Source organism: Pseudoalteromonas sp. OFAV1 (assembly GCF_021532595.1).
Taxonomy (GTDB): domain Bacteria; phylum Pseudomonadota; class Gammaproteobacteria; order Enterobacterales; family Alteromonadaceae; genus Pseudoalteromonas; species Pseudoalteromonas lipolytica_C.
Genome location: NZ_JAKGBG010000029.1, coordinates 1 through 57,671, shown reverse-complemented (window position 1 = coordinate 57,671; position 57,671 = coordinate 1). Strand labels below are relative to the sequence as shown.

Here is a 57,671-nt window from a genome sequence, read left to right as displayed (position 1 = left end):
ACAGATATGTTCTCTCGCCTCGAAAGTGGTGATTTAGACATTATTGCCTCTGGACTTACTTATAATACCATTCGGGCTGAACATTATCGTTTTGGGCCAACTTACCGCACCATTAGCCAAAAGCTAGTATACAAGCAAGGCCGCACTCGCCCTCGAGAATTTGCCGATTTAACGGGGAACCTAACGGTTCTTGCGAAAAGTAGTCACTCACTTGCATTACAGCAACTTAAACAGCTTCATCCAGACTTAACATGGCATGAAACAGAAGATATGGATGAAGAAGAACTTCTGCAAGCAGTTATAGACGGTGAAATTGATTACACTCTCGCTGACTCTCACACCTTGTCATTATTTCGCCGCTACCACCCTAATTTAAGTATCGGCTTTTCAGTGACTCGTAACGACCCTATCGCTTGGTTACTAAGAAAGGATGGTGACGATTCTTTATATGCCTTGATGGTGCCCTTTTTTGGTGATGTAAAACAAAATAACCAACTTTATGTATTAGAAGAAAAGTATTTTGGCCACGTTCGTCAGTTTAATTATGTTAATACCTTAGCCTATATCGAAGCTATCAAAGAAACACTCCCCAAATATCAGCCTTGGTTTGAGCAGTATTCAGGGAATATTGATTGGCGCTTACTGGCCGCCTTGAGCTATCAAGAGTCAATGTGGAACCCTAAAGCCAAGTCACCGACAGGTGTTCGCGGGATCATGATGCTTACGCAAACTACAGCAAAACAAGTTGGCGTTACTAACCGTTTAGAGCCTGAGCAAAATATCAAAGGCGGTGCCGAATATTTAGCGAAGGTTATTTCGTGGATCCCTGAACGTATTCCACAACCCGATAGAACTTGGTTTGCCTTAGCCTCTTATAATGTTGGCTGGGGCCACGTAAATGACGCGCGAATTATTACCGAGAGAGAAGGGGCAAGCCCCGATAAGTGGGCGGATGTAAAAAAACGCTTACCGCTTTTAATTAAAAAGCGTTATTATCGTAAAACCAAATATGGTTATGCACGTGGCGATGTTGCCGTGCAGTATGTTGACAATATTCGTCGTTATTACGATGCGTTGGTTTGGCTTGATGAAAATGATGCAATTGCTGACCCAAGTGAAGAAGAGCAAGCCATTGAAGAGGTTAACACTTCCACAGAAACGAGCGAAAAGCCAAACGACACAACACAACCAGACTCCCAAGAGCAGCAGACGTTAGAAAACAACTAACCTAAAGCACCAGAAATCTGTTTACTTGTCATCAAATGATCATTATCTTTTAGTAGAAATGGAATGGACCATGCCATGCTTTTCTCTCACTTAAGGAGCACACATGTTAAAAAGAAGACGCAAGACACATAAGTTCAAGCGTAATGTTATTTACTCAACAGCGACACGCCGTCGTATCATGCTGCGTAATACACACAAAAAAGTTATTTGGCGTCGCCGCTTATTTGCGATGCAGTTAATGGAAGCTCAAGTTCCTGCAACGCCGGTTGTATAACTAGGCGTTGCGAGCTGCAAGCTTAGCCGCCTTTTTCTCTTCTCTACGACGCTTAAAAAACTTAGATATCACCGCCCCACACTGCTCACTCATAACTTCACCGGTTACTTCAACTTGATGATTAAGCCTTGGTTCTTGTAATAGATTCATAATAGAACCCGCAGAGCCCGTCTTGGCATCTTTAGCACCGTATACGAGTCGCTTGATACGGCTATGAACCAATAGTCCTGCACACATCGAACACGGCTCGAGGGTTACATACAAGGTGCAATCTATTAGGCGATAATTATTAAGTACTTTGCCTGCTTCGCGGATTGCCATCATTTCTGCGTGAGCGGATGGGTCGTTATCGGTAATTGAGCGGTTATAGCCAAAAGCTATTAGTTGATTGTCTTTTACGAGCACTGCACCAACCGGAATTTCATTAATCGCTGCCGCTTCATTGGCAAAGCTCAATGCTTTTTCCATCCAATACTGGTCGCTAAATTGTTCGCTCATATATCACACAAATCTTGTAAAACTGTGAGTAATTATACCTAGTTAGTGAAAAATGTCGGCAATAAATACTGCTACACTTAAAAATTAACGCAAAATTTAGTGGCTTTTTCATGGCTCAACAGCCTCATATTGCGCTATAATCTCGCGCTTTTTTTATTTAGCTTACAACACGGGTAGCAAATGAAATTTCCTGGACGCCGCAGGCATAAACATTATTTTCCGGTGGAAGCCAAAGATCCACTGACGAATCAACTTAACTCAACCGAACGACTACAACGTAGTTATATTACGGGTATCGACCAAATTGTGGTGGATATTGAAGCGAAAGTTGATCAAGCTTTCCTAGATGAATTTCAATTGCGCCGTGGCATGTCGCAAGTAATCGATAGCGATATTACCAATGCGTTATACGACAGACTGAAACTCGACAACATGATCGACTATGAGTTTGCCGGCGGTACAGTAGGTAACACCATGCACAACTACTCAACACTAGCTGACGACCGTTCAGTGTTATTAGGAGTCATGAGTGAAAACATTAAAATTGGTAGCTATGCATACCGCTTTTTATGTAATACCTCTAGCCGTGTTGATCTTGATTATCTTCAGCCTGTAGACGGCCCAATTGGTCGCTGCTTTACCTTGATTGACGAAACAGGTGAACGTACCTTTGCGATCAGCGCTGGACTTATGAATCATCTTCGCCCTGAATCTATCGATCAAGAACTTATTGAGAACTCTTCAGCACTGGTGATCAGCGCATACCTAATGCGTACGCAAGGTGATGAAACCATGACAGAAGCCACCATGCAGGCAGTAAAATATGCCAATGATGCAGGCGTACCTGTGGTTTTAACCCTTGGAACTAAGTTCTTAATTGAACAAGACCCTACCTGGTGGGCTGATTTCGTTAAAGAACATGTTGATATTCTTGCGATGAACGAAGAAGAAGGGCTTGCTATTACTGGCTTTGAAGACCCACTTCTAGCTGCCGACAAAGCACTAGACTGGACAGACTTAGTTATTTGCACTGCCGGCGAAAAAGGCTTATTTATGGCAGGTTATGTAGACGATTCATTCAAGCGTGAAACAGAATATCCACTATTACCGGGTGCGATTGCTGACTTTAACCGCTATGAATTTTCGCGCGCTATGCGTAAAGACGATTGCCAAAACCCTATTCGTGCTTATAGCCACACAGCACCATTTATGGGTGGCCCAGACAGCATTAAAAACACCAATGGTGCTGGCGATTGTGCTCTTGCTGCGGTATTACATGACTTATCAGCAAACGTTTACCACAAACTTAATGTGGCAAACTCAGCGAAGCATCAGCAACCTGCAATGACTTACTCATCACTTGCACAAATTAGTAAATACGCTAACCGTGCAAGTTATGAAGTACTTGTTCAGCACTCTCCACGTTTATCGCGTGGTTTACCTGAACGTGAAGATTGTTTAGAGCAAGTTTACTGGGATCAGTAACCGCTTTTAGAAAATCGAAATATCCAGTTTCTGGGATAAACGCTCAAGAGCGGCTATCCCAGCTACTGAGTTACCATACGAATTAAGCCTTGGCGCCCAAACAGCCACAGTAAATTGATTCGGTAACACAGCTAATATGGTACCCGATACCCCTGATTTACCCGGCATACCAACACGGTAGCCAAAATCTCCCGCAGCATCGTACAAACCACTGGTAAACAGTAACGAGTTTAACTGCTTATTTTGTCTGGCGCTGAGCACTTTATTGCCGCTGGCATCTTTACCTTGATTCGCTAAGTAATTGTAAGCTTTTGCTAATTCTATGCAGTTAAGTTCAATGGCACAGAAGTTAAAGTAGGCCCATAACACATCATCAACCTCATTATTAAAGTTGCCAAATGATTTCATTAAATGCGCCATGGCGGCATTACGGTGACGAAATTCATATTCAGAATTTGCGACTTTCTTATCTATAACAACCTGAGGATTCCCTGATAACTGACGAAATGACTCAAGCATTGAATGCATCGGTGCTGATAAACGACTATATAAAGCATCACAGGTGACAATAGCACCGGCGTTAATAAATGGGTTGCGTGGTATACCCTGTTCAAATTCAAGCTGTGTTAGTGAGTTAAAGGCTGTACCTGAAGGCTCTTTTCCGACTCGTTGCCACAGCTCATCACCATAACGCTGAAGTGCTAAGGTTAAGGTCATTACTTTAGAAACAGATTGAATAGTAAAACGTGCACCACAATCACCCGCACAGTAGGTTTTCCCATCCACGGTATGAATCGCAATAGCGAACTGGTTGGGCTCAACCTCTGCAAGTGCAGGGATATAATCAGCAACCTTACCTTGACTCAGTAATGGCTGAACTTCTTTTGTGATTTCATCTAATACATGTTGATAATCAATCTGTGACATACCGCGTCCTTAAAACAAAAAGCCCCGCATTTGCGAGGCTTTGTAGTCTACTAAAGATGGTTTGCTATAGCGATTGCTATTAGCTCATTGCTGATTGCAGTTTTTTCATCGCTGTTTTTTCTAGCTGCCGAACACGCTCTGCTGAAACGTTATATTTCTCAGCAAGTTCTTGCAGTGTTGCTTTGTCATCAGCTAACCAACGTGCACTTACAATGTCTTGTGAACGTTCATCAAGGGTTTTTAACGCACTGAATAAACGAGCATGAGATTGCTCTTGCCATTGCTGCTCTTCGATATCGTCAGCAAGGTCAGCACTGCCATCTGTTAAATATTGTACTGGCGAGTATGTGCTTGTCGGTGCATCGTCATTGTCGTCGCCCGTTAAGTCAAAGCCCATATCTTGGCCACTCATACGTGATTCCATCTCACGTACTTCTTTTTCGCTTACACCTAGCTCATTAGCAACAGTGCTAACCTCAGCTTGGTTAAACCAACCTAGACGCTTTTTGTTTTTGCGTAGGTTGAAGAATAATTTACGTTGCGCTTTTGTTGTTGCAACTTTCACGATACGCCAGTTTTTCAGTACGTACTCATGAATTTCAGCTTTAATCCAATGTACTGCGAATGAGACTAAGCGAACACCTACACTTGGGTCGAAACGTTTTACCGCTTTCATCAGACCGATGTTACCTTCCTGAATTAAATCAGCTTGCGGTAAGCCATAACCTGAATAGCTTTTCGCAATATGAGCAACAAAGCGTAGATGCGACATAATGAGTTGCTTCGCAGCTTCAAGATCACCTTCTTCCTGAAGACGTGTCGCCAACTGCTTTTCTTTCTCTGCATCAAGCATAGGAATAGTGCTAACCGCTTGAAGGTAGCCGTCCATACTTGCGCTCTGTTGACCTGCAGTAAGTGCCATTGCGTATAAATCTTTACTCATTTTTCACCTCAGTGATAAACATTTGAAACCATCTTAGCACTCTTTAAGCGAGAGTGCTAACTTGAATTAAAAACTTTTTTAAAGTTCAAATCAAGTGGTTTTTTTAAGATAATTTTATTTTACTTTAAGGCGCTGAATAAGCGATGAATTCTAGCTTTTTAGGCGTTTTGAAAGGTAAATAGAGTATCCCTTCAAAACCTAAATAAACAGCATAACGGCTAAATATGACAAATTAACGACAGTAAAAAGCGCTAAAATTATAGCGCTCAATACGACTAGCTAAACTTTATCAGGTTCTATTTCTTTTATATAACGGTTTACAGATAAGTAAGAACCAACAAATCCTAATCCAGTTGCAAGAGCAACTAAAATAGCAAACTCAGCCAAAGTTAATCCGATTAAATCAAAGCTTGTTTCATATACGCCAGCCACTTCACTCACCGCAGCTCCTAGCCACCACATCATTAAAGCAACACAAATAAAAGAGAACAAACCACCAATAATGCCGTACCAAATCCCTGTCCATAAAAATGGCGCATGAATAAAGGTGTTCGTTGCGCCAACTAATTTCATCACTTGAATTTCATCTTTCTTATCCATAATTGATAAACGGATAGTGTTACCGATGATCAAAGTGACGGAAGTTAATAATAGTAGAGCAATGGTAATAACGCTTTCTTTTAATAAACTTAATAGTGCATTTAAGCGTTCAAGCCAAGCAATATCGAGCTTACCAAAATCAACTTCTCTTTCGGCTTCCAGCTTTTGCAGTAATTGCTTGGCTGTATTCGGCTGACGGTATCGTGCTGTAGGCGTAACAATCACAACATCTGGCAACGGATTAGCGTCTAAATACTCAAGTGCTTGACCAAATCCTGATACTTGTTTGAATTCAGTGAGGGCATCACCTTTTGAGATGAACTCCACTTTATCAACTTCTGGGTAGAGTGCTAAACGCTTAACTAAAGTTTGCGTTTGTTGCTCTGTCATAGTTTCTTTAACAAACAATGAGATCTCTGCTGCATCTTCAAAGCCACTGCTTACTTGTGAGACATTTTTGACTACTAAATAAAGTGTCGCAGGGAGCGTTAAACTTAACCCCAATACCGCAATGGTCATTAACGAGGCAAGAGGCGTTCGCCACATTTCACCCAAACTGTGAATACCTTGACGAATAAGGTTAAGAATAAAGAAGTACGGCGCTGCTAAAAGTGATTTTTTTTGGCGCTCATTTTGGCTAGGCCGGCTTTTAAATAATAAACTCATAGTGCCCCCTCAGCTAACGGGTCTTCGATCATACGACCATCTTTGAGCGTTAAACTGCGATAGCGCATGCGTGCAATAAGACCTATATCGTGAGTCGCAATAAGCACTGTAGTACCGTGGTTATTAAAATCTTCAAACAAACGCAGAATGTCCATAGAAAGCTCAGGATCTAAGTTACCCGTTGGCTCATCGGCAAGTAGAATCGGGGGGGAGTTGACGATTGCTCTGGCTATACCAACACGTTGTTGCTCACCACCCGATAGTGTCGCAGGATTACATTTGGCTTTATCAAGTAAGCCCACTTTATCAAGCGCACCATTTACTCGTTTTGCAATTTGTTTATGATGCGTCCCTTCGATTATTAAAGGCAAAGCAACATTATCAAACACAGAGTAACGTTCTAATAAGCGGTGATTCTGAAAGATGATCCCTATATCGCGGCGCACATAAGGTATTTGCCGCGATTTAACAGCGTTTAAGTCTACACCATTAATAAGTACCTGCCCTGCCGATGGTCGCTCCATCAAACTTATGAGCTTTAGCAAGGTACTTTTACCTGCGCCACTGTGACCCGTTAAAAAGGCTAACTCGCCAGGCTTTATATGAAAACTAACTTTCTCAAGGGCACGGTGGCCACCTGGGTATGTTTTACTGACTTGCTGAAAATTTATCATTTTAATTATCAATCATCTTGCAGCGAAAAAGGGAGCACGCTCCCTTTTAATTAATTATGCATCGTCCTCATCTTGGCTGAATAGTGCATCAATGAAGTCATTACTATTAAATGTACGTAAATCATCAATACTCTCACCAACACCAATGTAACGAATTGGAATATTAAATTTATCTGCAACAGCGAAGATCACACCACCTTTAGCTGTACCATCAAGCTTAGATAAGGTGATCCCAGTTAAACCAACACATTCATTAAATAGTTTAACTTGGCTAATTGCATTTTGCCCTGTGCCAGCATCAATAGTTAACATGACTTCATGTGGCGCATCTGGGTCGATTTTTTTCATTACACGAGCAATTTTTTCAAGCTCTTGCATTAAGTTGTCTTTATTTTGCAAGCGCCCTGCTGTATCGGCGATTAACACATCAATGTTACGTGCTTTTGCAGCTTGAAATGCATCAAATACCACTGACGCACTGTCTGCACCTGTGTGCTGGGCAATAACCGGAATGCTATTACGCTCGCCCCACACTTGTAGCTGCTCAACCGCTGCAGCTCGGAAAGTATCACCAGCTGCAAGCATCACTGACTTACCTTCGTTTTGGAACTGCTTCGCTAATTTACCAATAGTGGTGGTTTTACCAACACCATTTACACCTACCATTAAGATAACAAATGGTTTTTTGTCACTAGGAATAACCAGCGGCTGCTCAGCCGTTTTGAGCATGCTTGCCATTTCTTGCTTCATCAGCTCGTAAAGCGCATCACCGTCTTTTAATTGCTTACGGTCTGCTGCATCAGTTAGGTTATCAATCAACTTCATTGTTGTATCAACACCTAAATCAGCAGTCAGTAATTGTGTTTCTAGTTCTTCAAATAACTCATCATCTATTTTCTTACCACTAAAAATAGACGCAAAGCCTGAACCTATATTAACGCGAGTTTTTAATAGGCCTTTTTTAAGGCGTGCGAAGAAACCTTCTTTCTTTGGTTTTTCAGCCGCAGCTTGAGCAGCTTTTTCTTGCTCTAAACGTTCCGCCTCTGCTTGTTCTTCAGCGATTCGTTGTTGTTCTAAACGTTCCGCCTCTGCTTGTTCTGCAGCAATTCGTTCTTGTTCTAAACGTTCCGCCTCTGCCTTTTCGGCAGCGATGCGCTGTTGTTCTAAACGTTCCGCTTCTGCCTTTTCGGCAGCGATACGTTCTTGCTCTAAACGTTCAGCTTCCGCCTTTTCTGCCGCAATACGTTCTTGCTCTAAACGCTCTGCTTGTGCTTTTTCGGCAGCAACACGCTGTTGTTCTAGGCGCTCCGCCTCTGCCTTTTCAGCAGCGATGCGCTCTTGTTCTAAGCGTTCTGCCTCAGCCTTTTCGGCAGCAATACGCTCTTGCTCTAAAAGTTCAGCCTCTGCCTTTTCGGCAGCAATACGCTCTTGCTCTAAACGTTCAGCTTGTGCTTTTTCAGCAGCAATGCGCTCTTGCTCTAAACGTTCAGCATCGCGTCTTTCGGCAGCAATGCGCTCTTGCTCTAAACGTTCAGCATCGCGTTTTTCTGCTGCAAGTTGCTCAGCTTCACGCTGCGCCTGTTCTGCTGCAGCACGTTCTTGCTCTAATTTCATTGCTGCTTCTTGCTCAGCAAGACGAGCTTGTTGTTCTTGGCGTTGTTGTTCTGCCGCTTGCTGCTCTTGAGCTAAACGTTCCGCCTCTGCTTTTTCAGCAGCGATGCGCTCTTGCTCTAAACGTTCAGCCTCAGCCTTTTCAGCAGCGATGCGCTCTTGTTCTAAGCGTTCTGCCTCGGCCTTTTCTGCAGCGATGCGCTCTTGCTCTAAACGTTCAGCCTCAGCCTTTTCAGCAGCGATGCGCTCTTGCTCTAAACGTTCAGCATCGCGTCTTTCTGCAGCAATACGTTCTTGTTCTAAACGTTCAGCTTCTGCTTTTTCAGCAGCGATGCGCTGTTGCTCTTCTAATTGCTTCTGGTTATCAGCCTCAGTCGCTGTTTGCTCTGCTTTTTGTTTTTCTGATTTGCCAAAACCAAACCAAGACAAGAATTTACTTTTTTTTGCCATACTTGCTAATAACCACTTATAAAAATCTGATAAACTTACATGAATAATAGTTTGGTGGTAGTCCAGCTAATTTAGCCAAACTAAAACGGATACCATCTATCGCTAGGGTCGCAATACTAACACTTTTAGCGCTTTAGAAAAATGACACGCTAGCCATTGCTTACAATATTATCTGAGCAAGTGGTCAGTTACCAATGATTAGTGAGTTAAATGATAAAAAAATCAACAGCTAAACGCCCAGTTAAAGCCGCTAACAATAAAACAGCCAATGGCTTTATTCGTATCATTAGTGGTCAATTCCGTGGCAGAAAACTGCCCGTAAAAGATGTGCAGGGCTTACGTCCGACCACAGATCGTATTAAAGAGACTGTATTTAACTGGCTAATGCAAGATACACGTGACGCAGCCGTACTCGATTGCTTTGCCGGCTCGGGAGGGCTTGGTTTTGAGGCACTTTCTCGTTTTGCAGCCAGTGCGGTATTTTTCGAACTCGACAAAAGCGCAACGGCGCAGTTGAATAGCAATATCGCTACTTTGCAACTTAAAAATGCCACAGTAAAGCATGGGGACAGCCTAACACTCTTAAATAATAATGCTGAGAACGATAAATTTGATTTGGTTTTTGTTGACCCACCATTCCGTCAGAATTTAGCCGAAAAAAGTTGTTTTTTGCTCGAATCAAATCACTGGTTAACTGAGCAAGCTCTTATCTATGTAGAGGTTGAAAGTGAGCTTAGTAATTTAGACACTCCTGATAACTGGCTGCTTTTAAAAGAAAAAACTGCAGGCCAAGTCATTTGTAGATTGTATCAACGCGAAACAAATTAGCACTGTTTTGCCGACTCAGATTCTGTTAATATTATCCTTTACATGTGGTGTTGCTTCGGATTACAATACCGCACCATTTTTGAACCACTTGATCGTTATTCGATCAACTTGAGCAACGCTCATTATTTAGGTAGGTGAATTTTTAATGCCAGTAATTAAAGTAAGAGAGAACGAACCGTTTGACGTAGCACTTCGTCGCTTCAAGCGTTCATGTGAAAAAGCAGGTATCCTTTCAGAAGTTCGTCGTCGCGAGCACTATGAAAAACCAACAGCTGAGCGTAAGCGTAAAAAAGCTGCTGCAGTAAAGCGTCACATGAAGAAGCTTTCTCGCGATAACGCACGTCGCGTTAAATTATACTAATCAGTATTTGGTCTTGTATAAATGAGCCTTTTATTAACGCTAAAAGATGCGCAAAAAGATGCGATGAAGGCAAAAGACAAAGAACGTCTTAAGCCAATCCGCATGGTACTTGCAGCAATCAAGCAACGTGAAATTGACGAGCAAATTACACTTGATGACGACGGTATCACCGCTGTCTTAGTAAAGCTTGTAAAACAACGTCGCGATTCTTACACCCAGTACATTGATGCGGGTCGTGAAGATTTAGCTGAAATTGAAGCCAATGAGATTAAAGCACTTGAAGAATTCTTGCCTCAACAATTGAGTGAAGAAGAAATCATTGCTCTTATTGACTCGGCTATTGCTGATACAAATGCAGCGGGTATGCAAGACATGGGTAAGGTAATGGGAGTTATCAAAAGCAAAGCTGAAGGTCGTGCCGATTTAGGTAAGATTTCTGGCTTAATCAAGCAACGATTAACTGCCTAACCCCCACATACAGATGTATGATTCAAGCAAACCGAGCCTAGTGCTCGGTTTCTTGCTTTTAGTCTTTCATAAACACCGTATTTGTGTTCAAATCTTATTTTAAAACGCATAGATAGCGCAGGAAAAACAACAGCTATGGCCGGAAAAATCCCTAGACAATTTATTGATGATTTACTCGCTCGTACAGATATTGTGGAGCTAATTGATTCAAAAGTTGGCTTAAAAAAAGCGGGAAAAGACTACCAAGCATGTTGTCCTTTTCATAACGAGAAGACCCCTTCTTTTACTGTCTCCCAGGATAAACAGTTTTATCACTGCTTTGGTTGTGGCGCTAATGGCAATGCTATTTCGTTTGTTATGGAATACGACAAACTAGAATTTGTTGATGCCATTGAAGAGCTAGCGAGTATGCTCAACTTAGACGTGCCTCGTGAACAAGGTGGCAGCTCAGGTCCTAAACGCACTGCAGAACAAAAGCGCTCTGATTACGATTTAATGTTACACGCCGCTCGCTTTTATCAACATCAATTGAAGCATCATGCTAATTCTAAAATGGTCATCGACTATATCAAAGGGCGTGGTTTAAGCGGTGAAACAGCGAAAAAATTCATGATTGGTTATGCGCCTAGTGAATGGGAGGCGTTATGCCAGCAACTTGGCCGTAACAAAGAACAAAAAGAGCAGTTAGTAGAGCTGAAGCTTGCTTCTGAAAAGTCGCCTGGTCGCCAATTTGACTTTTTCCGTGATCGACTCATGTTTCCTATTCGCGATAAACGCGGTCGGGTTATCGCCTTTGGTGGCCGAGTCATGCAGGCCGATCAAGGGCCTAAATACCTCAACTCACCAGAAACACGTATCTTCCATAAAGGCTTTGAACTTTATGGTTTATACGAAGCAAAGCAAGCACATAAAAAACTTGACCATATTTTGATTGTTGAAGGTTATATGGATGTGGTTGCTTTGGCTGAGCAAGGTATCGAATATGCCGTTGCAGCACTTGGTACAGCAACAACCGCAGAACATATGCACACTTTATTTAGAACCACAGATAAAGTGATTTGTTGTTACGATGGTGACCGTGCTGGTCGTGATGCAGCATGGCGTGCACTTGAGAATGCACTACCTTATCTTGGCGATGGTAAATCATTAAAATTTGTATTTTTACCTGACGGTGAAGACCCAGATTCACTGGTACAAAAAGAAGGTAAAGATGCCTTTGAAGCAAGATTGAGCGATGCCGACGACTTTAGTAAAGTATTATTTAATAAGCTCAGCCAAGAAGTTGACCTAACTCAAGATGCAGGTAAAGCAAAGCTACTCAGTGATGCTTTACCATTAATTGAAAAAATCCCAAGTGATTTTTATCAAGAAAATATTTTGGAACATTTAGGCCGTTTAATTGGTCGAACAAGAGAACAATTAAACAACCGTGTTAAGACTCCAAAGCAACAGCATGCTATTGAGCGTAAATTTAAAATAACACCAATGCGCCAAGCTATCGGAATTTTATTACAGCATCCAAATCTCGCGACAAGCATTGCTTATATGCCAGAACTTGCTGAAATGAAAATTGCCGGTATTGAGTTATTTTTACGCATTCAGCACTTAGCGCTTGAGCGACAAGGTATCACCACGGCACAAATTTTAGAATCGTTCCGAGGTAGCCAAGAGTACGATGCGTTGATTAAATTAGCGACTTGGCAGCACCAAATAAATGACGATCGTTTAGAGACAGTTTTTAAAAATACTTTTAAATTTATTGAAGACCAGTGTTTAAATTATCGACTAGAGACCCTATTAATAAAAGACAAGACCCAAGGCTTAAGCAGCGAAGAAAGGCTAGAATGTCTGTTACTAACACAAGCGTTAAAAGGTAGCAACAGCTAGTCAGAACTGAATAATTCTGTTATACTGTGCTATTCACTGCGTCTAGTTAGTTTTCGTGTCGCTTATTTAGTAAGCGAGCTGGCGCCTGTTGTATCAACTTTCAGAGTGGAAGAATAAATCTCTATGGATCCAACTCCTCAGTCACAATTAAAGCTTCTGATTCAAAAAGGTAAAGAGCAAGGTTATTTAACTTTTGCAGAAGTTAATGATCACCTTCCACAAGACATTATCGACTCAGATCAGGTAGAAGATATCATTAGCATGATTAATGACATGGGTATCAAGGTTAGCGAAAATGCGCCTGATGCTGATGAATTAATGATGCAAGAAACAACGACAGACGAAGACGCAGCAGAAGCCGCGGCCGCTGCACTTGCGACTGTAGAAAAAGAGATCGGTCGAACAACCGACCCTGTGCGCATGTATATGCGTGAAATGGGTACTGTTGAACTCCTTACACGTGAAGGCGAAATTGTTATCGCTAAGCGTATTGAAGAAGGTATCAACCAAGTTCAGATTTCTGTTGCTGAATACCCAGAAGCAATTACTTATCTACTAGAGCAATGGGATAAGTTTGAAGCCGAAGAAATGCGCTTAAGCGACATTATCTCTGGTTTCTTTGATCCTAATAATGAAGACGAATCACAAATTTCTGCTACACACATCGGTTCAGAGCTAAACGAAGAGCAGCTTGACGACGAAGACGACGAAGCTGACGATGAAGACGACGATGACGATAGCGATGATGATAGCGATGGTGATACAGGTCCAGATCCTGAAGAAGCACGTATTCACTTCGAAAACTTACGTGAGCTTTACAACAAAGCACGTGATACGTTTGAAGCAAAAGGCCGTGCTCACCCAGATTCACAAGCAGCTATTGCAGAAATTGGCGAACTATTTAAAACCTTTAAGTTAGTTCCTAAACAGTTTGACCGCATGGTAAATAACATGCGTGAAATGATGGACCGCGTTCGCGTACAAGAACGTATCATCATGAAACAAGCTGTACAAATTGCGAAGTTACCGAAAAAGAATTTCATCAAGCATTTTGCTAACAACGAAACAGATACTAGCTGGATTGATCTTGAAATTGCTGCAAACGAGAAATACTCGGTTGCACTTGAAGAAGTTAAACCAGAAATCATCCGTTGCATTAGCAAGTTACGTGCAATTGAAGAAAGCACGGGTTTAAGTATCGAGCGAATTAAAGACATCAACCGTCGTATGAGTATTGGTGAAGCGAAAGCTCGCCGTGCGAAAAAAGAAATGGTTGAAGCGAACTTACGTCTTGTAATCTCGATTGCGAAAAAATACACCAACCGTGGTTTACAATTCTTAGACCTTATCCAAGAGGGTAACATTGGTCTAATGAAAGCGGTTGATAAGTTCGAATACCGCCGTGGTTATAAGTTCTCAACTTATGCAACATGGTGGATCCGTCAAGCAATTACACGTTCGATTGCTGACCAAGCACGTACCATCCGTATCCCTGTGCATATGATTGAGACGATCAACAAACTAAATCGTATCTCTCGTCAAATGCTACAAGAGATGGGTCGTGAGCCGAGCCCAGAAGAATTAGCTGAGCGTATGTTAATGCCTGAAGATAAGATCCGTAAGGTACTTAAAATCGCGAAAGAGCCAATTTCGATGGAAACACCAATCGGTGATGATGAAGATTCGCACTTAGGTGACTTCATTGAAGATACCACAATCGATTCGCCTATTGATTCTGCAACAATGGAATCATTACGTGGCGCAACAAACGATGTACTAGCGGGCTTAACAGCACGTGAAGCTAAAGTACTACGTATGCGTTTTGGTATCGATATGAACACTGACCATACATTAGAAGAAGTAGGTAAACAGTTTGACGTAACACGTGAGCGTATTCGTCAAATCGAAGCGAAAGCGTTACGTAAATTACGTCACCCTTCTCGCTCAGACTTACTGAAAAGCTTCTTAGATGCTAAGTAACTTAGTATCGCATTATTAACTAAAAGGCCGCTGTTGCGGCCTTTTTTCTATTCGAGAGATATTCATGGCTTGGATCCAAATTCGCATCAATGCAAACGCTGACAACGCAGAATTAATCAGCGACTTATTAATGGACACTGGCAGCGCGTCAGTAACTTATGTTGACGCCAAAGATACCCCTATTTATGAACCTAAGCTTGGCACTGTTCAACTATGGGCCGATACGACTGTAATTGGTCTTTATGACGCTAACCATGACATGGACAGCGTGGTAGAAACTCTAAAAGCTGAAGCAACCCTTGCCGATAAGCTCGTTTATAAAATAGAACAGCTTGAAGATAAAGATTGGGAACGTGAATGGATGGATAATTTCCACCCTATCCAATTTGGTGAGCGCTTATGGATCTGTCCAAGCTGGCGTGATATTCCCGATCCTAATGCTGTTAATGTATTACTCGACCCAGGCCTTGCCTTTGGTACAGGCACCCATGCAACCACAGCACTTTGCTTGAAGTGGCTTGAAAGCCAAGATTTAACAGGTAAAACCGTAGTTGATTTTGGTTGTGGATCGGGTATTTTAGGAATAGCCGCGATCAAGCTTGGCGCTGAGCGTATGATCGGCATCGATATTGATCCTCAAGCACTTGAAGCAAGCCGTGATAATGCACAGCGTAACGGTGTCGCAGATAAACTTGAAGTCTATTTACCAGAAGATCAACCAGAGTTTACTGCCGATATAGTCGTTGCAAATATTTTAGCTCAGCCTCTTCGCGAACTACATGAAGTGATCTTAGGCCTTTTAAAACCGAATGGTAAGATTGCTATGTCAGGTATTTTAGAAGAGCAAGCTCAGTCTGTAGCGGACGTTTATGCCCCGTTTTTAGCACTTGATGAGATTGCTATTGAAGGTGAATGGACCCGAGTTAGTGGCACGAAGAAGGCTTAACCCTCTCTAGAGCATTAACTCTAAGCTAATAGGTAAAGCCAGTATTTAACAGGCTTTACCTTATTTTTACAGTCTGCAGTTTCTCGCCTTTGTACAAGCAAAATTATTTTTGTTCAAATAACAAACAAATCAACCTACTCGTCAAACTGTTATCAAAAGTCAATACGAAAAGGGCAAAAAAAAGTCACTTTTGTTCAATTTATAGCCTTTGATTTTTGCAAAAAAAACCGTAAACTTAGCGCCCCTTGAAAAGAGGCCAATTGAATAACGTGCGTATCGGTTCATACCAACTTGAGAACAACGTAATTGTCGCGCCAATGGCAGGCATTACAGACAGACCATTTAGACAACTTTGCCGTCGCTTAGGTGCTGGCCTTGCTGTTTCTGAAATGCTCTCGTCAAACCCGAAAGTATGGAAAACCGAAAAATCGATGAACCGTATGGATCACAGCGGTGAGTCGGGAATTCGCTCGGTGCAAATCGCCGGAGCCGATCCTGAGCTTATGGCGCAGGCAGCACAATTCAATGTCAGCAATGGCGCACAGATCATAGATATCAATATGGGGTGCCCAGCTAAAAAAGTGAATAAGAAACTTGCAGGCTCTGCCTTATTACAGTTTCCTGAATTAGTGGAAGAGATACTTGATGCGGTAGTCAATGCCGTAGATGTTCCTGTCACATTAAAAATCCGTACCGGATGGGATCAGGAAAACCGTAATGGTGTCGAGATTGCGAGAATCGCTGAACGTTATGGCATAGCATCATTGGCCGTACATGGGCGTACACGCGCATGTATGTATAAAGGTGAAGCTGAGTACGCCACAATTAAGGATATTAAACGTTCAGTGTCTATCCCTGTGGTTGCCAATGGTGATATTACTTCACCAGAAAAAGCAAAGCAGGTTTTGGATTATACGGGTGCAGATGCCATTATGATTGGTCGAGCCGCCCAAGGTCGCCCTTGGATATTCAGGGAGATAGACCACTATTTGCGAACTGGAGAACATTTGCCAGCACCTGAAATTGCAGAGGTGCGTAGCATTTTGATGGAGCATTTAGACAATCTTCATCAGTTTTACGGGGAGCCAATGGGAGCGCGTATCGCTCGAAAGCATGTATCTTGGTATTTGCAAACCCATGACAGTGACGGTCAGTTTAGGCGAGTATTTAATGCGTTAGATAACCCACAGGCACAAGTCGACGCATTAGAAGAATACTTTAAAACACTAGCAGCTAACTAAGAAAGAAAGAGACATATAACGATGTTCGAACAAAACGTGACTTCTCCATTTATCACAAACCCTCATGTACAGTCACACGAGAAACCACAGCCGTTGCGTGATGCAGTGAAAAAAGCTGTTCATCACTACTTAAAGCAACTTAATGGTCAAGACGTTCAAGACGTGTACGACCTTGTTCTTTCTGAGCTAGAAGCACCATTACTTGAAGAAGTAATGACGTACACGCGTGGTAACCAAACTCGTGCAGCAATCTTACTAGGTATCAACCGTGGTACTTTACGTAAGAAGCTTAAAAAATACGGCATGAACTGATACCCGTCTTAATGGACTGATAGTAAGCCTGCATATTCATTGTGCTAATAAACGCTTACTCCCCCATTACAACTGGTATAAAAGTTTTGAATAAAAAGCACCTTAGGGTGCTTTTTTTATTGCTGTTAAAAACTATGCAAAATCCTCACGCTTTAAACATCGTTTTCTCAGCAATATTCAGTTAAAATACCGCCTTTCTAAGCTAGCTCAAACATTGAGGTAATCAAAACTACAATGGATACACATCGTCCAATTCGTCGCGCACTATTAAGTGTGTCAGATAAAACCGGTATCGTTGAATTTGCTCGCGCTCTTGAAGCTCAAGGCGTAGATATTTTATCAACTGGCGGTACTTGCAAATTACTTGCTGATAACGGCATTAAAGTCACTGAAGTATCTGACCATACTGGTCACCCTGAGATCATGGATGGTCGCGTAAAAACACTTCATCCAAAAATTCACGGCGGCATCCTAGCGCGTCGCGGTCAAGATGAAGACGTAATGGAGGATCACAACATCTCTGCTATCGATATCGTTGTAGTTAACTTATACCCCTTCGCAAACACTGTTGCGAAAGAAGACTGCAGCCTAGAAGATGCGATTGAAAACATTGATATTGGTGGTCCTACTATGGTTCGCGCTGCGGCGAAAAACCATAAAGATGTAACTATCGTAGTAAATGCAAAAGATTACGACCGTGTAATCAGCGAAATGCAAAACAACAACGGTTCAACAACGTATAAAACACGTTTTGACCTTGCAATTGCAGCTTACGAGCACACTGCTCAGTACGATGGCATGATTGCAAACTACTTCGGCAAAATGGTTCCTGATTACACAGAAGAAGCTGCTGAAGAGACTAAGTTCCCACGCACTATCAACATGCAGTTTACTAAAAAGCAAGATATGCGCTACGGTGAAAACTCACACCAAGACGCCGCTTTTTATGTTGAAAACGACCTAACAGAAGCATCTGTTGCAACTGCGGTTCAACTGCAAGGTAAAGCACTTTCTTACAACAACATTGCTGACACTGACGCAGCATTAGAATGTGTAAAAGAATTCGATGTACCAGCGTGTGTTATCGTAAAACATGCAAACCCTTGTGGTGTGTCAATTGGTGACAACATTCTTGAAGCGTATGACCGTGCATTCAAAACTGACCCTACATCAGCATTTGGTGGCATCATCGCATTCAACAAAGAACTTGATGCAGACACAGCTGAAGCAATTGTTTCTCGTCAATTCGTTGAAGTTATCATTGCACCTAAAGTTTCTGAAGCCGCTGCACAGATCGTTTCTGCAAAACAAAACGTACGTTTATTAGAATGTGGTGAATGGTCTGGTAATGCAACAGGTCACGACATCAAGCGTGTTAATGGCGGTATCTTGGTTCAAGACCGCGACTTAGGTATGGTAACGCAGAGCGATCTTAAAGTTGTATCTAAGCGTCAACCAACTGAGCAAGAATTAAAAGATTTATTATTCTGCTGGAAAGTCGCTAAATTCGTTAAGTCTAACGCGATTGTGTATGCACGTGACGGTATGACTATCGGTGTTGGTGCAGGCCAAATGAGCCGTGTTTACTCGGCGAAAATTGCAGGTATCAAAGCCGCTGACGAAAACCTTGAAGTGAAAGGTTCTGTTATGGCATCTGATGCATTCTTCCCATTCCGTGACGGCATTGATGCAGCAGCAGAGGCTGGCATCACAGCAGTTATTCAACCAGGTGGTTCAATGCGCGATGAGGAAGTTATCGCTGCAGCTGATGAAGCTGGTATGGCAATGGTATTTACAGGTATGCGCCATTTCCGTCACTAATAACACAAAGGGTTAAGCGAAAAGTTTAGCCCTTTTTGTTTGCCACAAATTCACGTATTCTGATTACTAATAATAATGACCCATATAATGAAGGAATAGATGATGAAATTTGCCGTAAAAACACTGCTAGTTGCAGGCCTTGCACTAACATCAGCACAGGCTTTAAGCCACAGCCATGAATCAGCGCTTACAAGTGCTGTACAATCAAGCGAACGTGATGCTAAAAATAGCGCTCGCGATCAATACCGCCACCCAGTTGAAACACTTGATTTCTTTGGCTTTAAGCCAAATATGACAGTCGTTGAAATTGCACCAGGCGGTGGTTGGTACAGCGAAATCCTTGCGCCAGCTGTAAAAGGCCATGGTGTTTACTACGCGGCACATTTCCCAGCAGATTCTGAAGTAGGTTATTACCAACGTTCATTAGCTGGCTTTAAGAAAAAGATGAGCGAAGACGCGCGCTTCAGTGAAGTTAAACTGACTGAATTTGCGCCAGTAACACATCTAGATATTGCACCAGCGGGTAGCGCAGATCTTGTTTTAACCTTTAGAAATGTTCATAACTGGTACATGGGTAAAGATAAAGAAGGCGCGTTGAGTGCATTTAAAGCATTTTACAAAGCACTTAAGCCGGGCGGCACATTAGGCGTAGTTGAACACCGCCTTCCTGAGTCGCGCAGCGATGAAGATCAGAAATCATCAGGTTATATGAAGCAAAGCTATGTAATTGATATTGCAAAACAAGCTGGCTTTGAACTAGTGGCAAGCAGTGACATTAATGCAAACCCTCTTGATACAGCAGATCACCCTAAAGGGGTGTGGACACTACCACCAAGCCTTCGTTTAGGCGAGCAAGATGCCGCGAAGTATAAAGCGATTGGTGAAAGTGATCGTATGACGCTGAAGTTTAAAAAACCGCTTTAAATAGGATTATACGCCATGAATGTACTTGTCATCGGCAGTGGCGGCCGCGAACACGCTCTTGCGTTTAAGGCTGCACAAAATAGTAAAGTAAACACCGTTTTCGTCGCTCCAGGTAATGCTGGTACTGCACTTGAGCCAAAACTTGAAAACGTAGCTATCAATGTTGAAGACCTAGCTGGTTTAGTTACTTTTGCAAAAGAAAACAACGTTGAATTAACCATTGTTGGCCCTGAAGTACCGCTGGTTTTAGGTGTCGTTGATACATTCCGTGAAAACGGTCTGGCTATCTTCGGCCCAACGGCTGGTGCAGCACAGTTAGAAGGCTCTAAGTCGTTCACCAAAGACTTCTTAGCACGCCACGATATTCCAACAGCTGATTACCAAACGTTTGAACAAATCGAACCTGCGCTTGCTTACCTGAAAGAAAAAGGTGCGCCAATTGTTGTTAAAGCTGACGGCTTAGCAGCAGGTAAAGGCGTTATCGTTGCGATGACTGAGCTTGAAGCTGAAGAAGCTATTCGCGATATGCTAGCAGGCAACAGCTTCGGTGAAGCGGGTAGCCGTGTAGTTATCGAAGAGTTCTTAGAAGGTGAAGAAGCCTCTTTCATCGTCATGGTTGATGGCAAAAACGTACTACCATTTGCAACCAGCCAAGACCACAAACGCGCTTACAATGGTGACCAAGGTCCGAATACTGGCGGCATGGGCGCATACTCACCAGCCCCTGTGGTGACGGATGAAATTCACCATCGCATTATGAACGAAGTGATCAACCCAACGGTTGAAGGTATGGCGAAAGAAGGCCACCCATACACTGGTTTCTTATATGCAGGTTTAATGATCACCGCTGATGGCACGCCAAAAGTGATTGAATACAACTGTCGTTTTGGTGACCCAGAAACACAGCCTATGATGCTTCGTCTTAAGTCTGACCTTGTTGAGCTAATCGAAGCGGCTAACCGTGAAGAGCTAGATAAAACAGATATCGAGTTCGACCCGCGCGCAGCAGTAGGTGTTGTATTAGCAGCTAAAGGCTACCCTGATAGCTACCCGAAAGGTGACACTATCAACGGCTTGCAAGTTACTTACCCTGAAGGTGAGAAAGTATTCCACGCAGGTACTAAGCAAGACGGCGATAACGTAGTAACGGCTGGCGGTCGTGTTCTTTGTGCAACGGCACTTGGTAACACAGTAACTGAAGCGCAACAACGTGCCTATAAACTCGTTGATCAAATCAGCTGGGAAGGCATGGAATATCGTACTGATATCGCTTACCGCGCTATTGCTCGCGAACAAAAGTAAGTAAGTTAAAACTTATTTCTCTTAAAAGCGCAGTTTATCTGCGCTTTTTTAATGCTACACTATTAAGAATAATTAACTAGATAAAGAACGCGTTTTGAATAATAAAGCATTGAAATATAATTTTGTTTCTTTTTTTATTCTTGCTACTTTGTTTTTTATCATCGCCAATTTGTGCGCGCATCTGGCCAGTCCAACTCGCTATACAATTGATAAGACAGCGCCAGTGTATTCTCAAATGGCTTATCGTATTGACCAAAGCAAATCTCTCACCCTTAACCAATTTCTTGCAGAGCCAGAACAACTTATAAAAAAGCCATTCTCGCAAATTGAGTGGCATTTAGGCGCTCAAGATTACTGGTTAAAACTCGACTTAGAAAACCGTCAAACGAAGCCGATTGATCTCATTATTCACTTTGATAACCCTATGGTTGATTACCTCACTGTTTACCGTGTAAACACACAACAACAGCTTATAAAAAAAACAGTGTTAGGCGATAAAGTACCTGATCTAAGCCTATTTAAATACAGTACCCCACATACGTCTTTCACTCTTAATAGTAATGAGCAAACATCCATCATTATTAAAGTTGATACCGTGGGGATCAGTAAAACGCCTATTAACATCTATGGTAAAAATGAATTTCAAGACTTAGTTCGCGCACAAGTGGGTGTATGGGGAATTTTTATTGGTGTGCTGATCATGGCTGCGCTCTATAACCTAGTGTTATTTTTTGGCATACGAGATCGTGTATACCTAATTTACATTGGCTATATTATTTCGGCGCTGTTATTGATGGGCTCAGTGCTCGGCTTTGGCTTTTATCTCTGGCCATTATCGTGGCAGTTATTTTTAAATAAACAGGTGGTATTTAGTAACTACGCTATTGCCTTTTTTACCGTTGCTTTTTGCACCATGTTTTTACGCTACCACAAAGACAATTGCCGCTTATATAAACTTAGTCTCAGCTTTTTAGCCCTACTGTTCAGCTTAAGCTTAATTAGCTTTTTTATGCTCGAATACCACTCATCAAAAATTTTCTTTGCCATTATGGTACCGCTGTACATTTTATGTATTTGCATGATTTATAAAAAATTAGTGAGTGGCTTTCGGTGGGCAAAATTTTATGTGATGTCATGGGTCCCTCTGATTGTTGGCGCAGCAATTCAACCGTTAGAACTTACCGGCTTTATCCCTTATAGCTTTACCGTTAGGCATATATTTTTAGTCGCTATTTTATGCGAGATTGTATTAATGGCTATGGCTCTAGCAGATAGAGTACGCTATCAAAGAGAGAAAGCTCTCTATCATGCAACTCATACTCAACAAACACAACTTCTAAATCAGGCCATGCTCAAACAAGCTTATATGGTTCTGAGAAAGCAACAAAGATCAGCTAACCTGTGCCTTATAAAGATAGAGCAATTCACTGCACTGATGAATATTCTAAATTCAACACAAAGCAGTCATATCATCATCACAGTTGCTGATTCACTAGAACGTCAAGTAAGTAAACATAGGCAATTTATTAACCTTGAATCAGCCCTCGATAACAGCCCTAAAATAGCAGACTTAGGTAACGGAATACTGGCATTTATCTCTACAAAGATTCAGCCACCAGAGGAGCTCTATGCAGAGCTTAACGACTTATCGAAACAGTTGCCAAAACAATACAGCATTTTGGGTCTTGACCTACAACTTAACTATCGCTGCAGTGTCGCAGAACCGATTGCTGACGACGGATTTGATGCCTGGTTACAGCGTGGTTACTTAAGCTTGTCTCAACGACCTCAATATAATATTGAACATGCAAAACCTCATGTAGATATGAATCTAAGTTTAGCTGCTGCACTGCAACACGCTATTCGAAACAATAGTTTAGCTATCTACCTGCAACCAATTATCAACTTAAATACAGGCAAAGTGGCAGGTGCAGAAGCTTTATTACGCTGGCCTTGCGCCGATAAAGAGATCCATATTGAGCAGCTGATCCTATTAGCTGAGCGCACAGGGCTAATAAACGAGCTTACCTTATGGGTAATTGATCAAGCCTGTCAAAGTGTTGCAAGCCTTAATCAGCATGGTTATCGTGACCATACAATCAGTGTTAATTTAAGTGCCAAAAATCTCACCATTCCAAAGCTTATTGAAAAAGTTGAAAATACCATCATGAAGCATGGCATTATGGCCAGCCAATTAAAGTTTGAGCTTACCGAGTTCGCGCTAATTAAAAACCATAATGAAATGGTATCTTTCATCAATGAGCTCAATAAACTAGGTAGCCAAGTGGTTTTAGATGACTTTGGTACAGGTTACTCATCGCTCAATTATCTGGTTAATTATTCATTTAGCACTATCAAGGTAGATAAATCATTTACCCTTGATTTAACAACTAACGACAACAACCAAGTTATCGTGAAAACAGCCATTGATATGGCCCATAACCTCGATATGAATATCACCATTGAAGGCATAGAAGATCAAGAAACAGAACAGATGCTTATAAAAATGGGCGCAGATCAAGGCCAAGGCTATTATTACAGCAAAGCGATACCATTAAGTGAGTATCTAACGTTTATTGCCACACAATTTAAATAGACCATGTTACACTTGCCTCTTTTAACATCTTTAGGGGCCAAGTGAAGATGCAAGGTACGCTCAGAAAATTAAAGTCGACCCTCACCTCTCCAGTCGAATATCAATTACCTATTGGTGATGAGCTAGTTTCATTAAATGACTATATTGGTAAGCCACTAACACTTACGTTTACGGGCAATATTTTTTGTTGTAACTGTGGGAAAAAAACCAAAAAGAGTTACTCACAAGGACACTGCTTTGTATGTATGCGCAAATTAGCTAGCTGTGATATGTGTATTATGAAGCCTGAAACCTGCCACTTCGATAAAGGTACCTGCCGCGAGCCACAATGGGGCGAAGAAAACTGTATGATCCCACACTATGTATACTTAGCGAATACATCAGGGTTAAAGGTAGGGATTACTCGCCATACACAAATTCCAACGCGTTGGATTGACCAAGGTGCAACACAAGCACTGCCTATTTTTAAAGTACAAACTCGCTTGCAATCAGGATTAGTTGAAGTTGCACTAGCCAAGTTTATTGCTGATAAAACGAATTGGCGAAACATGCTAAAAGGCCCATCAGAAGCAATTGATTTGAAAGCCGCTGCCAAAGAGCTTATCCCACAAATTGATGAAAAACTCAGTGAACTCGCTGAGCTATTTGGGGCCACAGCCATTGAAAAACTAGATGAAGATGTTGTTGAGCTAGAGTATCCAGTGAGTGAATACCCTAGCAAAATCAGCTCTTTCAATTTTGATAAAGCGCCAGAAGTATCGGGCATTTTAAAAGGTATTAAAGGCCAGTACTTAATTTTTGATACTGGCGTCATTAATATTCGTAAGTTTACTTCTTACGAAATTAGCCTAGCTTAGGCACTTTTTTCGGTATTGAGGTAAAAGGCATACCATTGCTGCTTCGTAATTGGGCGGCAATAGTAATAACCTTGAATGGTATCGCAGTTAAGTGAACGTAAGTAATTTAACTGCTCTATTTTCTCAACCCCTTCTGCAACCACATGCATATTAAGGCTTTTAGCTAATGTGACGATTGCCGTTACAATTTCACTATTGCCGTATTCATCAGGCACTTTAGCGATAAAACTGGCATCAATTTTTAGTGTGTCGATTGGCAATTTAGTCAAATAGCTAAGCGCAGAGTAACCCGTACCAAAGTCATCAAGAGTTATATGCACACCGAGTTTTTTCAGTGCCATGAGTTCTTGTTTCGCTTCACTAAAGTGACTAATAAAACAGCTTTCTGTGAGCTCTATCTCTAACTGATAGGGGTTAACCTCATAGTGCTCAAGTAACCGCTCTACATTCGACGCAAGTTGCCCCTGACGTAAATGATTCGCCGAAATATTAATGGCTAAGCGCCCTGCTTCAATGCCTTGTTGCTGCCAATTAACTAACTCTTTGCAAGCCTCTTCTATCACCCACAAGTCTAGCTTTACAATAAGGCCTAACTCTTCAGCCAAAGGAATAAACTTTGCTGGAGAAATCACCCCTAAACTTGGTTCGTGCCAACGTAGGAGTGCTTCTACCCCTAAAATTTTGCCTGAAGTTAACTGCTGCTTAGGTTGGAAATACAGCTCAAACTCATCACTCTCAATTGCATTTTGTAACCGGCTCATCATTGCAAGTCTCTCTAAAGAGCGCGCATTCATCGCAGGTTTGAATAATTGAAATGAATTACGACCAACTTCTTTAGCACGGTACATCGCAATATCGGCGTGCTTCAGCAAGGTAGCACTATCCACACCATCATCAGGGTAAACCGCTGCGCCAATCGATGCCGTAATGGCCACAACATGCTCGTTAATAGCCAAAGGCATACTAACTTGTTGAAGTACTTGCTCAGCAAAGTTTAGCAAGTCTTCAATACGATTTACTTCACATAGTAAAACAAACTCATCACCACCTAACCGCGCCAAGGTATCTCCATCCGGAAGGATCGATAAAATTCGCTCAGCAACTTGCTCAAGCAAGTTATCACCAGCATCGTGCCCTAAACTATCATTCACTTCTTTAAAGCGATCTAAGTCAATAAACATCACCGCCAGTAGGTCATGATTTCGTTTTGCAGCACTCAATGCAATTGATAACCTATCATGAAACAAACGCCGATTAGGCAGACCAGTCAGCTCATCGTAATAGGCAAGTTGGGCAATCTTTTCTTCGGCACGTTTGCGCTCTGTAATATCACTAAAAATAGCGGCATAGAGCACTTCGTCAAAATTGGGATCTTTGATCTGAATGATCGTTAGCCACTCAACATACTCTTCGCCATCTTTTCTACGATTACAGATCTCTCCTTGCCAAACCCCTTCGTATTCAATGGCATGCCACATTTTTTGATAAAAGGAACGGCTATGTTTTGCTGAACTTAAAATGTTGGGCCGCTTGCCAATAACTTCATGCTCAGCAAAGCCAGTCAGTTTAGTAAAAGCAGGGTTAACTTGAATAATAGTGCCGTCTTTACGGGTTAACATAATGCCATCGAGTGAGGCATCAATAATTTTATTTGCAAGAAAAAGGTTTCGCTGTGATTTTTGCAAAGCAATGTCACGCTGTTCAATCGCTCGCTCAAGCTCGCAGCAATAAGCCGACTCAATCTCTGTTATTAAATCAGCAAATGAAATCACTCCACAAATAGCGGTGTCTCTGACCACCAAATGACGCACATTGCGTTCTGTCATGACTCGATAAGCATCAAAAAGACTACTTTTATTATCAATTTCAATAAGTGGATAACTCGCGTATTCCCAGCACGGGTTTAACCACTCTGTTTGTAAAATCAACTCAACGATGTCACGCTGGGTAATGATGCCATAAATTTCAAGTGATTGATTATAAACCAATACACTTTCAAGGTGTTTCATGCGCATCAGTTCAACCACTTTCTCAATAGGCGTATCGGCATCAACCACTTCTAATTCTGTACAATACTGCTCATGAATGGGCCTAAACTGCAAATAGTGGTCTAAACCTTGGTTGTGAACGATATCAGAAAGGTTCAACATCCCTAAAGGCTGGCTATTATCATCAATTACCAATAAATGACGAATACCGTGTTGTTGAAAACGTAATGTTGCATCACTTACTGGATACTGACTTGGCACTGAGATAACCGGTGCCGACATCACTTCGTGAATTGCAAGATTCTTGTAAGTGGGATTAGTTATATCTACCTTTAAGCAATCAGCTTCAGTCCAGATACCAACAATCGACTTTTCATGTTTAATAAAAATGGCGGTTACACCATGCACATGCATCAACCTTACGGCATCAACCAAAGGCGTATGCGCAGGACATGAAACGAGCTTTTGCGAAAATACATCGCACACCTTTTGATGTCGTCTTGGTTGATTCATAGGTAAATAATCCTAGTTCTTGCATGGACTGACAATTATAATCATTTCATCCTTGGCAACTTTGACGCAGGACAATAAATGCACACATCTTTTCCTAAGATAATTTTTTCATCTAATGAATTGGCATTAGTTGAAGATGAAGCCGATATAGAAAGCTTTATTTATGGTTTAAGTGAAGAGCAGCAACAAGAAGCGAGGATACTTTTAGCAACAGGGCACTATGTCAACTTGCAGGGAGAAAGTGTTAAAGCGTTAACTGACGTAGAGCTTGCTAATAAAGTGACTGAGCATCTAGCACAAGAAGGTGTGTGCTGTTTAAGTAAAGTAACTAGGCTTACTGCAACGCAAGCCTTTGCGATGCTGGCAGATTAAGGTGCGTCCACCAGCGCTTTAATATGCGCCACGGCACTTCGACCAAGGGCTGATAAGGCATAGCCCCCCTCTAAAAACGAAACAATTCCCTTGCATTCTTGCTGCTGACAAAACTCAGCAAGTTGCGTAGTTAGCCATGCGTAATCGTCTTCAACAAATTTGAGGCTTGCCATGTCATCTTCTAAGTGAGCATCAAAACCGGCGCTAATAAACAACAGTTCAGGTTTAAAATCATTAAGTTTTGGTAGCCACTGCTCAAGGTAAACAGCTTTAAGATCATTACCATCACTGGCTATCGGCAGCGGCGAATTAACTAAAGTCGCATTATTTTCAACGGCAGTATTAGGATAAAACGGATGTTGAAACAAAGAGCAAAACAACACATTGTCGTCATCTAAAAAGATATCTTGGGTACCATTACCGTGGTGTACATCAAAATCCAAAATAGCAATGCGCTTAACGCCTTTGCTTTGCGCGTATTTCACCGCAATGGCTAGATTATTAAAAACGCAAAACCCTGCAGAGGTGCTGCGGTTTGCATGATGGCCTGGCGGTCTAACGGAGCAAAAAGCCGCGTCGAGATTATCAGCAAGAATTTCATCAACCGCTAATAATCCAGCGCCTACAGCGCGTTCAATTGCTTTCATTGAATCTGGGCATAACCAAGTATCGCCGTCTAATTCAGCGAGCCCTTCATCAGGAATAGTCTGCTCGACGTGGTTAACGAGAGATTCGTCATGAGCACGTAAAAAATCGTCTCGGGTAGCTTTAGGAGCTTGTAAGTGAGTAATTGCAACATCAACACCACTGGCGAGTAAACGGTCTGTGATCACATCTAAGCGTGCTGGACATTCAGGGTGATCGTCAATCATTTTATGCTTACGGCAAAATGGGTGAGTTATTACAGCCGTTCTCATAATACACTCCTTGGATTATTTTCCCCCAGTATAACAAAGCCACCTGATGGTGGCTTTGCGACTTTTGTTTACTTTTTAGCGTGTAACTCTAGATTTCTAAAATCGAAACTAAAGTCAGTTACTTCAGTAGAGACAGCCCGCATTTTCGCACTACTCACACGGTTATCTGGGCTCATTTGAAACTCAATAAAGGCATCGGCCTCAAGTAACTTTTCATCCCACTTAACAATAAAGGTATTGCCGGTGTAATGCTCAAGCTGGCCTTTCAAACGCTTTGTATGAGTAAAATCAATACGTAACTGACCATTTAATTCTTCAATGACCACATCACCATACCAGTTGTCATGTAGTGTGCCTGTGTAGTTGATGTTTGGCAGTTTTGGTTGATAATCTGCTGGCGTTTCTGGTTTTGCATTTGCGTACGCTTTTTCTTTGTTTTCGAAATGCTTTTTAGCCAACTCTTCGACCCAATCTTTGTCTTCAAGATCTAACGCATCTTCGAGCACTTCATAGGTCACCGCAGATAGCGCACTAAATGCTTGCTGGTTACTTAGAATAACAATACCAAGGTTTTTCTCTGGTAGTAGCGTCACTTGAGACACCATGCCTAAGATGCCGCCACCGTGACCCAGTTTTTTAATACCGTGAAAGTCTTCAATGCTCCAGCCTAAACCATAACCTCTAAATTGTTGATGATAAGCTTCGTAAGCGCTTTTTGATGCCAGTGAGGTAATGTGCGGGTGCCACATTTGTTGTTGCTGCTTTTCAGTGAATAACTGCTGACCATTTGGCATTTTACCATGCGCAAGCTGCGTGCGTAGCCATTGGCTCATATCGCTCACACTAGAAGCGATTGCACCTGCACCACGGAAATCTTCAAGGTAGTTCACAAAAAATGGATGTAATTGACCATCCATTGGAATATGGCCCGTCGCCCAGTTTTTATTACTACTAGGAATGCGTGAAAAACCTGCACGTGAGTTTTTCATATCGAGTGGCTCGAGAATATTTTTCTCAATGTAATCATTCCAGCTCATACCAGATACACGCGCAACCACTTCACCTGCGGTTACAAACATCAGGTTGTTATACGCGTATTTACTACGAAAACTACTCGCCGGTTTTAAATACTTAAGGCCCGCAATAATTTCATCAATTGATTTGTCAGTATCAGGCCAAATCATTAAATCGCCTTGCCCTAAACCTAATCCGCTGCGATGGCTTAATAAATCGCGAATGGTCATTTCACGGGTTACATAAGGGTCATATAAACGAAACTCAGGTAAGTGATCGATTACTTTGTCATCCCAGCTGAGCTTACCTTCATCAATCAATTTAGCTAACGCTGCGGCAGTAAATGCTTTGGTGTTTGACGCGATACCAAATAAGGTATCTTTATTCACTTTTTTACCAGTATCAAGGTTTGCGATACCAAAGCCTTTTGCTAACACGACTTTATCATTTTCAACAATCGCCACTGCCATACCCGGCACATCAAAACGCGCCATTGAGGTTTCGATAACGTCTTCTATTTTTTTAGTATCAATGTCGGCATAACTGTAAAATGAACAGCTTGATAACAATGCCGCTGCAACGGCTAATTTACGGAATATCATAATGTCCCTTGGTGATTTTTATTGTTGTGAATAGCGAATTCTCTCGCTGCCCGGGTTTTATCTGGATCATCGCAACTTTGTCTTGCGAGTATTGCTTCACTGTAATGATTTGGTACGCCCGCTTCAAGCGCTCCGCGATGAACATGCTGAAGATACCAGTCGAATGGTAAAAGTGAGTCATCAACGGTATTGGCAATGTAGCAATGAGCTGATACACGCTCGCCATCAATAAGCTCAACGGTGATATCTATACAGTCATAACGCGGGCCTTCAATTTCATCAAGAATCGACTTTTCCATCTCATTGAGCTGATATACCACGCCATACACCAAGGCATCAGTATTATCTGTTTCGCGAATACTACACTTTGCAGAGCCGTCGGTACTGACCATATCAAACGTAAGCTCATAGCCTTTTAAAATAGCTGTGCCAATACGCTTTGCTTCTGGAAGCCTTGCAAGCAAACGGCTCGAAGACATATTTGACCCAAATGAAAAGTTATAAATAGTCATAGTCACCTCACACAACAACGCGAATAGCTAACGCAATAAGCACAATACCTATGCCTCTATCAAACCAGTACCCGCTTTTTAAGAAAAATGAACGAACCGATGCTTTTGATAGCACCAAAGATAAAAATGAAAACCATAGCCAAGTTGCAATAGCCATATATAAGCCATAACCAGCTTGTACTAAAACGGGTGTCTCAGGGCTAATTACGAGGGTAAATAACGACATAAAAAACAGGGTTGCTTTAGGGTTAAGTGCATTGGTAAAAAACCCGCGTCGAAATGCTTTATACACCGATTCTGGCTCAGCCTGAGCAAGGGGTTGCTGTTTACTATCGCTCGGCTTGGCACTGCGTAAAGCTTGTACGCCTAAGTAAGCCAGATAAGCCCCCGCTACGTATTTTAAAGCCATAAATAAGCTAGGCGACTGCGATAAAATTAACGCTACACCTAATACACAGTAGGCAATATGCAACAAAATAGCTGCGCCAACACCAGCGCTAGTCCAAAGTGCATTTTTACGTCCTTGCTGAATACTTTGCTTAAGCACTATCGCAAAGTCAGGTCCAGGACTGGCTACCGCAAAAAAATGGGCAATGGCAATCAATAAAAACTCATCTAGATACTGCACAACTACTTACCCTATCGCTTTTTGATCTAATGCCAATAACATAGGATTAGCACTGTCATGCATGAGAGCTTTAATTTGTTTTTGCGCTTTTTTATATTGGCTGCGAAGATGTGGCTTTAAAAACGTCTTCGACTGACTGTCCCCTTTAAAATGCGTAACCAGCGCATGCATAAACAGCGTTTGTGGCTCAGTCAGCGCCGCTTGACGATTAGCATATGGGTTATAACCGCAGCCACAACCTCCTTTAAATTGATACACCGTATTGCTCATCATCACCCCAAAGCCTAAATAACATGCCAACGCATCACTTGCCTGCGGTAAATACTCTTTACCGCCGGGTGGTAACACACCCACATGGTGAATCAAAATCGTCGCTAATGTCCCTGCAAAACTAGCGACTAAATCTTGTGGCTGATTTATTTGGTTCGGGTTATATGAAATATTCACGTGATGATTTGCAGGAACGATCAACTGTACATTTTCGCCGCGTATTGCGTCTAAAAATTCGAAGTGTGGAAACACCTGAGGTGTCAGCCCAGAAGGTGCAACCAAGTTAATTGGCCACGCCTGCATACCCGCATAATCAACCACCCGACTAAATACCTTTTCAGCCATTTCGGCTACACTCGATACCCTATCAGGAAAGAACTGCCCATTAGGTAAAATGATTTTCGTATGCTTTAAAAAATAATCACTATCAAAGTGCTCAACAGCCCACAAAAAGGTATCAATTAGCCACTGCTGCTCTTGCTCATCAATAAGGGGACTTGATTTAAATAACGCTAACATAAATTACTCTTGTGATTGTGCCCATTGCCATGCATCAGTGTTATACAAAGGCACTGTTGATAAAGCATGATGATGACTGCCACTTGATTCTTTTGTTGAATACGACAAATATAAAAGTGTACGTGTTGGCGCATCATAAATACGGCGCACTTTTAACGACTTAAATAAAATACTTTTTGATGATTTAAAAACCACCTCACCCGATTTACTACGATCTATTTTTTGTAATTGTTCCGCTGTAATAGGCCCTGTTTGACGACAGGCAATAGACATATCAGAAGGATCAGCAAAGTCTAGGTTGGCTTCAATGTGGCTGATGTGACAGGTTACACCGCTAATAATTGGGTCTTGTTGTGATACTACTTTAATGTCTTTTGTAGTAAATAACCCTAAACTTACCGAAGCAGCATCATCCGAGCAGCCACTCAACAAAATAAGTGACGCAGTAAGTCCGGCTAATTTTAGTAACTTCATCCTAGTGTTCCTTATTAAAAAGCGATAGTTGTCCGTTTACAACGATTTGCTTGCTATGTTTCAATACTATCTCAAAATATCTTCAACAACGAGCACCTAAACAATGAAAAAATCGCTTGGTTTACTGTGTTTCATGTTCTTAAGTAGTACAGCTCAAGCTGGCTACTCAATTAGCGCCGGTTTCGGCAAAAACTTTACTAACTCGGTGCAAACCGAAGAAAATCTAAAGATTGAGCTTGAGGATGACAGCCATTTTACTGTCAGCTTCGATAGAACCATTGATAATGCTCGCTATGGCTTCTTCTATTCGGCAACCGAGCTTGATATGAAAGACCAAACCAACAAGCAAGTCGAGATGCAATACCTGCTATTTCAAAGTGCCATAGAAGTGCCACTGGCTAATCGTGTGGTTAGCTTTGTTGGCGCCCAAATTGGCGCAAACCACGTAAGCACTGACTTTGCCGACTCAGATACGTATTTTACCTCGGGCCTTTATGCAGGCGTCGATTATTTATTTACTGAACAAGCACGGGTTTATGTTGAAACTCGCTGGCTGGCAACTATTGTAAATAATGCAAGTAACGTATCGTGCACTTTACCAACATCAGAAGACAATCAATGTCTATGGCACTTTGATGGTGATGTGTTAAACCAATTTCAGACAAACATCGGTTTTAGTTACCGCTTTTAAGGAAGACCCCATGCCGCACATTGTTATAGAACACTCAGAAGATTTGCCAATTCTGCCACAAGTGTTAGTTGAAAAAGTTCACCAAGCCGTTTTTGACTCTGGCTTATTTGAGCTTTCGACCATAAAGACTCGTGCAATTGCTTATCAGCATTACGAATTAGGTGAAGGCAAAGATGGCTTTATTCACATCGGCGCATCAATTATGGCAGGCAGAACCATAGAGCAAAAGCAAATGCTCAGTGAGCAATTACTAAGTTGCTTAAGAACATACTGTCGCCGCTCCTATAGCCTAAGCGTTAATATTTACGATATGGATGCTGATATCTACCGTAAGTGTTAATTACTTTGGTAAATAGGCTGCGGGTAAGCGCTTGATTTCTATCTCAGGCGATAAATACGCAGTGTAAACCAGCCAACGCTCATTGGGTATGTAGGTCAGGCCCGATGAGCGACTATAAGCACGCTCTGGTAAAGCAATTAAATCATGATGCTGCTTACTTGCTAAGTCATAGTAGCTAATACGGTAATCACCTAAGCGTTCTTTGTAGTAATAAATACGTCCCTCATGATAAGCATTCTTTGCCACTAGCAACCAGGCATAACTGCGCGCTAATTTAATATCATTCACCAGCATTTCTTCTACACCCGTATCATGATGTTTAATCCAAATAGCATGGCGCGAGTTAGTAAATAAAATATCACCTGTTTGTGTTTCAACACCATACTGCGCTGGCACTTCAACTGCTTTACCGAAGCTTTTTGCTGTTAAGTCATAACGGTAAAGATAGTCTCCATCAGAGACTAAAATATGCTGGCTATCAGCACTAAACTTGGGTTTAACAGCATGACTAAATGGCAGTTTGATTTGTTGGCTTTGCTCTACTTTGAAATCATAAAAATATAAGCGGGTACTGCCATTGTCATACAATGAAAACAAAATATAGCGTCCATCGGCTGACCAAGTTGGGTCACGAATTTCCCCGGTGTTATGTGCAAAGTCAGTAAGCTGCTTTCGCGAGCTGCTATCGGGGTTAACAATCCAAAGCTGTGAACTGCCCGATTCATTCGACACATACAGCAGTTTGTTTTGCTGCTGATTATATTCTGGGAATAGCGAGCTAAAATTGGTCGATAACATAGAAAACGGTGAACTGGCCACTTGCTCGTCTATTTTCAGACGCGTGATCACCTTATCTAAATCCCACTGATGATAATAAACACTGCCATCGCTACTGTAGTTAGGTGAGCTCATGCCAGCGATTTGCGTGTTGATTAGGGTTTGATTATCAATATCGTAGAAGTAGCCATAACGTTTGCCACCCTCAACTGCACTAAACGCCAATTGCGCTTTAGATGGATGCCAATCTACACCATGAATATCAACAAAATCATGAGTTAGGCGTTGGCTTTGCCCTGTTTTTACATCAATTAAAAACAGCGCTTTTTGGTTGTTTTTAACATTACGCGTAACCACAACTCGCTGTGCATCTGGTGAAAACGACACAGACTCATACACAGTTTCGCAGTCATCATTACAAGGAATAAATGTTTCACTTGTTTGTTTTGCCTGTAAATCGAGCAGTTTGATACGAGTGACATAGTCACCTGATTGCGTGGTGTGATCAGCAATATAGACTAAGGTTTTACCATCACTACTAATATCGAGATCAGTCGGATATTTATTACTACACTCCCCTAATACGACACTGGTGGCATTAATCAAAGACAACTTAACAATTTCACAGACATCAGACCCCATGCGGTAATAGTACAAAGTATTTGCATCTGGGCTGAACACAGAGCGCCCTTCTGTATAAGGAGAGTCAGTTAGTTGCTTGGCTGGATGCTCAGGAAAATGTAAATCGCGTAAATATAAGTTATTTGGTTTACCAAGCTGTCGCCATGAATACACCAAATAGTGCTGATCATTAGAAATTGAAGGGTAAATCTCGCGACCTGGGCTTGCAGTAACACTTTCGATGCTATTAAGCGGTAACACAAAGCTTGACTTTATTTGTTCCGAAGGCGAAGAGAACAGCCAATACATTACCACAAGACTAATTACACACATTGCCACAAACAGCTGACGAATTTGCGCAGTAGTGATGCTAATACCCACTGACTTTTCTTTATCAGCTGTATCTATTGGCTCAGGCTTTAACAAAACACGATAGCCCGTTTTACGTAGTGTCTCTATGTAAGTTTGTTCTGGGTCGAGTTCTTTAAATGCTTTTCGTAGATGCCAAATAGCGTTTGTTAAGGCTTTTTCACCAACATAAAAGTTACCATCCCACACATGATTAATAAGCTCTTCGCGTGTGATGGGCTCAGGATACCGTGCGACTAAACACCCTAATAGTTCAACAAACTTAGGCTGTAGTATCTGTTCAGTACCATTACAGTTAAGTTTGTTTTCGAGTGGGTTAATAACACAAGAACCCAGCCGATACGCGCGATTAGATGTTTCCATTAACTCTAAATAAAACCCCATTTTAGAAGTACAGCAGTATAAAGCCCTATCAATTTATCTTAAAAGCGTTTCTTTCACCAGCTTTAACGTTGCAAAACAGTTAACAATGACCATTTCTTAAGCCGCTGATTTTAAATGAATAGATATTCAGTAGATATAAAATAGAGACATAAACGAGCCACCTAAGATTGTAGTTAAGTTCACATTTCTATAAATATTTTTACGTCAATACCGACCAGCCAGAGTGTTGCTCACTGTAAATTTTAACTGCCCTTAAAAAGAGCATCACTCTGGTTCTAAAAATTAAAAATAAAACAACTAGGAACACCTGTGAGAAATCTACTAACCAAACCCTGTGCTATTGCACTTGCTGTTGCCAGTGGTTTTAGCCAACATGCATTTGCCAATGAAGCTGAGATTGCCCGCACCGCCAACACCACCCCAACAGCTAATGAACAAACTGAAGAGCCTGAAAAAATTGTTGTAACGGGTTCGCGTATTAAGCGTGATAGCTTTTCAATTCCTACACCGCTGGTCACAATGGACCGTGAAGCCATTGCCGATACCGGTTTAACCAATTTATCAGATATTCTTGTTGATAACATGCCTGCTCTAAGTGAGAGCATAGGTAACACCACCAGCCAATCAAGTGTTTCAGCAACGGGGTTATCTACTGTCCAACTACGAGATTTAGGTGCTAACCGCACTCTAACACTGATTGATGGCCGTCGTGTTGTATCAAATAGCTACAGCGGCAACTATGTTAGTTTAAATACCATTCCAAGCGGCATGGTAGAGCGCGTGGAGATAATCAGTGGCGGTGCATCGGCAACCTATGGTGCTGATGCCGTAGCAGGTGTGGTGAATATTATCACCCAATCAAAAAAAGAAGGCTTTGATTTTAAAGCGAACACAGGTGAAACCACTGATGGCGGCGGTAAAGAATTTACCCTTGATTTAAACTACGGTACCTCGTTTGCTAATGAGCGTGGCTACGCTTATTTCAGTGCCAACTGGGACCGTGATTTTGGTATGACTTTTTACGATCGTAAACGCGCACAAATTGAAGATAGTTACGATTACGATCCAGATCGCATGTGTAATGTAATGCAAACAGCAGATGGCGATCAATGTATGCGTGACATCACACAAGCTGACTGGGTTAGCAAAAGTGATGGTATTCCGGGCGGTGTATTTTTAGAAAACAGCCGCAACGACACGCAGTTTTGGTATGACGGTCAAACTCTACGTGATGACTGGAAAGGCAATGAAGAAATTTACGGTATTAACTCAAATCAATACGTAATGCTTGATGTTCCAAGCGATAACGTGTCTGCGGCAGTTAAAATTGATTATGACTTAACTGACGATGTGATGTTTTACGCACAAGTTCAATACAGCGAAAGTGGCTCGTTTAACAATAAGTCGCCTGAAGATGAATACGAAGGTGCGTATGTACCACGTTACGACCCAGCGACTGGCGAGCCCCTTGCAGATGTGGCACCGGGTTATATTCCAATCGACAACCCATATGTGCCGCAAGAAATCCTCGATGCCAACCCATATAAAGATCGCATTTATTGGGATCGCCGCTTCAGCGAAGTCGGTAATATCAGCACAGATAATACCCGTAAAACGATTCGTAGCTGGGCAGGTCTTCAAGGCACGTTATTTAACGATGAGTGGGACTGGGATCTATCTGCAAGTTATGGTCGTTTTACCCAGCACCAAATTCGCAGCAATGAATTAAATACCGTAAAACTTAATCAAGCTTTGCAAGCTGAACAGTTAGCGGATGGCACCATTCAATGTATTGATGAAGCAGCTCGCGCTGAAGGCTGTGTACCAATTAACTTATTTGGTGAAGGCTCTATCACCGAAGAGATGGCGGCTTGGATCCGCACTAACCCAATTATTGATACCGAAATAAAGCAATACGGTGTGGTTGGCTACATAACAGGTGATTTATTTGAATTACCAGCAGGCTCAGTATCCGCAGTATTTGGTGGTGAATACCGTAAAGACAGCCAAGACCTATCAACCAGCGACGACATGAAAGCTGGCGGTATTACCTTTAACTATGTACCAAATTTTTATGGTGAAGTTGAAGTCTATGAAGCCTTTGCTGAGCTTGCGATCCCGCTGTTAAAAGATGCTCCTTTAGCAAAAAGCTTAAGCGCAGAAACCTCACTACGTTTGGCAAACTACAGCATGGAAAACGTCAATACTGTTGCCAGCTACAAGCTAGGTGTATTTTGGGAGCCAATCGAAGGCTATGCATTTAGAGCAAACTACGCCCGTGCTCAACGTGCGCCAACGATCACCGAGCTTATGTCACCACCACGTGGCGATTACGACAGCTATGACGATATTTGTGACGGTTTAACGGCAACATCGACTAAACCAGGTCACGATAACTGCCGTAAGGAGCCTACATTAGCTGCACAACTTGCGGCTGATCCTAACTTTGAGTTTAGCGATGAGAACAACAGCTATTCACCGGGTACTGGTAACGAAAACCTAAAAGAAGAAACCGCTGATACCTATACCTTTGGGGTTACAGTGGCTCCAACCTTTTTAGAAAACTTTAATCTTGCCGTTGATTACTATGATATCGCCATTGTTGATGCGATTTCGCAGATCAGTAATGAAAACATCATGCGTGAGTGCTACAACTCAGAAGCAGCATGGGGCGAAGACAACGTATTTTGTAATGACATTACCCGTAACAGCGAAGGTAATATTATTAAAATCTTGCAACGTCAATATAACCTCGATGAGCTAACAGCGCGCGGTTATGACGTGGTTGCACAGTACAAATTAGACTTAGATAACCTGGGTCAGTTGTCGTTTAAACTAGATTACAACCATGTAATCGAAAACTCGCAAACTTATGAAGGCCTTGATGGCAGCTTGGTAACCAGTCACTACGCAGGTTATGGCAGCAGCAAAGATAAAGCATCAATGTCAGTTACATGGCGTAACGATAACTTACGTATTCGCTGGCGCACAAATTACTTAGGCTCGTTTAAAGCAAGCCAGAGTCTTGAAGAAGACTATCAAGAGTATATTGCCGAAAACGATGCCCGCTGTGAGGCTGGTGAAGATACCTGTATCAGTAACCCAGAAAAACTTGCTTACCAAGATTATGGCTCGTTCTTAAAGCACAGCCTTTCAGCGTCTTACACCATGTCACTTGGTGAACAGAGCCAACTGCGCGTATTCGGTGGTGTAAATAACGTGTTTGATAATAAAGGTGACTTTTATCCATATGGCCGTGGTAACTACTATAGCGCATACGGCGGTGGTGCTGGTCGCTACGTGTATGTAGGTGCTCAATATAGCTTTTAACCGTTTCATATGAAGATCCCCAGCTAGGCTGACAACAAAGGCGCATTTAAAATGCGCCTTTTATCTTTTCCAGCTTTGCATCTCAACTAGTCGAGACTCGGTACGTGCATACTCAAATGCCAGCTTTTGTCCTTGATATAAATCGCTTATACCGACCTCGGCCGAGATCACCAGTAATCGGTTGCGATCATAAAACTCATCAACCAAAGCAATAAAGCGCCGTGCTTCATCATCTAAAAAGTGTTCTTGTAAATCCTGTTTTTCTCGCTGATAACTATCTTCAATGCCATGCACAATTTGTTTGCCCGTTGCTCCGCGCCCCATTACCGGCACATTGAGTAAATAAACACGCTGAAAACACTCTGCCAAGTAAATGTAATCCGCAGTGCTTCTGGGCCCTGAGCAAAGTGTCATAAAATCAAACATAATGGCGTCTTGAGCTTGCATTACACAGCTAAGCTTGCGATGGCAAACCTCTATCGTTGTTTGCCTCTGTATTGCTTGCTCTTGTTTTAAAAAGCGCTCTGTTAGCGCCTCTTTATTATCAATAAAGTAATGTTCGGTTTGTTTACCAAAGCGAAAGCGATGATCTGTATGGCCTTCAACACTCAGAATATGGCAATGATCATTTAATAAATCGATAGTGGGTAAAAAGCGAGCTCGCTGTAAACCATTACGATACAACTGTTCCGGTTGGCAGTTTGACGTTGCCACTAACACGACTTGCTGCGCAAACAAGGCTTTAAATAAGCCTCCTAAGATCATGGCATCGCCAATATCAGACACAAAAAACTCATCAAAACAAATCAAGCGAATGTGCTCTGCCCATTCTTTAGCAATCACATTTAGCGGATTTTTTTGCCCTTGCAACTCACTTAAACGCTCATGCACTTGCTTCATAAAATGGTGAAAATGCAAACGGATTTTACCCTCAATGCTAACTCGTTGATAAAATATATCCATTAGCATTGATTTACCGCGACCAACAGGGCCATACAAATACACACCTTTAATCGGCTTTGCTCTTTGCCACCAATGACTTGGCGTAGTTAGCAATTGTGATAACTGATCCAGTGCGGTTATAGCTGCTCTTTGAGCGACATCCTCAGTTAAGTTGCCATTCGCTATCTCTGTTTGGTAGTGCTGTAATATTTGTCCTTGCTGTACTGTCATAGGTAACTAGTATCCGCTATACTCGCCGCCATTGTAGCTGACTAAAAATGTGATCCCAATGAAATTTCCATGCCGTTTAGATAAATTTATTAGCCATATTGCTGAGTTACCGCGCAGTAAGACCAGAGCTGGTATTAAACGCAAATACGCCACAGTTAATGGTGAGGTGATTACCTCATTCGATTTGTCTGTAACACAAGATGATGATATTCGCTGGCAAGGTGAGCCACTAGTATTTTTAGGTAAACGCTACTACATGCTACATAAGCCTGCAGGTTATGTATGCGCTAATAAAGATGACCTTCACCCTACTGTATTTGATTTAATCGATGAGCCAAACATGAGCGACTTTCATGTTGCAGGTCGATTAGATATCGATACCACAGGTTTAGTGCTGATCACTAATGACGGTGACTGGTCGCATAAAATTACCGCACCAAAGCATAACAAATTCAAAACGTATTTAGTTGAAACTCAAGAACCTATTGAAGACGAGGCAATTGCAGCGTTAGAGCAAGGGGTGCAATTGCACAACGAGAAAGAGCTAACTCGCCCTGCTATTGTTGAAAAACTTGCAAGCTACAGCTTACGCCTTTCAATTTGCGAAGGTAAATACCATCAAGTTAAGCGAATGCTTGCTGCTGTAGGTAATAAAGTTGTTGAATTACATCGTGAAAAAATAGCTGACATCACCCTCGACGAAAGCCTTGCAAGCGGTGAATATCGTGCCCTTACAGAAGCCGAACTGAAGCTCTAAATAGGTACTTGAGCAAAAGTCATGATAACGCTGTCATTTTTACTTAATAAAATAATACAAACGTGGTAGAAGTAATATGGGGAAATAATAAAGGAGGCTGACTGTGTTATCAGGATTAGCTTTAAAAACAAAAATCACCTTATTTGCTATCGCTATGTTTATTGCGTTATCTGCGATAGCGTTACTTGGCTTACAATCTTTACGCCATTCCAGCGAAAGCGACAACATCGCGCGTATCAACCAGCTCATGAAGAGCACCACCAATATTGTTGAGCAATTTGAGTTGATGGTTAAAAGCAATCAACTCGAAGATGCACAAGCAAAGAAGCTTGCTATTCAGGTACTTCGAGAAAATAAATACCACGACTCAGAATATGTGTATGTCGTCGACAACAACTTAGATTTTGTCGCCACTCCGCACGACCCAGAACTACACGGTACCAGCTTTAACGATTTTAAAGATGCCAGCGGCAACAGCATCGGCCGTATGGTCGAAAATCTCGTGGGTAACACGACCAATAAAATCATCACCTATCACTGGGATTCAGTGCGAGATGGAGAAACCGTTGATTTAACCTCTGTAGTACAAAAAACACCGCTGTTTGGTTGGTATGTTGGTACAGGCATTAGCGCCAAAGAAGTTGATGAACGTTATTGGAATACTGCAAAGTGGTTGCTCGGCTTATCTATGCTTATTGCCATTGCGCTGACTTTTGCCATTGCTCGCTTTGGCTCATCACTCACCAATGCCTTAGGCGGCGAAATTGACGAAGTAATTGGTATTGTTAAAAACGTTTCTCGCGGCAACTTAAACTCACATATTCGCCAAGATGCCCCACCTGAAAGCATTATTGCTGCTATGCATTACATGCAGCAAGGCTTACGTGGCGTTGTGGACGGTATAAAAGGCGTTACAGATAGCCTAAAGAACCAAAGTGTTGATAACGAATCACGCTCTGTTGAGCTCGATAAACTTACTCGTAGCCTCAACGAAGAAACTCAAATGGTTGCTTCTGCTATCACTGAGTTAACAGCTTCGGCGCAAACAGTTGTTGAACATGCAGAACAAGCGGCTTACTCAGTGCAAGAGGCGGAGCAACAAGGTCAAAGTGCCAGCCACTTAACCAGCGAGGCTGCTGACACTATCGCGCTTTTAGAGCAACAAATTGACAGCGCTGGTAATAATATTCAAGTGCTTGATGATGAAGTAAATAACATCGCAAATGTGCTCAGCGTTATTCAAGGTATTGCTGAGCAAACTAACTTACTTGCGCTTAATGCGGCAATAGAAGCTGCGCGCGCCGGCGAACAAGGGCGAGGCTTTGCTGTGGTTGCCGACGAAGTTCGCGGACTTGCTCAGCGCACACAAACCAGTACTGAAGAAATCCGCAATATGATTGGCAAGTTACAAGCAGCAACTCAGGATGCCAAGTCTGCTGTCTCGCTAAGTATTTCAACCAGTGAACAAACCGTGCAAAAATCCACAAAAGCCAATGATGAGTTAAAGCGTGTTGCCAGCTCACTAAGTGCCATAGCACAAATGAGCGACCAAATCGCAATTGCCGCTAAAGAACAGCTCGATGCAGGCGAAGACACTGCCAAACGTATCGTTATTATCTCTGATACAGCATCACAAACGGCAGATGTTTCTAATCAAGCTCACACAGCAACTGATCTAATTAAAGGTCTAACAACTGATTTAGAAAAGGAAACTGATAAGTTTAGTTAACGATTAAAAACACGAATGTTGACTAAAGCCTAGCCTATCGCTGGGCTTACTCTTTTTATTGTCTCAGCATGATTAAGCATTATTACGTATTGGCATAATACAAATAAAAAAACCGCACTCTGTGCGGTTTTTTCAAAATCTGTTTACTTTTAGTATTAAAGACCTGCGCGGTCCTTAATAACAGCAATTAGTGGTGAACCACCATGGCCATTTGCTTCAGCCCATGCGATGTCAGCACCATCTTCTAAAGAGCTTTTTGATAAGTTCTTAACAATGTACTCACCAGTATCAGCAGCACCGCTCTCGATAGCATGACGAAGCATATTATTACCATTACATTTTACAGCGTCAAAAATGTTACGAATTTTAACACGTGAGCTCTTAAGCTTATCACGTAAACGGTTTTTATCATCTGCCGCGATATATTCACAGATAGATACAGCTAATTGGTCATCAGCTTTCGCTGGTGCGGTATACGCAACCGAAGCCGAAACAACTGCCGCCACGAGTAATAAGTTAGATAACTTCATCATATTTTGCCCTTATGCAATACTTTCTTCGTAGAAATATCGGACATTATTATACCAACCAATTAGTTTTACCGCAATAATGTTACGAATTTTTATACAGGGTTACAAAGGTATACGAATAAGGGTTTTTGTTATCAGGCTGATGCTGTTCTTGCTCAGCAACCGTCCAATTAGCAACACTTTCGTAATCTGGAAACTGAGTGTCACCCTCAACTTCAAGATCGATGAACGTTAAATATAATCGCTCAGCCTGCGGTAAAAACTGTTCGTAGATATTTCCGCCACCAATAATCATGACTTCTTCAACATCAGCGACTAATGCCAACGCTGCCTCAGGCGAAGTGACTACCTCAATGCCTTGTGCACTATAATCTGCATTACGAGTAATAATAATGTTTTGACGGCCAGGTAATGGACGACCAATTGATTCAAACGTTTTACGCCCCATGATCACCGGCTTTGCCATGGTTACTTTTTTAAAGTGTTGCAGATCGGCAGGTAAATGCCATGGCATTTGGTTGTCTTGACCTATTACTCGGTTATTTGCCATAGCAGCAATCATTGAAATTTTCACACTAAACCTTAATACTTTTTTCTTATTAATAAAAAAGGAGCGCATGGCTCCTTTTCAGTTTCAAATTTTATCGTTGGTAGATAACTTCTACATCGTAGTCATCCTCATCCACCGTTACACTTTTTTTTATTGTGAAACATGAGACGCAACTTAAAAACTCAAGCTTTCAGCTATCTTAGCAAAATATCACTTATTTTTTAAAAAGTTGAGAATTAGATATGAAAATAACAGCAAAATTCTCAACTAGCCACACAATTTTAACTTTCTTTACTTTGAAACTGTACTACACTAAATAATGAAGTTGCTACTTCATTTTATTGATACTAATGAGCCTAAAATACCCTTCGCGGGTATGCGATCAATAGTATCAATGCTTGATCTAGGCTCTCCCATTGGAGGTACTTAAAATGCCTAGAAAAAACACCCGCAAACATATGTTAAAAGGTCAAAGACCCAAAGTAATTCTTATTAAAAAGCGTTGTACAATTAGGGTACCAGACCAAATTTTCGACCTACTAGAGGAGTGTAGAATACACCTTGCAATTAAAGTTAGTCGTAATTACTGGATATTAAGTTCTGTAATCCAGTTCCACAAAAACCATATTTTGTTTCCTAAAGAGCTTCATCACCTTTTGAACAAGTCCAACTCAATTATTGAAGAAGAAATTAATGAAAACTTTGCCAACTTACTCCGAAGTTCTAAAATTGGCTTAGTTGGTAAAAAATCTATTGGTATACGTTTTAATGCATACAGCTATGGACTGTTTGAGTTACAAGACCTATTAGATAGAGCGACTTCCCAAATTACTGCTAAAAATGAAGAAGTGCTGTTCAAGAGACTTACAACACTTATTATAAATCTATCTATCATGGATAAAATAATGAGGGAGTATAAGTCAGGAGAGTTCTGGTGGTAAAAAGCTCAACAAGGCTGTTCAATGTTAACCTTACAATACTGGTTGCTACAAAAAAGAAAGTAGCTATCCATAACCTTGATATTTGTTACAGTAACAAATATCAAGTCTCCTTCATGGAAAACTGTACCAATACCACAATCTTTAGTTTTTTATAAATACAGACACAAAGGCTATAGCTCCAGCAAAACTTATATACTTGGCCTTAAACCCAGCTTAATTAAACGTTCTAAAACTATAAGTTGTGATATTGAGCGAAGCTTATTCCACTGTTTTTGTCTCGTTTAAACTTTTTATTAGCTGTTCTTCAACTGCCATATAGATCCGATCTGTAGTATCACATATTCCGCATGCTTCACTTGTCATCCCCCAAAACTCATCACTAAACATTTCTATAGCTATTAACAAATGCTCAGCAGCAAGTTTTAAATCAAATTCTTTTGATGGAATGTGTAGCCCTTTATTACAACGAGAAAAATACAAGGATTCTTCACGAAAATTCGAATACTCACCTGACTGATATTTTCTAAAAATCTCGGTAACACGTTCCTTACCTATACTTTTCTCAAGCCTCTCACCTGTGAGGTAGATACCATCAAGTGCAATTTTATGCTTTTTCCCGTGCTGAAATAATGGATCTTTGCTTCGTTTCACTCGCTTTTTTTCACCTCCCCATGTACGCATATGCCCAGATTTAACTTTTGCGATTTCTTCATATACAGTGATACTTATAAAAACAGAAAGAGCATAGCTTTTAGCAATAAATAAGGCCTGCGAAGCATTAATGAGATCTTTAACATGGGTGATGACTGAGTTGTATTCATCGCGATCCATTAGACCAATATAGTCATCGGAAATCACTTCCGCTGCATCAGCGGCATATTGGTAACTCTTTTTTTGCATGAAATTTCCTTAAATTTTAATCTTTCAATTATGTCTATCACACTAAACCTATTACGTTTTTCATGTCCTATGGTATGCTGATGACATACTAAAAAATTATTTGAAGCTAAATATACCATGACCGAAGAGCAAGAATACTGGAGAGCCGAAACTGTAGCGTTTTATGCGCTTCAGTCGCTTCATGGTGTTGGCTTTAGAACGCTATACAAGATAGCACTACAAAGAATAAAGTTCAGGGAGCTAATTAAGACTGAAGATCCCAAGCTCTTTAGTAAAACGCTGCGCGTAACGTTACCAGAATCAAGCTTTGACTCTCAAGAACAGTGGGAAAACTTTAAGAAGAGTCTCTGGGCAAAAGGCACATCAATAGCCCGTACATACGCTCAGCAGCAAATAAGAGTAGTATTTCACGATCATGAAGCATTCCCTAATAACTTGAAAAGCATAGAAGAACCTCCAATGTGGTTATTCGTTCAAGGCAACCTAAGCAACCTTTACGCAAAGTCTGTCGCGATTATAGGGAGCAGAAAATCATCAGAAGATGGTCACTGGTTAACTAAGCTAATCGTTGCTGGTATGGCGAACAAGGACTTAGTTTCTGTTAGTGGATTAGCTGATGGTATCGACCAACGAGCACACATTGAATCAATACGCTTCGGCGTACCAACAGTAGCCATACTAGGAACAGGTATTGATAGTAACTACCCTAAAGGTTCTGAACACGTCCGAGAGCAAATCATAGCCTCTGGTGGAACAATCGTAACTGAATACTTAATAGGCCAGAGCTACAGTGCGCATAACTTTGTTCAAAGAAACCGTATCCAAGCAGGACTCGCTACATGTGTGATTCCTGTAGAGTGGAAGATAAAAAGCGGCACGGCACATACAGTAAATTTCGCTAAAGCTTTCGATCGTTTTTTGGTTATGCCCTACCTCCCAGATTCAGACTCTGGAAGTAACGAACTAAAAGCGATTACCTCGTATAAAAAGGGCAAAATTTTTCAAGTTCCTGATCAAGGCATCGAACTAATTAACTTTATTACAAACCCAATTATTGAAGAGTCAAAGAAGACACCGTCTGTAGACTTAGGTGATGGTGAAGGACAGATTTCATTCGACTTATAAGGACGCCATAATGGCAGCAAAACGATTAAAAGGCGTGATACTTAGCGTCGAAGACACAATTATGAACATGGGTCAAATCGACCAAGCTGTGTTCCGTGAAGTCGAAAAACTAATGGCTTTCTTCAAGCTACGAGGTATCACTCCTATTCTGCTCGCCAATCGAAAAAGGTTTACAACAAACAAAGAGACTGGTGACAAGAGAGATCTTTATGACGCACTCGATAATCACTTTGAAGAACTAAAAATTTTCACTCGCCAGCGTGACGGGAATGTACCGCCAAAACCACAAGCGGCAGCGACTCAGTATGTTCTAGACCAAATGGGCTGGGAATCAAATGAAGTCGTTTACATTGGTAGCAATGATGATGACATGCGAACCGCTGTAAACGGAAATATACTCTTCTTACGAGCAACTTGGTATAGCAATAACACAGAGTATGGATTTGAGTTTAGTCAACCAAAGGAAGTCGCTCGATTCATTGATACCTTATGCTTACGTGAGCACTTTTGGAGTCACCAAATCATTGACGGTGATTTCGAATACTATGCGCTTGCTCCTTTCAGTACTTACAAAGAAGCATTTCGTAAATATTCAGAGAATGCTCGTGCCGCCGCAAAAGTTGGGCAAGGCAATGTTGATTTCTGGCTAGGTGCTTTAGTAACAAGTATGTACTTTACTGGTATTCAGAAGCGTATCAACTTTGTCGCAGCATACCCTGGTCACCAAGCTGGCACAGATAACGAGAAAATGAAGCATGACTTACTGACATTCGCTAAATGCTTCCGTAAAAATTACCTTCATGATTTGATTGAGAGGCATACTACAGCATTAAAATCTCAAACAGCCCGCAACCAAGGTGTGGCATTAGACCACCACAACCAACTAAATACAATTAAATTGAACCGACTTCCAACAAGGAACTACACAACCACATACGCAAATCCTCCCTTAGGTAGAGGCAAAACGGTACTCTTAGTAGACGATATTTGTACTAAAGGGTGGTCATTGGACGCTGCGCGTAAATACATAGAGAAAACCCGAGCTAAGACGATAATGGTCACATGGCTTAAAACTATTAACACAAACTACTGCCCGATTGGTGATCTAGGTGATTTCAATCCTTATCAAGCGAATCGATTTTCTAACGTGCAAATGACACAAGAGTACAGTTACCATCAACACTTAGTGGATCAAAACGCCTCAGAAGAACTTGGGGAGCAGTTAGAGCAATACTTAAACTGGGATTGGCCTCAATAACTACTCGAACAGAATGAAAGTCAATGTCTCACAATTGATTCCAGATAAATTAACTAGCTAGTTTGGACTTCACCTGACAGGCCGCCATAAGCGAAAAGCGGATCTTCGCTCTAGCTCATTTCTGGACAAAAACGTTTTAGAGTATTTATTTGGTAATTCCTAATCAGCCGACGTGTCAGCGGTCGGCTGCATTTTCTTGTAAGCTTTATAGTGCAATACTCTAGTGTTTACACCTAAATATTCATAAGCCGCAGCAGCCTTCATTACCAAATCTTCGTCTCTACACAGAAAAAAATGACAAAATGAAGCAACACCTGCATGCGTCATATCACTAAAGGATGCCCGAAATCTTCTATCTTTTTTCATTTTTGAATCACGATAGTAACCGAGAAAATTTAACTGGTGATAGACTGCGTTGACTTTCTCTTGAATAGTTCTTTCTCTATCCGAATCTGCTTCAAAGCTACGAGGTTTCACTCCAAAAAATGTTTCTATACCAATTCCTGAGAATTCTTCAATGCCTGATAAAATCTGCCATATTTTTTCCACCACGTTTGGCGGTTTTACATTTTTTAATATAACTGGCCCAATTCCCGTTTTGGCCTCGAACTCTGAAACTGGGGATTCGCCTCCTTCATCAAGTTCCTCTGCTACTCTCGAAGATTGACTGCTCATCAACGCAGGCAAATCTGCAATAAGCTTTTTGATACTTTCTATATGTATGGTTTCATCTAGCGCAATTTCGTCAATTCCCTCTAAAGCTTCCATCATGTACTTTTGTAAATCAACAGAACCTTGCTGAAAGATTTTTCCAAAAGACTTATCTGATTGTCCCCCGTAAAATTTCATGAGCATCTCAGACATGCCAAAATCGCCACTACAGCTTTCCGATTGATTTGCTAAAAAGCGCTTATAGGTATCACTTGCTAGATGTAGTGGCTCGCGAACATAATCCCTCTGACTTGATTACATCGTACATTTTGGACTCACATTAAGTGAGAATATGACCGGTGCCTGACTCACTTTAATTGACAATGAACTCACGCTAATCGAGAACGGGCTTGCAAACATAATCAGTCGGCTCACTTTATTTAAGAATAACGACAGTTCATAAAAATGGACGTTAAAAGATACCGTTCGTTAGTTTATGCATATAAAGCAGCCTGCGCCATTACTTATTTAAGCGTCAAAACTTAAAGCGTGAAAGCTTAGATATGTATCGGTTAGTGTCAGACTTATATTTTAGAAAATCATCGCCATGCACTTTCTTCAAATAAGGCTCTTCAATTTGTCGAACAATCACTTCAATGCAAATCCAACATACAAAAGCACATGCCCAAAGCAGCAAATGTGGGAACGTTATACACACCCCTGCCCAAAATAGAAAAATACCAAAGTAAATGGGGTTGCGAGACTTTGCGTAAATCCCGTGGGTAATAAGTGCAGTCGTTTCTTGCTGGTCAACGCCAATACGCCATGAATCTCCCATTTGAATTTGAGACAACAAAGTTACAGCAATTCCGCAGGCGCCAATCAAGGAGCCGAGAAGCTGAAATGGAATTGAAGGAACAAATAGTAGGGGCGCACGTCCTAAGTAACCAAAAAGAACTAGACCAAATGCAAAGCAAAACGTAACCACGAATATAGCCCCTGGTACAATTTCTATTAATGGTGCGTTTATAGATGCTGCTCTTATACCAAAATCACCATTTCTCTTATATTGAACAAAGCTTCTACCGAGGACGGCTAGCGCCAAAAAACTACTAATTAAAATAAGCGAAACCATATCTATCCTTATCGTACATGACGTTAAGAATATGATTGTAAAGTCTATACTTAATAAAGAGTCAATAGGTACCTAAAAATCGTTCAGGTAAAACTTGGGCATTTACGAATAAATGCCCAAGAACACTACTGATCCCCTTTACTATGCACGAGTCGATAGAGTACAGGCAGCACTACCAGTGTTAGCAAGGTTGACGATATTATCCCGCCGATGACCACCGTGGCCAAAGGCCGTTGCACCTCTGCACCTATGCCCGTATTGAGCGCCATGGGCACAAATCCAAGGCTTGCCACTAGTGCTGTCATTAATACCGGACGCAAACGAATAAGTGCCCCTTCAACAATGCTATTCACTAATTCTCCGGTTTCTAGCAAACGTTGCTTGATGAAGGACAGCATTACCAATCCGTTTAATACGGCAATCCCAGACAACGCGATAAATCCTACCGACGCGGATATGGATAAAGGCATATCCCTTAACCAAAGAGACATTACACCGCCTGTTAATGCCAAAGGGATACCTGTGAAGATAATCAACGCATCGCGTATAGAACCAAACGCAATTACCAGCATTGTCAAAATCACAAACAACGTAACCGGTACCACAATCGTCAATCGTTGACTCGCACTTTCGAGCTGCTCAAAGGTTCCACCATAGTCGAGCCAATAACCAGCAGGTAAATCTACTTCATCATTAATTCTCGCCTGAGCTTCTTCAACAAAAGTGCCAATATCTCTGTCACGCACATTTGCTGTGACAACAATACTACGTTTGCCATTCTCCCGGCTTATTTGGCTAGGTACTTCTTTAAATGCAAGTGTGGCTAATTCGCTTATTGGTACATGCTCACCAGAGGGCGTGACTATGGGAATGGTCTCAAGCTGAGTGAGTTCATTTCGAATGTCGTCGGCATATCGCACGACAATTTCAAAGCGTCTGTCGCCTTCAAAAATCATTCCAGCGGTTTTTCCACCTGTCGCAGCATTGAGCCATAACTGCAAGTCGGCTATATCCAAACCAAAGCGTGCCAATTGATTAGGCTTTGGTGTGACGGTGAAGATTGGAATGCCTTCTACCTGCTCAAGCCTCGCGTCATCAGCCCCTTCAATCGTTGAAATAACGGACAAAATGTCAGAAGCAGATGCAAAGAGGGTATCTAAGTCATCCCCAAATAGTTTTATGCCCAAATCTGCCCTTACCCCACTGATCAATTCATTAAACCGCATTTGAATAGGTTGGGTAAATTCATAATTATTGCCGGGCAAGGTAAACAAGTCCTCTTCAAACGTTTCGACTAGCTCGGCTTTAGTCATTGATGGATCGGGCCATTGTTCCCTAGGCTTCAAAATAACAAACGTATCAGTAATGTTGGGCGGCATAGGATCGGTAGCGACCTCACCCGTACCCGTGCGACCGAATACCGTCTGAACTTGCTCATACTGCATAAGTTTCGCTTCAAGAGTTTTTTGCATTTCAACTGCTTGTTCTACCCCAGTCCCAGGGATGCGTATCGCTTGTACTAAGATATCACCTTCATTGAGCTGGGGAATAAACTCGGAGCCTAATTTACTGCCCATCCATAAACTGCCGACAACCAAAGCACTCGCACCTACTACTACTAGCCATCTAAAACGCAGCGCGCCCATTAAAATAGAACGATACACTGCCTTTGCACCTTTAATAATTGGGCTTTCTTTTTCGCTAATTTTACCTCTCATGAAAATTGCTATCGCCGCAGGCACTACGGTAAAACAAAATACCATTGCGGCAAGCAAAGCCATTATCACGGTCGCTGCCATGGGGTGGAACATTTTACCTTCGACGCCAGTGAGCGTGAACAAGGGGATATAAACAATGGTAATGATCAATACACCAAACAAACTGGGGCGTATGACTTCATTAGTGGCTTCATATACAACATTCAGCCTTTCTTTGAGCGGTAGAGTAGCGCCGTTTTGTTTCTGGGATTCGGATAATCGTCTGATACAGTTTTCAACAATGATAACTGCGCCATCGACAATCAAGCCAAAATCCAGTGCGCCTAAACTCATCAAGTTAGCAGACACATCTGTTTTGACCATGCCCGATATCGTGGCAAGCATTGCCAAGGGTATTACAGCGGCGGTAATAAGTGCAGCTCGCACATTCCCAAGCAAAACGAATAGCACAACGATGACAAGTAAAGCGCCCTCGACGAGGTTTTTCTGCACTGTGTCGATGGTTTTGTCAACGAGGCTTGTCCTATCGTAAACCGCTTCAAGGATTACGCCCTCGGGTAAGCTTGTTTTAATGGTTTCGAGCTTACTGTCCACAGCTTTGGCGACCGTACGAGAGTTTTCTCCCACTAACATCATTGTCGTGCCAATCACTGTTTCTTGGCCATTTAACGTGCCGGCTCCAGAGCGCAGCTCTTTACCGAGGTTGATTTGGGCGATGTCTTGAATTTTTACCGGTACGCCATCAATGATCTTAACAACCACTTGGCCGATATCGTCGATGCCCTTAAGTTGGGCTTCCGATCTGATCAGTACTTGTTGCCCATTTTGTTCTACAAAACCAGCGCCTTGATTCGCATTGTTGCGTTCTAGCGCACTGAGAAGGTCACCTGTACTTATCCCAAAGTTTATCATTGCGACTGGATTAGGATTCACATGATATTGCTTTTCAAATCCGCCTATCGCATAAACCTCGGTCACCCCCTCAACAAGCGACAATTGGGGCTTAATTACCCAATCATGGATCTCCCTTAATGCCATAGCATCATAGGGTTGACCGTTGTCCTGTCGCGCCTGAGGCTCAGCACTTAACGAGTACATGTAAATTTCACCCAAGCCTGTGGAGATAGGGCCCATTTCAGGGGTTAACCCTGTTGGCAATTGCGCCGCGATGGCGGTGAGACGCTCGTTGACGAGATTTCGTGCGAAATATAAATCAGTGCCCTCTTTAAACACGACTGTGACTTGCGACAAACCATAGCGTGATATCGAGCGGGTATACGATAAATTAGGCAAACCGGCCAGCGAGGTTTCAACTATAAACGTTATGCGTTGTTCAGTCTCCAAAGGCGAGTAACCTGGGGTTGCGGTATTTATCTGCACTTGCACGTTGGTGATATCAGGCACAGCATCAATCGGCAATTGTTTGTAACTGTACATACCAAAAAAGGCGACAAACAAGGCGAACAACATCATGACACCACGTCGCTCAATGGATAGACGGAGTATTGGTGCTATCATGTTCTCACCTCACCGTTTTTATGGACTTGGCTTTGCTTTTGACAATAAATGCGCAGGTAATTAGTCATCATCGCCCGCCTCCATTTTTAATAAATCAGCTTTTAGTAAATAGCTATTTTCTACAACGACTTGCTGGCCTATTTGAACGCCCTTCACAATCTCTACTAAACGGTTGTCCGTGTTCCCAAGCTTTACTTGGCGGGGGTAAAATCGCTCCCCTTCTTTGACAAAAACAATGGTTTGCCCATCTAACTCTTGTATTGAACTTTTGGGGAGAGCCAGATTGACTTCTTGGAACCCAATCTGAATATAACCCTCTACCATAGCGCCTAAAGGCCAATAACCACTGCCATTATCAACGTTCACAAACGCGATAGAATAAGGTTTGTCATCAGGTGAGGACGTAATGTGGCTTATACTTGATTGTTGCTGCAATTCCTCAAGCCTTAAAGTGACTTCCATATCAGCGGCAATACGAGTACGTTGTTTGGGGAAAATAGCCAATTGAGCAATTGCGCGAGAGTAATTAGCAACAGAAAGCAGTACTTGACCGTTGGTGAGCTCACCATCATTGGCGTGTCTAGCTATGATTTTTCCAGACATCGGTGAGGTGATTGAGTATTGATTTAAACTCTCGTTTGACTCAATGATTGCCAGTGTGTCACCTTTTTCTACTTTATCTCCAATATTCACCATGATACGTTTTACAACACCGTCGAAGCGGGCACGAATATGACTCAGTGACGCAGGATCATGAACTATCCGCCCAAAGGTTCTGGTTGTGAGCGATAATGTTCCTGATGCGGCCGATGCAGTCACGATATCGTGTTCAAGCATCCGTTCTTGAGATAACACTACGTACTCGGGTCTTTCTTCGGCTTCCTCATCGTCATCATCAGCCAGGGCGACAGAAGCAAACAGTAAAGTAGCTAGCATGACTAACATGCCAAGCAAGTCACGTGCGCTAGTAACTAATGTAAATTGTGATTTATTCATTATTTTTTCTCTATTCATTGTGATGATTGAGCAGACGTCGAGGGAGAGTCAGAAAACACGGGAATTCCCGTAAGTGCCTCTAGATCTGCGCTTCGAAGGTGGACTAAGCCTGCGGCTTTTATCAGTGTTCGTTGCATATCTATGAGTTGCTGTTGCGTTGTCACCCACTCTATGTAGTTGTAGCGACCACTTTCATAGCCATCCCGCGCCAATTTCAATGCAGATTCCAATGTTGGGACGACATTGTCTTGAAGGGTAGTAACAGTGAGCAAGGCTTGGTCTTTTGCGCTAATGACTTGATTTAATTGGCGAGTGAGTTCACGAATTTTCGCTTGTTTTTGATAGTCTATACTGTCAAGCAATGCGCGCTGTTGTTCGTATTCACCTAGATTCCGCTGCTTGGTATTTAACGGCACCGAAATACTGGCGACTAACGCTGTGTCATCAATTCCCTGCATTCTTCGGATACCGGCTTCCCACGCAATGTCGAACTGCTGACTGGCCTGAACCACTCTCAATCTGGCCTCTTGTACCCGATAGTTATCAGCATAAAGCAGAACGTGTGGATTGCTTTGAAGCTGTGAAAGCATATGTTCAAGTGATAGTGAATTTGGAAACGATAACAGTGTCCCTTCAACTTCCGCAAACGCAGCGTTAGTGTCACCCCACATGATGGCCAGGTCGCGTTTATACTCATTGAGTTTTTGTTCACTTATCAATAACGACAAACGCGCCTGCGACAACGCTGACTCTGCACGTTTTTTCTCAAGTGGTGAAGAAGCCCCCGCTTCAACCCGTGTAGAGACTGTCTGAAGCATTGTGCGAGCCAGCATTTCAGCTCGTTGCTCAGTCTTGTGCAACGCTTGTTGGACAATGACATTGATATATCGTCGAGTTGTTTCACCCAAGATGTCCAGCGTACGAATGCGCCGTTGTGTAAGCAGTTGTGCTTTTTTTGAACTCACCACATTCATTCGGCCGCTGACTTTATCTCCAAGCTCGATGACCGACGATAAGGTCAGTGTCAATTCGGCATCTTTGATACCAGACACTTCGCCTGTTCCCAACACATTTTCAACTTCAACCCCAACAGACATTTCAGGTCGTAAGCTGGCCATTTTTGATTCACCATCCAAAGCCGAAGATTTAAATTCGAACACAACTAAATCTGGGTTGTTTGATAATGTGCGTTTGAGCGCATTTTCAAGCGTGATTGAAGACTTTTGCGCATTGGCAGATTGAACAGATATGCTCATGGTTACCAGTGCAGCAGATATCAATTTCAGATACGCTGAGCTAGCTTTTTTTATGCCCAATGGGCGTGAAGAACTCATAAAAGAACCTTTTGTTCATAAGATAACGACATACATGGAAAGCACCCATGCAAACATATAGGAGGGAATGGATTAATGTTGAGGTGGGCGCAAAAGGCCTTCGACTAGGCCGTCAGTGACGTTGCGGGAATAACTGTATTGATTGGTATATAACGGTTTAGATACGTCATTTATTGGGTGTTGTGCCAGAAACTTAATCTGTCCACATTGACACAGCACACAATGGAAACACTTAGACTCTTCACTCGACGTATTATCACCAGCATTTACATTTTTTTCGGGAACATCATAAGTGCCTATCGACTTTGATTGTTCAGGGACTGACGATACCTCCGCAGGGTAGTCATCGCATTGAGCGGCGAACGAAAAGCCCGATTGACACATGAGCAAAGTAATAAGTAGCCATGCCAACCTACGCAGTTTTGATGTGCAATTAAAAATTGGCATTTTCTTATCAACTTTGCGCATTAAGCGCTCGCTGTCTTTCATTTCCAGCATCTTCGAGGATCATTTTTGCCCCGCGCAACACAACGCACGAAACTATCACACCGATAACCAGATCAGGCCATCGAGAATCGAGCCAAAACACCAAAACGCCAGCAGAGATAACACCTAAGTTGGCAATCACATCGTTGGCTGAAAATATCCAGCTTGCCCGCATATGCACTTCTTCATTTCTTTGTTTGCGTATGATCACAAGACAAATGACATTAGCAACCAGTGCAACTGCCCCCATAGCCATCATTTGTCCCGATACAGGTTCGCTACCGTAAATTGACCGTCTTACAATATCAATGATAATCAACACACCCAGTGCCATCTGAAAAAAGCCGCTAATTCTAGCCGCATTGGCTTTGTGCAATAGCGATTTACCAATAGCATAAAGGGCAACACCATAGACAACTGCGTCGGCGAGCATATCAAGTGAATCGGCTATTAATGCGGTTGAATCAGCAAGCAACCCGATCCCCATTTCTATAACAAACATTGTCGCGTTTATTCCCAAAAGCCAATACAAAACCTGTCGTTGAGACTGGTCTTTTATTTCAACTTCGCACCCACATCCGCTCATTAGAAACACACTCTTTACTGATGAATAATATGAGTATAAAGTCTATACTTGGTATAGAGTCAACGGTTAGGAGAAAAAAATGAAAATTGGTGATGTCGCAAAGACGACAGGTTGTAGTATTCAGACCATTCGTTTTTATGAAAAGAAGGGGCTCTTGCCTGAGCTTAAGCGCTCAAGTGGAAATTATCGTGTCTACGACAAGGGGACTATTGAACAACTCCTGTTTATCAAACAGTGTCGTTCATTAGATATGTCTATCATGGAAGTAAAAACGCTAATGGACAGTCGTTCGAGGCCAGATCAGAGCTGTTCAAATATCAATACGTTAATAGCTAAGCATTTATCAGACGTCATTATTCGCATTGAAGAGCTAAACGTATTAAAGTCATCACTCGAAAATATGGCGTCATCGTGTGACCAAGACAAAACCATTAGGGACTGTGGTATTTTAAATTATTTACACACTTAAAATTGTAAGAAGAACACAATTTCACTGTGCGCGCTCACCTTAACTTGTATCTATCGGCTAACATTCGTCATTTGTGTAGATTTATAAGGCAAAAATCAATAGCCTGAACTTTTGATACTGAGTCAGCCATGCATATTCATTTGTGGCCCTACAAAGCGATTTACATCGGAATCAGTCCTGATAATGATGTTCATGCACATCATGCTGTCCAAATTTGCAATCAAGTCCTAATTGCTCAGCCCAGCTCCTGATGATAGACCTGTAATATGAATAGCTTATTGGTTGATTGGAGCGACGTATACTCCGAAACAAATAATCACTGGGTTGCAATTTAACTTCTTGAATCCAATGGATAATACTTTGTTGTGTTCTCGGAGTTATCTCAAATTGAACTTCGATCCCAGTTTTCTTCTGCGTTAATTGAACCCTTTCAAATACTTGATCGAGAGTAGTGACGTCTCGAACTTTTAAAGAGAGTAAGTCACATGATCTTATACCCATTCAACTTGAAGATGCAGGTTTGAGTAGCTGAAAATTATCCGTAATTCTGGATACCAGCGAACCTGCAACTTTTGGTAGGGTCACATCGAAAAATTCTTTGATTGCGGAGATAAAT

The 57,671-nt window shown here is 41.9% G+C and carries 52 protein-coding genes and 1 pseudogene (1 of these 53 running past the window's edge); 26 read left to right on the top strand and 27 right to left on the bottom strand.

Annotated elements, in window-relative coordinates:
* The coding region annotated (gene mltF / locus L1267_RS15515; protein WP_235383336.1) for a membrane-bound lytic murein transglycosylase MltF crosses the window boundary (this coding region is incomplete at its 5' end): on the top strand, positions 1–1,227 show 1,227 of its 1,244 nt. The annotated region extends 17 nt beyond the left edge of the window.
* Between the two features lie 103 nt (positions 1,228–1,330).
* Positions 1,331–1,501 carry a hypothetical protein gene (locus tag L1267_RS15510; protein ID WP_167658517.1) on the top strand — a complete coding sequence of 57 codons (171 nt, stop codon included), beginning with the start codon at positions 1,331–1,333 and terminating at the stop codon, positions 1,499–1,501.
* Here L1267_RS15510 and tadA read toward each other — a convergent pair whose 3' ends face one another.
* On the bottom strand, positions 1,502–1,999 hold the full coding sequence (gene tadA / locus L1267_RS15505) for a tRNA adenosine(34) deaminase TadA (RefSeq protein ID WP_135926095.1): 498 nt from the start codon (positions 1,997–1,999) through the stop codon (positions 1,502–1,504). It abuts the gene before it with no gap.
* A 180-nt stretch (positions 2,000–2,179) separates the two neighbouring features.
* Between tadA and L1267_RS15500 the strand changes: the two genes are divergently transcribed.
* Entirely contained in the window at positions 2,180–3,484 is a 1,305-nt protein-coding gene (locus tag L1267_RS15500; protein ID WP_135926096.1) for an inosine/guanosine kinase, read from the top strand.
* 6 nt (positions 3,485–3,490) lie between these two features.
* On the opposite strand, the gene glsB is transcribed toward L1267_RS15500, so the two are convergent.
* The 5 genes from glsB to ftsY all read right to left on the bottom strand — a co-directional run bounded on the left by glsB (position 3,491) and on the right by ftsY (position 9,355).
* Entirely contained in the window at positions 3,491–4,411 is a 921-nt protein-coding gene (gene glsB / locus L1267_RS15495) for a glutaminase B (protein WP_138557227.1), read from the bottom strand.
* 79 nt (positions 4,412–4,490) lie between these two features.
* Complete coding sequence (rpoH, locus tag L1267_RS15490; RefSeq protein WP_054551048.1) at positions 4,491–5,354, bottom strand: RNA polymerase sigma factor RpoH; 864 nt, start codon at positions 5,352–5,354, stop codon at positions 4,491–4,493.
* A 279-nt stretch (positions 5,355–5,633) separates the two neighbouring features.
* The gene (gene ftsX / locus L1267_RS15485) at positions 5,634–6,620 is read right to left on the bottom strand and encodes a permease-like cell division protein FtsX (protein WP_135926098.1); all 987 of its coding nucleotides are present in this window, start codon (positions 6,618–6,620) and stop codon (positions 5,634–5,636) included.
* Entirely contained in the window at positions 6,617–7,294 is a 678-nt protein-coding gene (ftsE, locus tag L1267_RS15480) for a cell division ATP-binding protein FtsE (RefSeq protein ID WP_135926099.1), read from the bottom strand. Before ftsE ends, ftsX begins: the two co-directional genes overlap by 4 nt.
* 54 nt (positions 7,295–7,348) lie before the next feature.
* Complete coding sequence (ftsY, locus tag L1267_RS15475; RefSeq protein ID WP_235383335.1) at positions 7,349–9,355, bottom strand: signal recognition particle-docking protein FtsY; 2,007 nt, start codon at positions 9,353–9,355, stop codon at positions 7,349–7,351.
* Positions 9,356–9,565: 210 nt separating this feature from the next.
* Here ftsY and rsmD point away from each other — a divergent pair, with 210 nt between their 5' ends.
* From rsmD to L1267_RS15410, 13 genes are all read left to right on the top strand, one after another.
* Positions 9,566–10,183 (top strand): 16S rRNA (guanine(966)-N(2))-methyltransferase RsmD, encoded by a 618-nt coding sequence (gene rsmD / locus L1267_RS15470; RefSeq protein ID WP_235383334.1) that lies wholly within the window; start codon positions 9,566–9,568, stop codon positions 10,181–10,183.
* A 145-nt stretch (positions 10,184–10,328) separates the two neighbouring features.
* Positions 10,329–10,544: a 30S ribosomal protein S21 gene (rpsU, locus tag L1267_RS15465; RefSeq protein WP_002957797.1), complete on the top strand. Its 216-nt coding sequence runs from the start codon at positions 10,329–10,331 to the stop codon at positions 10,542–10,544.
* A gap of 21 nt (positions 10,545–10,565) precedes the next feature.
* Complete coding sequence (locus L1267_RS15460) at positions 10,566–11,012, top strand: GatB/YqeY domain-containing protein (RefSeq protein WP_062568695.1); 447 nt, start codon at positions 10,566–10,568, stop codon at positions 11,010–11,012.
* Positions 11,013–11,147: 135 nt separating this feature from the next.
* A complete protein-coding gene (dnaG, locus tag L1267_RS15455) occupies positions 11,148–12,899 on the top strand; it encodes a DNA primase (RefSeq protein ID WP_235383333.1) in 1,752 nt (583 codons plus the stop codon).
* A gap of 123 nt (positions 12,900–13,022) precedes the next feature.
* Positions 13,023–14,879, top strand: a complete 1,857-nt coding sequence (gene rpoD, locus L1267_RS15450) for an RNA polymerase sigma factor RpoD (protein ID WP_135926103.1) — start codon at positions 13,023–13,025, stop codon at positions 14,877–14,879.
* Between the two features lie 64 nt (positions 14,880–14,943).
* Complete coding sequence (gene prmA / locus L1267_RS15445; protein WP_135926104.1) at positions 14,944–15,825, top strand: 50S ribosomal protein L11 methyltransferase; 882 nt, start codon at positions 14,944–14,946, stop codon at positions 15,823–15,825.
* A gap of 269 nt (positions 15,826–16,094) precedes the next feature.
* The gene (dusB, locus tag L1267_RS15440) at positions 16,095–17,066 is read left to right on the top strand and encodes a tRNA dihydrouridine synthase DusB (protein WP_171040393.1); all 972 of its coding nucleotides are present in this window, start codon (positions 16,095–16,097) and stop codon (positions 17,064–17,066) included.
* A 21-nt stretch (positions 17,067–17,087) separates the two neighbouring features.
* Positions 17,088–17,378: a DNA-binding transcriptional regulator Fis gene (fis, locus tag L1267_RS15435; RefSeq protein ID WP_002957804.1), complete on the top strand. Its 291-nt coding sequence runs from the start codon at positions 17,088–17,090 to the stop codon at positions 17,376–17,378.
* Between the two features lie 234 nt (positions 17,379–17,612).
* Positions 17,613–19,199 (top strand): bifunctional phosphoribosylaminoimidazolecarboxamide formyltransferase/IMP cyclohydrolase, encoded by a 1,587-nt coding sequence (gene purH / locus L1267_RS15430; protein WP_135926106.1) that lies wholly within the window; start codon positions 17,613–17,615, stop codon positions 19,197–19,199.
* Positions 19,200–19,301: 102 nt separating this feature from the next.
* Entirely contained in the window at positions 19,302–20,123 is an 822-nt protein-coding gene (locus L1267_RS15425) for a class I SAM-dependent methyltransferase (RefSeq protein ID WP_135926107.1), read from the top strand.
* Between the two features lie 15 nt (positions 20,124–20,138).
* Positions 20,139–21,425, top strand: coding sequence for a phosphoribosylamine--glycine ligase (gene purD / locus L1267_RS15420; protein ID WP_235383332.1), 1,287 nt, complete (start codon positions 20,139–20,141; stop codon positions 21,423–21,425).
* A 94-nt stretch (positions 21,426–21,519) separates the two neighbouring features.
* A complete protein-coding gene (locus L1267_RS15415) occupies positions 21,520–24,021 on the top strand; it encodes an EAL domain-containing protein (RefSeq protein WP_235383331.1) in 2,502 nt (833 codons plus the stop codon).
* Positions 24,022–24,068: 47 nt separating this feature from the next.
* Positions 24,069–24,878 carry a DUF2797 domain-containing protein gene (locus tag L1267_RS15410; RefSeq protein ID WP_135926110.1) on the top strand — a complete coding sequence of 270 codons (810 nt, stop codon included), beginning with the start codon at positions 24,069–24,071 and terminating at the stop codon, positions 24,876–24,878.
* Here L1267_RS15410 and L1267_RS15405 read toward each other — a convergent pair.
* Complete coding sequence (locus tag L1267_RS15405) at positions 24,875–27,379, bottom strand: EAL domain-containing protein (protein WP_135926111.1); 2,505 nt, start codon at positions 27,377–27,379, stop codon at positions 24,875–24,877. The two genes, L1267_RS15410 and L1267_RS15405, sit on opposite strands and share 4 nt — an antisense overlap.
* A gap of 78 nt (positions 27,380–27,457) precedes the next feature.
* On the opposite strand from L1267_RS15405, the gene L1267_RS15400 reads away from it, so the two are divergent.
* Positions 27,458–27,751, top strand: a complete 294-nt coding sequence (locus L1267_RS15400; RefSeq protein WP_135926112.1) for a hypothetical protein — start codon at positions 27,458–27,460, stop codon at positions 27,749–27,751.
* Here L1267_RS15400 and L1267_RS15395 read toward each other — a convergent pair.
* From L1267_RS15395 to L1267_RS15370, 6 genes are all read right to left on the bottom strand, one after another.
* Complete coding sequence (locus tag L1267_RS15395; protein ID WP_135926113.1) at positions 27,748–28,668, bottom strand: histone deacetylase family protein; 921 nt, start codon at positions 28,666–28,668, stop codon at positions 27,748–27,750. The two genes, L1267_RS15400 and L1267_RS15395, sit on opposite strands and share 4 nt — an antisense overlap.
* A 68-nt stretch (positions 28,669–28,736) precedes the next feature.
* The gene (locus tag L1267_RS15390; protein ID WP_135926114.1) at positions 28,737–30,284 is read right to left on the bottom strand and encodes a serine hydrolase; all 1,548 of its coding nucleotides are present in this window, start codon (positions 30,282–30,284) and stop codon (positions 28,737–28,739) included.
* Positions 30,281–30,796, bottom strand: a complete 516-nt coding sequence (locus tag L1267_RS15385) for a gamma-glutamylcyclotransferase family protein (RefSeq protein ID WP_235383330.1) — start codon at positions 30,794–30,796, stop codon at positions 30,281–30,283. The genes L1267_RS15390 and L1267_RS15385 overlap by 4 nt, the downstream gene beginning before the upstream one ends.
* 7 nt (positions 30,797–30,803) lie before the next feature.
* Positions 30,804–31,424: a LysE family translocator gene (locus L1267_RS15380; RefSeq protein WP_138557008.1), complete on the bottom strand. Its 621-nt coding sequence runs from the start codon at positions 31,422–31,424 to the stop codon at positions 30,804–30,806.
* A 6-nt stretch (positions 31,425–31,430) separates the two neighbouring features.
* Positions 31,431–32,213 carry a hypothetical protein gene (locus L1267_RS15375; RefSeq protein WP_135926117.1) on the bottom strand — a complete coding sequence of 261 codons (783 nt, stop codon included), beginning with the start codon at positions 32,211–32,213 and terminating at the stop codon, positions 31,431–31,433.
* Positions 32,214–32,216: 3 nt separating this feature from the next.
* On the bottom strand, positions 32,217–32,687 hold the full coding sequence (locus tag L1267_RS15370; protein WP_135926118.1) for a CreA family protein: 471 nt from the start codon (positions 32,685–32,687) through the stop codon (positions 32,217–32,219).
* A gap of 103 nt (positions 32,688–32,790) precedes the next feature.
* Here L1267_RS15370 and L1267_RS15365 point away from each other — a divergent pair, with 103 nt between their 5' ends.
* Positions 32,791–33,378 carry an outer membrane beta-barrel protein gene (locus L1267_RS15365; RefSeq protein WP_135926119.1) on the top strand — a complete coding sequence of 196 codons (588 nt, stop codon included), beginning with the start codon at positions 32,791–32,793 and terminating at the stop codon, positions 33,376–33,378.
* Positions 33,379–33,388: 10 nt separating this feature from the next.
* Positions 33,389–33,718: a 5-carboxymethyl-2-hydroxymuconate Delta-isomerase gene (locus L1267_RS15360; protein ID WP_054560998.1), complete on the top strand. Its 330-nt coding sequence runs from the start codon at positions 33,389–33,391 to the stop codon at positions 33,716–33,718.
* On the opposite strand, the gene L1267_RS15355 is transcribed toward L1267_RS15360, so the two are convergent.
* Complete coding sequence (locus tag L1267_RS15355) at positions 33,719–35,848, bottom strand: winged helix-turn-helix domain-containing protein (protein WP_235383329.1); 2,130 nt, start codon at positions 35,846–35,848, stop codon at positions 33,719–33,721.
* 330 nt (positions 35,849–36,178) lie between these two features.
* Between L1267_RS15355 and L1267_RS15350 the strand changes: the two genes are divergently transcribed.
* The gene (locus L1267_RS15350; protein ID WP_235383328.1) at positions 36,179–39,199 is read left to right on the top strand and encodes a TonB-dependent receptor domain-containing protein; all 3,021 of its coding nucleotides are present in this window, start codon (positions 36,179–36,181) and stop codon (positions 39,197–39,199) included.
* A 60-nt stretch (positions 39,200–39,259) separates the two neighbouring features.
* Here L1267_RS15350 and zapE read toward each other — a convergent pair whose 3' ends face one another.
* Positions 39,260–40,372 carry a cell division protein ZapE gene (zapE, locus tag L1267_RS15345; RefSeq protein WP_235383327.1) on the bottom strand — a complete coding sequence of 371 codons (1,113 nt, stop codon included), beginning with the start codon at positions 40,370–40,372 and terminating at the stop codon, positions 39,260–39,262.
* Positions 40,373–40,430: 58 nt separating this feature from the next.
* Here zapE and rsuA point away from each other — a divergent pair, with 58 nt between their 5' ends.
* Together rsuA and L1267_RS15335 are read left to right on the top strand one after the other, a co-directional pair.
* The gene (rsuA, locus tag L1267_RS15340) at positions 40,431–41,129 is read left to right on the top strand and encodes a 16S rRNA pseudouridine(516) synthase RsuA (protein ID WP_235383326.1); all 699 of its coding nucleotides are present in this window, start codon (positions 40,431–40,433) and stop codon (positions 41,127–41,129) included.
* Positions 41,130–41,283: 154 nt separating this feature from the next.
* The gene (locus L1267_RS15335; RefSeq protein ID WP_235383337.1) at positions 41,284–42,858 is read left to right on the top strand and encodes a methyl-accepting chemotaxis protein; all 1,575 of its coding nucleotides are present in this window, start codon (positions 41,284–41,286) and stop codon (positions 42,856–42,858) included.
* 155 nt (positions 42,859–43,013) lie between these two features.
* On the opposite strand, the gene L1267_RS15330 is transcribed toward L1267_RS15335, so the two are convergent.
* On the bottom strand, positions 43,014–43,391 hold the full coding sequence (locus tag L1267_RS15330) for a DUF3718 domain-containing protein (protein WP_135926124.1): 378 nt from the start codon (positions 43,389–43,391) through the stop codon (positions 43,014–43,016).
* A 79-nt stretch (positions 43,392–43,470) separates the two neighbouring features.
* On the bottom strand, positions 43,471–43,950 hold the full coding sequence (folA, locus tag L1267_RS15325) for a type 3 dihydrofolate reductase (RefSeq protein WP_135926317.1): 480 nt from the start codon (positions 43,948–43,950) through the stop codon (positions 43,471–43,473).
* Between the two features lie 419 nt (positions 43,951–44,369).
* Here folA and L1267_RS15320 point away from each other — a divergent pair, with 419 nt between their 5' ends.
* A complete protein-coding gene (locus tag L1267_RS15320) occupies positions 44,370–44,879 on the top strand; it encodes a hypothetical protein (RefSeq protein ID WP_235383325.1) in 510 nt (169 codons plus the stop codon).
* Positions 44,880–45,137: 258 nt separating this feature from the next.
* Here L1267_RS15320 and L1267_RS15315 read toward each other — a convergent pair whose 3' ends face one another.
* Entirely contained in the window at positions 45,138–45,779 is a 642-nt protein-coding gene (locus tag L1267_RS15315; protein WP_235383324.1) for an AbiV family abortive infection protein, read from the bottom strand.
* A gap of 117 nt (positions 45,780–45,896) precedes the next feature.
* Between L1267_RS15315 and L1267_RS15310 the strand changes: the two genes are divergently transcribed.
* Together L1267_RS15310 and L1267_RS15305 are read left to right on the top strand one after the other, a co-directional pair.
* A complete protein-coding gene (locus L1267_RS15310) occupies positions 45,897–46,904 on the top strand; it encodes a DNA-processing protein DprA (RefSeq protein ID WP_235383323.1) in 1,008 nt (335 codons plus the stop codon).
* Between the two features lie 10 nt (positions 46,905–46,914).
* Positions 46,915–48,162 carry a hypothetical protein gene (locus tag L1267_RS15305; RefSeq protein WP_235383322.1) on the top strand — a complete coding sequence of 416 codons (1,248 nt, stop codon included), beginning with the start codon at positions 46,915–46,917 and terminating at the stop codon, positions 48,160–48,162.
* A 159-nt stretch (positions 48,163–48,321) separates the two neighbouring features.
* On the opposite strand, the gene L1267_RS15300 is transcribed toward L1267_RS15305, so the two are convergent.
* The 7 genes from L1267_RS15300 to L1267_RS15270 all read right to left on the bottom strand — a co-directional run bounded on the left by L1267_RS15300 (position 48,322) and on the right by L1267_RS15270 (position 56,586).
* A complete protein-coding gene (locus tag L1267_RS15300; RefSeq protein WP_235383321.1) occupies positions 48,322–49,026 on the bottom strand; it encodes a hypothetical protein in 705 nt (234 codons plus the stop codon).
* A gap of 322 nt (positions 49,027–49,348) precedes the next feature.
* Positions 49,349–49,948 (bottom strand): methyltransferase family protein, encoded by a 600-nt coding sequence (locus L1267_RS15295; protein ID WP_235383320.1) that lies wholly within the window; start codon positions 49,946–49,948, stop codon positions 49,349–49,351.
* A 125-nt stretch (positions 49,949–50,073) separates the two neighbouring features.
* Complete coding sequence (locus L1267_RS15290; protein ID WP_053911484.1) at positions 50,074–53,184, bottom strand: efflux RND transporter permease subunit; 3,111 nt, start codon at positions 53,182–53,184, stop codon at positions 50,074–50,076.
* A gap of 60 nt (positions 53,185–53,244) precedes the next feature.
* Entirely contained in the window at positions 53,245–54,180 is a 936-nt protein-coding gene (locus L1267_RS15285) for an efflux RND transporter periplasmic adaptor subunit (protein ID WP_235383319.1), read from the bottom strand.
* 14 nt (positions 54,181–54,194) lie between these two features.
* On the bottom strand, positions 54,195–55,514 hold the full coding sequence (locus tag L1267_RS15280; RefSeq protein ID WP_235383318.1) for a TolC family protein: 1,320 nt from the start codon (positions 55,512–55,514) through the stop codon (positions 54,195–54,197).
* 72 nt (positions 55,515–55,586) lie between these two features.
* Entirely contained in the window at positions 55,587–56,003 is a 417-nt protein-coding gene (locus L1267_RS15275; RefSeq protein WP_015065927.1) for a hypothetical protein, read from the bottom strand.
* Positions 55,969–56,586 carry a cation transporter gene (locus tag L1267_RS15270; RefSeq protein WP_053911487.1) on the bottom strand — a complete coding sequence of 206 codons (618 nt, stop codon included), beginning with the start codon at positions 56,584–56,586 and terminating at the stop codon, positions 55,969–55,971. The genes L1267_RS15275 and L1267_RS15270 overlap by 35 nt, the downstream gene beginning before the upstream one ends.
* Before the next feature lie 79 nt (positions 56,587–56,665).
* On the opposite strand from L1267_RS15270, the gene cadR reads away from it, so the two are divergent.
* Positions 56,666–57,055: a Cd(II)/Pb(II)-responsive transcriptional regulator gene (cadR, locus tag L1267_RS15265; protein WP_024606396.1), complete on the top strand. Its 390-nt coding sequence runs from the start codon at positions 56,666–56,668 to the stop codon at positions 57,053–57,055.
* A 171-nt stretch (positions 57,056–57,226) separates the two neighbouring features.
* Here cadR and L1267_RS15260 read toward each other — a convergent pair whose 3' ends face one another.
* Both L1267_RS15260 and L1267_RS15255 read right to left on the bottom strand, forming a co-directional pair.
* The gene (locus tag L1267_RS15260; protein WP_235383317.1) at positions 57,227–57,556 is read right to left on the bottom strand and encodes a tyrosine-type recombinase/integrase; all 330 of its coding nucleotides are present in this window, start codon (positions 57,554–57,556) and stop codon (positions 57,227–57,229) included.
* Positions 57,557–57,671 (bottom strand): annotated as a pseudogene (locus L1267_RS15255) (IS630 family transposase); the annotation flags it as partial.

Bases quoted from the DNA above. Each gene is read 5' to 3' on its own strand.
- L1267_RS15510 (WP_167658517.1), top strand. From the start codon at position 1,331: ATGTTAAAAAGAAGACGCAAGACACATAAGTTCAAGCGTAATGTTATT.
- tadA (WP_135926095.1), bottom strand. From the start codon at position 1,999: ATGAGCGAACAATTTAGCGACCAGTATTGGATGGAAAAAGCATTGAGC.
- L1267_RS15500 (WP_135926096.1), top strand. From the start codon at position 2,180: ATGAAATTTCCTGGACGCCGCAGGCATAAACATTATTTTCCGGTGGAA.
- glsB (WP_138557227.1), bottom strand. From the start codon at position 4,411: ATGTCACAGATTGATTATCAACATGTATTAGATGAAATCACAAAAGAA.
- rpoH (WP_054551048.1), bottom strand. From the start codon at position 5,354: ATGAGTAAAGATTTATACGCAATGGCACTTACTGCAGGTCAACAGAGC.
- ftsX (WP_135926098.1), bottom strand. From the start codon at position 6,620: ATGAGTTTATTATTTAAAAGCCGGCCTAGCCAAAATGAGCGCCAAAAA.
- ftsE (WP_135926099.1), bottom strand. From the start codon at position 7,294: ATGATAAATTTTCAGCAAGTCAGTAAAACATACCCAGGTGGCCACCGT.
- ftsY (WP_235383335.1), bottom strand. From the start codon at position 9,355: ATGGCAAAAAAAAGTAAATTCTTGTCTTGGTTTGGTTTTGGCAAATCA.
- rsmD (WP_235383334.1), top strand. From the start codon at position 9,566: ATGATAAAAAAATCAACAGCTAAACGCCCAGTTAAAGCCGCTAACAAT.
- rpsU (WP_002957797.1), top strand. From the start codon at position 10,329: ATGCCAGTAATTAAAGTAAGAGAGAACGAACCGTTTGACGTAGCACTT.
- L1267_RS15460 (WP_062568695.1), top strand. From the start codon at position 10,566: ATGAGCCTTTTATTAACGCTAAAAGATGCGCAAAAAGATGCGATGAAG.
- dnaG (WP_235383333.1), top strand. From the start codon at position 11,148: ATGGCCGGAAAAATCCCTAGACAATTTATTGATGATTTACTCGCTCGT.
- rpoD (WP_135926103.1), top strand. From the start codon at position 13,023: ATGGATCCAACTCCTCAGTCACAATTAAAGCTTCTGATTCAAAAAGGT.
- prmA (WP_135926104.1), top strand. From the start codon at position 14,944: ATGGCTTGGATCCAAATTCGCATCAATGCAAACGCTGACAACGCAGAA.
- fis (WP_002957804.1), top strand. From the start codon at position 17,088: ATGTTCGAACAAAACGTGACTTCTCCATTTATCACAAACCCTCATGTA.
- purH (WP_135926106.1), top strand. From the start codon at position 17,613: ATGGATACACATCGTCCAATTCGTCGCGCACTATTAAGTGTGTCAGAT.
- L1267_RS15425 (WP_135926107.1), top strand. From the start codon at position 19,302: ATGAAATTTGCCGTAAAAACACTGCTAGTTGCAGGCCTTGCACTAACA.
- purD (WP_235383332.1), top strand. From the start codon at position 20,139: ATGAATGTACTTGTCATCGGCAGTGGCGGCCGCGAACACGCTCTTGCG.
- L1267_RS15410 (WP_135926110.1), top strand. From the start codon at position 24,069: ATGCAAGGTACGCTCAGAAAATTAAAGTCGACCCTCACCTCTCCAGTC.
- L1267_RS15405 (WP_135926111.1), bottom strand. From the start codon at position 27,379: ATGAATCAACCAAGACGACATCAAAAGGTGTGCGATGTATTTTCGCAA.
- L1267_RS15400 (WP_135926112.1), top strand. From the start codon at position 27,458: ATGCACACATCTTTTCCTAAGATAATTTTTTCATCTAATGAATTGGCA.
- L1267_RS15395 (WP_135926113.1), bottom strand. From the start codon at position 28,668: ATGAGAACGGCTGTAATAACTCACCCATTTTGCCGTAAGCATAAAATG.
- L1267_RS15390 (WP_135926114.1), bottom strand. From the start codon at position 30,284: ATGATATTCCGTAAATTAGCCGTTGCAGCGGCATTGTTATCAAGCTGT.
- L1267_RS15385 (WP_235383330.1), bottom strand. From the start codon at position 30,796: ATGACTATTTATAACTTTTCATTTGGGTCAAATATGTCTTCGAGCCGT.
- L1267_RS15375 (WP_135926117.1), bottom strand. From the start codon at position 32,213: ATGTTAGCGTTATTTAAATCAAGTCCCCTTATTGATGAGCAAGAGCAG.
- L1267_RS15370 (WP_135926118.1), bottom strand. From the start codon at position 32,687: ATGAAGTTACTAAAATTAGCCGGACTTACTGCGTCACTTATTTTGTTG.
- L1267_RS15365 (WP_135926119.1), top strand. From the start codon at position 32,791: ATGAAAAAATCGCTTGGTTTACTGTGTTTCATGTTCTTAAGTAGTACA.
- L1267_RS15360 (WP_054560998.1), top strand. From the start codon at position 33,389: ATGCCGCACATTGTTATAGAACACTCAGAAGATTTGCCAATTCTGCCA.
- L1267_RS15355 (WP_235383329.1), bottom strand. From the start codon at position 35,848: ATGGAAACATCTAATCGCGCGTATCGGCTGGGTTCTTGTGTTATTAAC.
- zapE (WP_235383327.1), bottom strand. From the start codon at position 40,372: ATGACAGTACAGCAAGGACAAATATTACAGCACTACCAAACAGAGATA.
- rsuA (WP_235383326.1), top strand. From the start codon at position 40,431: ATGAAATTTCCATGCCGTTTAGATAAATTTATTAGCCATATTGCTGAG.
- L1267_RS15335 (WP_235383337.1), top strand. From the start codon at position 41,284: ATGTTTATTGCGTTATCTGCGATAGCGTTACTTGGCTTACAATCTTTA.
- L1267_RS15330 (WP_135926124.1), bottom strand. From the start codon at position 43,391: ATGATGAAGTTATCTAACTTATTACTCGTGGCGGCAGTTGTTTCGGCT.
- folA (WP_135926317.1), bottom strand. From the start codon at position 43,950: ATGATTGCTGCTATGGCAAATAACCGAGTAATAGGTCAAGACAACCAA.
- L1267_RS15320 (WP_235383325.1), top strand. From the start codon at position 44,370: ATGCCTAGAAAAAACACCCGCAAACATATGTTAAAAGGTCAAAGACCC.
- L1267_RS15315 (WP_235383324.1), bottom strand. From the start codon at position 45,779: ATGCAAAAAAAGAGTTACCAATATGCCGCTGATGCAGCGGAAGTGATT.
- L1267_RS15310 (WP_235383323.1), top strand. From the start codon at position 45,897: ATGACCGAAGAGCAAGAATACTGGAGAGCCGAAACTGTAGCGTTTTAT.
- L1267_RS15305 (WP_235383322.1), top strand. From the start codon at position 46,915: ATGGCAGCAAAACGATTAAAAGGCGTGATACTTAGCGTCGAAGACACA.
- L1267_RS15300 (WP_235383321.1), bottom strand. From the start codon at position 49,026: ATGTCTGAGATGCTCATGAAATTTTACGGGGGACAATCAGATAAGTCT.
- L1267_RS15295 (WP_235383320.1), bottom strand. From the start codon at position 49,948: ATGGTTTCGCTTATTTTAATTAGTAGTTTTTTGGCGCTAGCCGTCCTC.
- L1267_RS15290 (WP_053911484.1), bottom strand. From the start codon at position 53,184: ATGATAGCACCAATACTCCGTCTATCCATTGAGCGACGTGGTGTCATG.
- L1267_RS15285 (WP_235383319.1), bottom strand. From the start codon at position 54,180: ATGAATAAATCACAATTTACATTAGTTACTAGCGCACGTGACTTGCTT.
- L1267_RS15280 (WP_235383318.1), bottom strand. From the start codon at position 55,514: ATGAGTTCTTCACGCCCATTGGGCATAAAAAAAGCTAGCTCAGCGTAT.
- L1267_RS15275 (WP_015065927.1), bottom strand. From the start codon at position 56,003: ATGAAAGACAGCGAGCGCTTAATGCGCAAAGTTGATAAGAAAATGCCA.
- L1267_RS15270 (WP_053911487.1), bottom strand. From the start codon at position 56,586: ATGAGCGGATGTGGGTGCGAAGTTGAAATAAAAGACCAGTCTCAACGA.
- cadR (WP_024606396.1), top strand. From the start codon at position 56,666: ATGAAAATTGGTGATGTCGCAAAGACGACAGGTTGTAGTATTCAGACC.
- L1267_RS15260 (WP_235383317.1), bottom strand. From the start codon at position 57,556: ATGGGTATAAGATCATGTGACTTACTCTCTTTAAAAGTTCGAGACGTC.